Origin of the sequence: Streptococcus oralis SK304, assembly GCF_000287715.1 — a bacterium.
Taxonomy (GTDB): domain Bacteria; phylum Bacillota; class Bacilli; order Lactobacillales; family Streptococcaceae; genus Streptococcus; species Streptococcus oralis_Y.
In genome coordinates this window covers 1-42,887 of the sequence record NZ_ALJN01000008.1, presented here as the reverse complement: position 1 = coordinate 42,887, position 42,887 = coordinate 1, and the positions used below count along the sequence as shown (strand labels likewise).

30 protein-coding genes, 1 tRNA gene, 1 rRNA gene, 2 pseudogenes and 1 CRISPR repeat array are annotated in these 42,887 nt (G+C 41.3%); of the genes and pseudogenes, 20 read left to right on the top strand and 14 right to left on the bottom strand.

Annotated features, from left to right (window positions below; genetic code table 11):
- From HMPREF1125_RS05340 to HMPREF1125_RS05315, 6 genes and pseudogenes are all read right to left on the bottom strand, one after another.
- A pseudogene (locus HMPREF1125_RS05340) lies at positions 1 to 427 on the bottom strand (IS3 family transposase); the annotation flags it as partial.
- A 70-nt stretch (positions 428 to 497) separates the two neighbouring features.
- On the bottom strand, positions 498 to 1,484 hold the full coding sequence (locus tag HMPREF1125_RS05335; RefSeq protein WP_001145417.1) for a LacI family DNA-binding transcriptional regulator: 987 nt from the start codon (positions 1,482 to 1,484) through the stop codon (positions 498 to 500).
- Between the two features lie 9 nt (positions 1,485 to 1,493).
- On the bottom strand, positions 1,494 to 2,294 hold the full coding sequence (locus tag HMPREF1125_RS05330) for a DUF1189 domain-containing protein (protein WP_000938244.1): 801 nt from the start codon (positions 2,292 to 2,294) through the stop codon (positions 1,494 to 1,496).
- 259 nt (positions 2,295 to 2,553) lie between these two features.
- Entirely contained in the window at positions 2,554 to 3,396 is an 843-nt protein-coding gene (locus tag HMPREF1125_RS05325; RefSeq protein ID WP_001065641.1) for a sugar ABC transporter permease, read from the bottom strand.
- A 1-nt stretch (position 3,397) separates the two neighbouring features.
- Positions 3,398 to 4,690 carry a sugar ABC transporter permease gene (locus HMPREF1125_RS05320; RefSeq protein WP_000414947.1) on the bottom strand — a complete coding sequence of 431 codons (1,293 nt, stop codon included), beginning with the start codon at positions 4,688 to 4,690 and terminating at the stop codon, positions 3,398 to 3,400.
- A gap of 124 nt (positions 4,691 to 4,814) precedes the next feature.
- Entirely contained in the window at positions 4,815 to 6,083 is a 1,269-nt protein-coding gene (locus tag HMPREF1125_RS05315; protein ID WP_000095459.1) for an extracellular solute-binding protein, read from the bottom strand.
- Between the two features lie 473 nt (positions 6,084 to 6,556).
- On the opposite strand from HMPREF1125_RS05315, the gene malQ reads away from it, so the two are divergent.
- From malQ to HMPREF1125_RS12960, 3 genes are all read left to right on the top strand, one after another.
- A complete protein-coding gene (malQ, locus tag HMPREF1125_RS05310) occupies positions 6,557 to 8,074 on the top strand; it encodes a 4-alpha-glucanotransferase (protein WP_000747320.1) in 1,518 nt (505 codons plus the stop codon).
- Positions 8,075 to 8,096: 22 nt separating this feature from the next.
- Positions 8,097 to 10,355 (top strand): glycogen/starch/alpha-glucan family phosphorylase, encoded by a 2,259-nt coding sequence (gene glgP / locus HMPREF1125_RS05305; protein WP_000937130.1) that lies wholly within the window; start codon positions 8,097 to 8,099, stop codon positions 10,353 to 10,355.
- A gap of 233 nt (positions 10,356 to 10,588) precedes the next feature.
- Positions 10,589 to 10,795, top strand: a complete 207-nt coding sequence (locus tag HMPREF1125_RS12960) for a hypothetical protein (protein WP_033587430.1) — start codon at positions 10,589 to 10,591, stop codon at positions 10,793 to 10,795.
- Positions 10,796 to 10,903: 108 nt separating this feature from the next.
- Here the strand turns inward: HMPREF1125_RS12960 and HMPREF1125_RS05295 are convergent, their stop codons facing one another.
- On the bottom strand, positions 10,904 to 11,752 hold the full coding sequence (locus HMPREF1125_RS05295) for a putative RNA methyltransferase (RefSeq protein WP_001095541.1): 849 nt from the start codon (positions 11,750 to 11,752) through the stop codon (positions 10,904 to 10,906).
- A gap of 151 nt (positions 11,753 to 11,903) precedes the next feature.
- Between HMPREF1125_RS05295 and HMPREF1125_RS05290 the strand changes: the two genes are divergently transcribed.
- The gene (locus HMPREF1125_RS05290) at positions 11,904 to 12,182 is read left to right on the top strand and encodes a DUF6110 family protein (protein ID WP_000910905.1); all 279 of its coding nucleotides are present in this window, start codon (positions 11,904 to 11,906) and stop codon (positions 12,180 to 12,182) included.
- A gap of 1 nt (position 12,183) precedes the next feature.
- Positions 12,184 to 14,244, top strand: coding sequence for a heavy metal translocating P-type ATPase (locus tag HMPREF1125_RS05285; RefSeq protein WP_000008775.1), 2,061 nt, complete (start codon positions 12,184 to 12,186; stop codon positions 14,242 to 14,244).
- 77 nt (positions 14,245 to 14,321) lie between these two features.
- Here the strand turns inward: HMPREF1125_RS05285 and tyrS are convergent, their stop codons facing one another.
- Positions 14,322 to 15,578 (bottom strand): tyrosine--tRNA ligase, encoded by a 1,257-nt coding sequence (tyrS, locus tag HMPREF1125_RS05280; protein WP_000546873.1) that lies wholly within the window; start codon positions 15,576 to 15,578, stop codon positions 14,322 to 14,324.
- Positions 15,579 to 15,718: 140 nt separating this feature from the next.
- On the opposite strand from tyrS, the gene pbp1b reads away from it, so the two are divergent.
- From pbp1b to HMPREF1125_RS05250, 6 genes are all read left to right on the top strand, one after another.
- Positions 15,719 to 18,220, top strand: a complete 2,502-nt coding sequence (pbp1b, locus tag HMPREF1125_RS05275; RefSeq protein ID WP_000664433.1) for a penicillin-binding protein PBP1B — start codon at positions 15,719 to 15,721, stop codon at positions 18,218 to 18,220.
- Between the two features lie 77 nt (positions 18,221 to 18,297).
- A complete protein-coding gene (locus tag HMPREF1125_RS05270; RefSeq protein WP_002882909.1) occupies positions 18,298 to 19,209 on the top strand; it encodes a DMT family transporter in 912 nt (303 codons plus the stop codon).
- Positions 19,210 to 19,293: 84 nt separating this feature from the next.
- Positions 19,294 to 19,992 carry a 2,3,4,5-tetrahydropyridine-2,6-dicarboxylate N-acetyltransferase gene (gene dapD / locus HMPREF1125_RS05265; protein ID WP_000219074.1) on the top strand — a complete coding sequence of 233 codons (699 nt, stop codon included), beginning with the start codon at positions 19,294 to 19,296 and terminating at the stop codon, positions 19,990 to 19,992.
- Between the two features lie 69 nt (positions 19,993 to 20,061).
- Complete coding sequence (locus tag HMPREF1125_RS05260; RefSeq protein ID WP_000885075.1) at positions 20,062 to 21,192, top strand: N-acetyldiaminopimelate deacetylase; 1,131 nt, start codon at positions 20,062 to 20,064, stop codon at positions 21,190 to 21,192.
- Positions 21,193 to 21,203: 11 nt separating this feature from the next.
- Positions 21,204 to 21,743 carry a 5-formyltetrahydrofolate cyclo-ligase gene (locus HMPREF1125_RS05255; RefSeq protein ID WP_000642763.1) on the top strand — a complete coding sequence of 180 codons (540 nt, stop codon included), beginning with the start codon at positions 21,204 to 21,206 and terminating at the stop codon, positions 21,741 to 21,743.
- Positions 21,727 to 22,407 carry a rhomboid family intramembrane serine protease gene (locus HMPREF1125_RS05250; protein ID WP_000658481.1) on the top strand — a complete coding sequence of 227 codons (681 nt, stop codon included), beginning with the start codon at positions 21,727 to 21,729 and terminating at the stop codon, positions 22,405 to 22,407. Before HMPREF1125_RS05255 ends, HMPREF1125_RS05250 begins: the two co-directional genes overlap by 17 nt.
- A gap of 45 nt (positions 22,408 to 22,452) precedes the next feature.
- Positions 22,453 to 24,534: direct repeats of the CRISPR family, unit length 36 nt; unit sequence GTTTTGGAACCATTCGAAACAACACAGCTCTAAAAC.
- A 90-nt stretch (positions 24,535 to 24,624) separates the two neighbouring features.
- On the opposite strand, the gene csn2 is transcribed toward HMPREF1125_RS05250, so the two are convergent.
- The 6 genes from csn2 to HMPREF1125_RS05220 all read right to left on the bottom strand — a co-directional run bounded on the left by csn2 (position 24,625) and on the right by HMPREF1125_RS05220 (position 33,227).
- Complete coding sequence (gene csn2 / locus HMPREF1125_RS05245; RefSeq protein ID WP_000700135.1) at positions 24,625 to 25,287, bottom strand: type II-A CRISPR-associated protein Csn2; 663 nt, start codon at positions 25,285 to 25,287, stop codon at positions 24,625 to 24,627.
- Complete coding sequence (cas2, locus tag HMPREF1125_RS05240) at positions 25,277 to 25,621, bottom strand: CRISPR-associated endonuclease Cas2 (protein ID WP_002876413.1); 345 nt, start codon at positions 25,619 to 25,621, stop codon at positions 25,277 to 25,279. Before cas2 ends, csn2 begins: the two co-directional genes overlap by 11 nt.
- Positions 25,618 to 26,484 carry a type II CRISPR-associated endonuclease Cas1 gene (gene cas1 / locus HMPREF1125_RS05235; RefSeq protein WP_000539863.1) on the bottom strand — a complete coding sequence of 289 codons (867 nt, stop codon included), beginning with the start codon at positions 26,482 to 26,484 and terminating at the stop codon, positions 25,618 to 25,620. Before cas1 ends, cas2 begins: the two co-directional genes overlap by 4 nt.
- Positions 26,484 to 30,605, bottom strand: a complete 4,122-nt coding sequence (cas9, locus tag HMPREF1125_RS05230) for a type II CRISPR RNA-guided endonuclease Cas9 (protein WP_000428612.1) — start codon at positions 30,603 to 30,605, stop codon at positions 26,484 to 26,486. The genes cas1 and cas9 overlap by 1 nt, the downstream gene beginning before the upstream one ends.
- Before the next feature lie 684 nt (positions 30,606 to 31,289).
- Complete coding sequence (gene galU, locus HMPREF1125_RS05225) at positions 31,290 to 32,189, bottom strand: UTP--glucose-1-phosphate uridylyltransferase GalU (RefSeq protein ID WP_000811030.1); 900 nt, start codon at positions 32,187 to 32,189, stop codon at positions 31,290 to 31,292.
- 21 nt (positions 32,190 to 32,210) lie between these two features.
- Positions 32,211 to 33,227, bottom strand: a complete 1,017-nt coding sequence (locus HMPREF1125_RS05220; RefSeq protein WP_000745023.1) for an NAD(P)H-dependent glycerol-3-phosphate dehydrogenase — start codon at positions 33,225 to 33,227, stop codon at positions 32,211 to 32,213.
- A 206-nt stretch (positions 33,228 to 33,433) separates the two neighbouring features.
- Here HMPREF1125_RS05220 and HMPREF1125_RS05215 point away from each other — a divergent pair, with 206 nt between their 5' ends.
- The 9 genes and pseudogenes from HMPREF1125_RS05215 to HMPREF1125_RS05170 all read left to right on the top strand — a co-directional run.
- Positions 33,434 to 35,140: an ABC transporter ATP-binding protein gene (locus HMPREF1125_RS05215; protein WP_000905734.1), complete on the top strand. Its 1,707-nt coding sequence runs from the start codon at positions 33,434 to 33,436 to the stop codon at positions 35,138 to 35,140.
- Between the two features lies 1 nt (position 35,141).
- Positions 35,142 to 36,908 carry an ABC transporter ATP-binding protein gene (locus HMPREF1125_RS05210; protein ID WP_000860003.1) on the top strand — a complete coding sequence of 589 codons (1,767 nt, stop codon included), beginning with the start codon at positions 35,142 to 35,144 and terminating at the stop codon, positions 36,906 to 36,908.
- A 138-nt stretch (positions 36,909 to 37,046) separates the two neighbouring features.
- On the top strand, positions 37,047 to 37,736 hold the full coding sequence (locus tag HMPREF1125_RS05205) for a gamma-glutamyl-gamma-aminobutyrate hydrolase family protein (RefSeq protein ID WP_000124768.1): 690 nt from the start codon (positions 37,047 to 37,049) through the stop codon (positions 37,734 to 37,736).
- Between the two features lie 168 nt (positions 37,737 to 37,904).
- The gene (locus HMPREF1125_RS05195; RefSeq protein WP_000018247.1) at positions 37,905 to 39,254 is read left to right on the top strand and encodes a glucose-6-phosphate isomerase; all 1,350 of its coding nucleotides are present in this window, start codon (positions 37,905 to 37,907) and stop codon (positions 39,252 to 39,254) included.
- A gap of 127 nt (positions 39,255 to 39,381) precedes the next feature.
- Complete coding sequence (gene gltX / locus HMPREF1125_RS05190; protein WP_000031065.1) at positions 39,382 to 40,842, top strand: glutamate--tRNA ligase; 1,461 nt, start codon at positions 39,382 to 39,384, stop codon at positions 40,840 to 40,842.
- 12 nt (positions 40,843 to 40,854) lie between these two features.
- Positions 40,855 to 41,289 carry a cytidine deaminase family protein gene (locus HMPREF1125_RS05185; RefSeq protein WP_000382002.1) on the top strand — a complete coding sequence of 145 codons (435 nt, stop codon included), beginning with the start codon at positions 40,855 to 40,857 and terminating at the stop codon, positions 41,287 to 41,289.
- 183 nt (positions 41,290 to 41,472) lie between these two features.
- A pseudogene (gene tnpA, locus HMPREF1125_RS05180) lies at positions 41,473 to 41,854 on the top strand (IS200/IS605 family transposase).
- A gap of 226 nt (positions 41,855 to 42,080) precedes the next feature.
- Positions 42,081 to 42,152 (top strand) — tRNA-Glu (locus HMPREF1125_RS05175).
- Between the two features lie 242 nt (positions 42,153 to 42,394).
- A 16S ribosomal RNA gene (locus tag HMPREF1125_RS05170) occupies positions 42,395 to 42,887 on the top strand; the annotation flags it as partial.

Sequence of the window (42,887 nt, the reverse complement as noted above, 5' to 3'; positions counted from 1 at the left end):
GTAAGCGTTCATTCTCCTCTTGGAGTCGCTCTAGTTCTGTCATTTCTTCCCAAGTTTTCTTCCGTTTACGTCCCATTTTAGGTACTCTCCCTCTTGTTTTCTCAACAATAGTATACCACCCGTTTTTCCTGTATTGCGCCAGCCAATTTGAAAGCATTCCTTGGTTTGGGAGGGTATAATCAAGACTAACACTTCTTTGCGAACGTCCTTCCAACAGAACTTTCTCAACCATTTCTTGTTTTAATTCAGGGGAATAGTAACGATTTTTTCCTTTTTTGACGAACTCTATTCCGTAACGATCAATCCATTTAATCATGTACCTAAGATTAGAATTGTTTATCCCAAATTTATTTGAAAGCTTCTCTAAGCTATATCCTTGTTTTCTAAGTTCATAGATCTGAACTTTATTTTCATAACTCAATTTCATAATAAAAACACCCCAAAAGTTAGATTTTTTCTGTCTAACTTTTGGGGTGCAGTTCACTGGAGGCTGGTCTTTATTTTTCGATAATTTTGTGTCCAATCAACTGACGGTAACAAATCTGTTTATTGTTTTTAGCATCGTTGATGATCTGGAGAATGGTTTCAAAGGAAACGCGCCCAAGTTCCAGGCTATTGATATCGACATAGGCTACAAGGTCAAGTCGAGGATTGACAGAGTCGAAGCTCAAGACAGGAACAGTTAACTGATGCTTACTGATGTAGTCACAAACTCCTTCTGCTAGCAGACTATCGGTTGTGATGATAGCATCAATCTGCGGATCGTGATTGAACAGGAGTTCACTGAACTGATAACCTTTTTCTTCTAAAAATTCGGTCGCAAAGTAGGTTAAGTTGGTATCAATCGGAAGTTGGTGTTGTTTGAGTGCAGACTCATAGCCAGTTAGACGATCTTGCGTTACGAAGAGTCGCTTTGTACCCCCGATGAAGGCAATTCGTTTGCATCCTTTTTTGATGAAATACTCTGTCGCATCAAAGCCAGCTTGTACATTATCATTATCAACAAGAGGGATAAAGGGTGAAGTAGATTTTCCGAGAATGAGGAAAGGGAACTGCTCATCGGCTACTAGCTTGACCAGAGGATCTTCTTCTTCAGCGTAGAGGAAAATCAAACCGTCAACACGCTTACCATAGACCATCTGGGAAATAGCTTTGAGCCGCTCTTTTGCATCTTTCCCCGTTGCAATTTGGATAGCATAGTGGTTCTCAGATGCCACTTGGGCGATCCCTCGTAGAACAGATGGGAAGAAAGGATTTTGGTAAAAGGCATCCGAGTCGTCAGGGAGCACCAGGCCGATAACCTGAGTATAGCTACTTACCAAGCTACGAGCATTGAGATTGGGATGGTAGTTGAGCTCCTTCATCGCCTTGCGAACTCGTTTTTTGGTTTCATCACTAATCGTTGATTTATTTTGAATGACGCGGGTAACAGTGGAAGGTGAGACACCTGCTGCTTTAGCCACATCTTTAATCGTCACGGGCATAAAAATCTCCTATTTATGATAATCTGGATCACGGAAATGTGTCTTGTAAAAAATAGTGACCAGATAAAGAACAAAAAGAATGTTTTGTACAGTGATAAGCGTTGTCATATTTTGGCCAAAAAGCCCCAAAATAAGCGTAATCAGAGTGGGTAATCCTAAACAGTTCAAGATAAAGTGGTAGCACTCTTTAAAAGTCCTAAATGAAAAGAGGCGTGATTTTTTGGTGATATAAAGGAGGAGACTAGCTCCAAGAGAGACAATAAAGAAATTCAATCCAAAGAGGAAGCTTGCACCAAGAACGAGAAAGAGACTGATATAGACCCGATTTTGTTGGTACCAATCTTTAGAAATGGCCTGGGTTAGATCTTCCTTACTCTGGAAACTCTCCGTTTGAATCGCGTGGTAGCGAATGCGAGTCAGTTCCTTACTTTCCTTACTGATGACGAGTTCTTCCGTATCAAAATGAAGTTGCAAGCCCTTTGGCAATTCTTTGTTTTGGCTCGGGCCAATCAAAAGAGAAGGCTGCTGATTCTTAGTGCCTGAGTAGTTCAGTTTTCCATCAACGATTTGTGCATTCTCTGACAAGTCCATGATGGCTTCATCTGTCAGTGGAGTGTAGACATTATCGATAAAGGTATCCAGTGGATACGTTTCCTGTGAGCTGTTTTGAATGGCAATCGGAACCATAGACAAACTGATGAGGAAAATGCTCGTAAAGAGAAGCTGAAACCAGTTGAGGCCGAAACGTTTTGATAGGGGCTTACGAAATCCCCAGATACTAGAGAAATACGAGAATGGATATGGAAGCATAGGCATCTTTCTAAAAGTGTTTTCTATATGAGTATTATTATATAGAGAAATGTGCTTTATTTCAAGTCTAGGAGATAAATTGCTTGTTGCAAGAATATTACTTACAGTAACAATTTCTAATACTCAATGAAAATCAAAGAGCAAACTAGGAAGCTAGTCGCAGGTTGCTCAAAGCACAGCTTTGAGGTTGGAGATAAAGCTGACGTGGTTTGAAGAGATTTTCGAAGAGTATAAAATGAAAAAGGGTGGCGGGGATAGATTATCCCTTGTCGCCACCACTTGTAAGTCCTGAAACAAAGTTCTTTTGTAGGAAGAAGAAGAGAATACAGATTGGAAGGGCGATGAGGATGGCACCTGCTGAGAAGTAGGCGATCTTCATGTTTTTCACATTGCTAACGAAGGTTTGGAGACCAACGGCAACAGTAAAGTATTCTTTCTCACGAAGTAAGAAACTAGAGAGGATGTAATCCCCGAAAGGTCCCATGAAGGCCCAGAGGGCTTGTACAGCTACCATTGGGCGAACGAGTGGAAGGACAATTTGCCAGAAGCGACGGAAGTGTCCTGCACCATCTAGTTTTGCAGATTCGTCAAGAGACATTGGCACGGTATCAAAGTAACCTTTCATGAGCCAAGCATTCATCGGAATACCTCCACCGACGTAGAGGAAGATGAGGAACCAGCTATGGTTAAGGGCGTTCAACATAAGTGCCATAACGAAGAAGGCAGTCAAGGCGGCCATGGTTGGTACCATTTGGATGATTAAGAAGAAGACCAAACTTTGCTTACGAGCCAAGAAGTTGTAACGGCTGTAAGCATAACCAGCAAGGACGATGATACTTGTTTGAACAACCATGGTAATCAAGGCGATGATCAAGGTATTGAGGTACCAAGTACCGTACAAGGTTTCAGTAAAGAGTCCTTTAAAGTTATCAAAATTGAAGTCGATGTTAGTATCGAGTTTAAAGGCTGCGACGTTACCTGCTTTAAAGGCTGACATGATGGTAATCAAAAGTGGATAGATAATGACAATTGATAGGCCTATCAAGTAGAGGTAAGTGAGGGTTTGAGTCAGTCTACGTTTGAGTTTGATTGAGTTATTCATCTTAGACGTCCTCCATATCAAATGCGTGTAGTTTCTTGAATGCGATCATAGAGATAGAGATGACAATGATTGAGATAATCAAGGTAACAGCTGCCGCCATAGAGTATTGAGGAGATGTACCTGTTGTCAAACGGTAAATCCATGAAATCAAGATATCAGTTGAACCGGCTCCACCTCCGACAGTACCAGGACCTCCACCATTAAAGAGATACATGATAGAGAAGTTGTTAAAGTTGAAGGTGTATTGGCTAATCAATGTTGGGGCTGCAACAGCTAAAATCATAGGGAAAGTGATGTTACGGAATTTTTGCCAAGCATTGGCACCATCGATATAAGCCGCTTCGTAGAGGTCGTTAGGAATAGACTGCAAGATACCCAAGGTCAAAACGTAGATGTATGGGAATCCTAGCCAACCTTGCATCATAATCAAGGCAATCTTAGTCCAAGTTGGATCTGTTTTCCAAGGGATAAGCGCTCCATCTAGGAAAGGAAGAACCTTAGACAAGAGAGGCAAGACTTGGGTGTTGATGGCACCAACACTATCATTAAACATATTTGAGAACGTCAAGATAGTGATGAAGGCTGGAACTGCCCAAGGAAGAAGGAAAATAACACCAAAGATACGTTTTCCTTTGATAAATGGTTGGTTGGCAATGATTGCTGTAAAGATACCAATAACAATCTGCAAAGTAGAAGCAGCTAAAGCCCAGATAATGGTCCAAGAAAGAACGGAACCAAAGGCTGAACGGAAGGTACTCAAGCTCCAGATGTTTGTGAAGTTCGTCAAACCAACCCAGTCCAACAATTTATTTGGTGGTAAATGTTGGAAGTCATAGTTGGTAAAGGCAATCATCAAGGTTACGATAACTGGAAAGATAATCGCAAATGTCATCGCTACATACGATGGGATGATCAAAAGGTATGGGAATCCATTCTCATAAATACCTTTAATCATATCCTTAAAGGTACGAGCTACAGGAATCCCGTTGTTGATACGTTTAGCAGTTGTATGTGCGTCCTTGATATTAAAGATATAAAAGAGCAAGTAAACGACAACAAAGATAGAATGGAAAGCACCACGAATCAGCATGAAAAGTGAATTGTCACGACCAGGTTTGTCACCAAGAGTGACCAAATTGCTCAATTCAGGGGTTGCAAGTGTTAGAAAATACAGAACAAATAAGACAGTAACACCAAGGAAAATAAATCCTTTCGCTTTTTGTTTGTTATAAATTTGTCCTAAACCAGGAATGATTGACAGCAAGGCTGCTTTGCGAGGCTGTTGTTTTTCCATGATTACTCCTTTCATAGGATGCGAGATAAAACTCGGATTCAATCGTAAGATACGTACGTATAATAATAGGCGTATCTATAAATTCAAAGGGGGATTTTGCTTCCACCCCCCTTGAACAAATCAATTATTCACCAAATTTTTGTTTGATTGTGTCCTTAATCAATGTTACAGCATCGTTAGCAGCTGTTTTCGCATCTTTCGTACCACTTACAGCTTCAAAGAGCATTGTTTTAGCTGGGTCCCAAACAGCTGACATTTGAGAGATGTTTGGCATTGGTTGAGCGTTCTTGAACTGTTCAATCACGGCTGTTGTCAACTCATCTTTTTTGCCTTCAGCATAAGTACGAGCTTCAGTATTAGCTGGGATTTCGTTTGTTACATCGTAGAACGCTTTTTGTTGTTCAGTTGAAACTAGGAAATCTACAAATTTTTGAGCGCCTTCAAGGTTCTTAGTGCTTGCTGGGATAACCCAAGCTTTACCACCGCCAAATGTTTCGTAGTTTTTACCGTTTGGAAGAGTTGGGATAGTCGCAACACCGTAGTTTACTTTAGCATCTTTGAATGCTTGAGCTTTCCAAGGACCATCGATGATAGCAGCTGTTTTACCTTCTTGGAATTGAGTTTGGATTAAGTTTGGAGCCCCTTCAGTATCTTGCATACCTTTAGGCCATTTTTCGTACCAAGATTTAGCATATTCGATACCTTTGATTGCCCCGTCGTTTGCAAGTCCGATATCTTTAGGATCTTTACCGTTTTGACCAAATACATAACCGCCATTACCAGCAAGAAGTCCGTATGCGTAGTAGAAGTTTGTCCAGTCAGCTAGGAAGGCAGTAGTTTTGCCATCTTCACCAGCGAAAGCGTATTTGCTGTCTTTAGCAAGGTTTTCCAAATCAGCAAATGTTTTAGGAGCTTCCTTAAGCAAATCTTTGTTATAGTACAAAACGAGTGATTCGATGACAGCTGGAGCACCATAGACTTTACCACCAACAGTTACAAGTGATTTTGTTTTATCGTCTGTCTTCGCACCATCACTAAGAGTTACTTCTGAAAGTTGTCCGTCAGTACCAAGGCTACCTACACGGTCGTATGGAGCCATCATAACATCAGGAGCTTTACCAGATTGGTTGTCTAGAGAAAGGTTATCAAGACCACCCATTTGATCTCCTGTTTTGATAGTAACTTTTACGCCAGATTCTTTTTCATAAGCTTTTGCAGCTGATTCAGCAAAGGCTTTATATTGGTCTTCAACGTAGAAAGTGATTTCTTTCGCTTCTGAAGAGCTAGTATCAGCTGCTTTGTCAGCAGTTTTGCTTCCGCAAGCCACCAAGAGCAAGCTAGCGAGAGTAGCAGTTCCGAGCACAGCAGCGCTCTTCATGAATTTAGATGACATAGTGTATTCCTCCTAAAGAATAACAGTATAATTTATTTAGAAAACGCAAACGTTTTCTTTTATGAGCTTAGTATAGCACAAATAGAAAACGGTTGCAAGCGTTTTTAAAAAGTTTTTTAAAAAAATTTTAAGGTTTCAAACATTTGTCAATGCCTTTATATAGGAAAAAACATTAAATCTTTGTTTCTCTTGAATTGAAAATGTATTAGGAAAACGATTGCGTAAATTCGGCTCAGTTTTTCAGAAAATAGAGCAGATATTGGGAATGAATTATCTTAAATCAGAAAATCTTTAAAATTTTTTCGCTTATTTCATAAAATATCAGTGGGAATAAGTTTTAGTTAGATAAAAATAATTCAAAAAAATTTTTAAAAACGCTTGCATTTGTTTTTGAAATGCGTTATACTTAAATTAACGCAAACGTTTGCGCCTTAATTGCGCAACGTTTTATAACAAACACATGAGGTGCTATTATGAAAAAACGTCAAAGTGGTGTGTTGATGCACATCTCTTCTCTGCCAGGAGCATACGGGATTGGATCATTTGGGCAGACTGCCTATGATTTCGTCGATTTCTTGGTTCGTACGAAGCAACGTTACTGGCAAATCCTCCCTCTTGGGACAACAAGCTATGGAGATTCTCCATACCAATCATTCTCAGCCTTTGCTGGGAATACGCATTTTATCGACCTTGATATCTTGGTAGAGCAGGGCTTGCTCGAAGCCAGTGACCTTAAAGGTGTTGACTTTGGTAGCGATGCATCTGAAGTTGACTATGCGAAAATTTATTACGCACGTCGTCCACTTTTAGAAAAAGCAGTGAAACGCTTCTTGGAAGTGGGTGATGTCAAAGATTTTGAGAAGTTTGCTCAAGACAACCAATCATGGCTCGAACTCTTCGCAGAATATATGGCTATCAAAGAGCATTTTGACAATCTTGCTTGGACAGAATGGCCAGATGCAGATGCTCGTGCTCGTAAAGCTTCAGCACTTGAAAGCTACCGTGAGAAATTGGCAGACAAGTTGGTTTACCACCGTGTGACTCAATACTTCTTCTTCCAACAATGGTTGAAATTGAAAGCCTACGCTAACGACAACCACATCGAAATCGTTGGAGACATGCCAATCTATGTTGCGGAAGATTCAAGCGACATGTGGGCAAATCCACATCTCTTCAAGACAGATGCCACTGGTAAAGCAACCTGCATCGCAGGATGTCCACCAGATGAGTTTTCTGCCACTGGTCAGCTTTGGGGGAACCCAATCTATGACTGGGAAGCAATGGACAAAGACGGTTACAAATGGTGGATTGAACGCTTGCGCGAAAGCTTCAAAATCTACGATATCGTTCGTATCGACCACTTCCGCGGTTTCGAATCTTACTGGGAGATTCCTGCTGGTTTCGATACAGCAGCACCTGGTAAATGGGTGAAAGGTCCAGGCTACAAACTCTTCGCAGCCGTTAAGGAAGAGCTTGGTGAGCTAAACATCATCGCAGAAGACCTTGGTTTCATGACAGATGAAGTCATCGAGTTGCGTGAACGCACTGGATTCCCAGGAATGAAGATTCTTCAATTTGCCTTCAATCCAGAAGACGAAAGTATCGATAGCCCACACTTGGCACCAGCTAACTCAGTTATGTACACAGGAACACATGATAACAATACGGTCCTTGGTTGGTACCGTAATGAGATCGACGATCCAACTCGCGAGTACATGGCGCGCTACACGAACCGTAAAGAGTACGAAACAGTGCCACACGCAATGCTTCGCACAGTATTTTCATCTGTTAGCTTCATGGCAATTGCAACTATGCAAGATTTGCTAGAACTAGATGAGGCGGCTCGCATGAACTTCCCATCTACTCTTGGCGGAAATTGGTCATGGCGTATGACAGCAGACCAACTCACACCAGCTGTTGAAGAAACTTTGCTTGACTTGACTACAATTTATCGCCGAATTAATGAAAATTTGGTAGAATTAAAGAAATAAGACAATATCAGGAGACACAAAAATGTTACCATTAAAAGAATTTGTACAAAAACGTTGCAATAAAACCATTGCAGAATGTAGCAATGAAGAGCTTTACCTTGCTCTTCTCAACTACAGCAAGCTTGCTAGCAGTCAAAAACCAGTCAACACTGGTAAGAAAAAAGTTTACTACATCTCAGCTGAGTTCTTGATCGGTAAACTCTTGTCAAACAACTTGATTAACCTTGGTCTTTATGACGATGTGAAGAAAGAACTTGCTGCTGCAGGTAAAGAGTTGATCGAAATTGAAGAAGTAGAATTGGAACCATCACTTGGTAACGGTGGTTTGGGACGTTTGGCAGCCTGCTTTATCGACTCAATCGCTACACTTGGTTTGAATGGTGACGGTGTTGGATTGAACTATCACTTTGGTCTTTTCCAACAAGTTCTTAAAAACAACCAACAAGAAACGATTCCTAATGCTTGGTTGACAGAGCAAAACTGGTTGGTACGCTCAAGCCGTAGTTACCAAGTGCCATTTGCACACTTCACATTGACATCTACCCTTTACGATATCGATGTACCTGGTTACAAGACAGCTACTAAAAACCGCTTGCGTTTGTTTGACTTGGATTCAGTTGATTCTTCTATCATCGAAGATGGCATCAACTTTGACAAGACAGATATCGCTCGCAACTTGACTCTCTTCCTTTACCCAGACGATAGCGACAAGAAAGGTGAATTGCTCCGTATCTTCCAACAATACTTCATGGTTTCAAACGGTGCGCAATTGATCATTGACGAAGCGATCGAAAAAGGAAGCAACTTGCATGACCTTGCGGACTACGCAGTTGTACAAATCAACGATACTCACCCATCAATGGTGATCCCTGAATTGATTCGTCTTTTGACTGCACGTGGTATCGAACTTGACGAAGCAATCTCTATCGTTCGTAGCATGACTGCCTACACGAACCACACAATCCTTGCTGAAGCCCTTGAAAAATGGCCTCTTGAATTCTTGCAAGAAGTGGTTCCTCACTTGGTACCAATCATCAAAGAATTGGACCGTCGTGTGAAAGCAGAATACAAAGACCCAGCTGTTCAAATCATTGATGAAAACGACCGTGTACACATGGCTCACATGGATATTCACTACGGATACAGTGTTAACGGGGTAGCAGCACTCCACACTGAGATCTTGAAGAACTCAGAGTTGAAAGCTTTCTACGACATCTACCCAGAAAAATTCAACAACAAAACAAACGGTATCACATTCCGTCGTTGGCTCATGCATGCCAACCCAAGACTATCTCACTACTTGGATGAGATTATTGGAGAGGGATGGCACCATGAAGCAGATGAGCTTGAAAAACTCTTGTCTTACGAAGACAAAGCAGCTGTCAAAGAAAAATTGGAAAGTATCAAGGCTCACAACAAACGTAAATTGGCTCGTCACTTGAAAGATCACCAAGGTGTGGAAATCAATACAAACTCTATCTTTGATATCCAAATCAAACGTCTTCACGAGTACAAACGCCAACAAATGAACGCTTTGTATGTCATCCACAAATACCTTGATATCAAGGCTGGTAACATCCCTGCTCGTCCAATCACAGTCTTCTTTGGTGGTAAAGCAGCTCCTGCCTACACAATCGCCCAAGACATCATTCACTTGATCCTTTGCTTGTCAGAAGTGATTGCAAATGATCCAGAAGTAGCTCCACACTTGCAAGTGGTTATGGTTGAAAACTACAACGTTACTGCAGCAAGCTTCCTTATCCCAGCATGTGATATCTCAGAACAAATCTCACTTGCTTCTAAAGAAGCTTCAGGTACTGGTAACATGAAATTCATGTTGAACGGTGCTTTGACTCTTGGTACTATGGACGGTGCTAACGTGGAAATCGCTGAGTTGGTTGGTGACGAAAACATCTATATCTTTGGTGAAGATTCAGAAACTGTTATCGACCTTTACGCAAAAGCAGCTTACAAATCAAGCGAATTCTATGCTCGTGAAGCTATCAAACCTTTGGTTGACTTCATCGTGAGTGACGCTGTTCTTGCAGTAGGCAAGAAAGAACGCTTGGAACGTCTTTACAACGAATTGATTAACAAAGACTGGTTCATGACTCTCCTTGACTTGGAAGACTACATCAAAGTCAAAGAGCAAATGCTTGCTGACTACGAAGATCGTGACGCATGGTTGGATAAAGTCATCGTTAACATTTCTAAAGCAGGATTCTTCTCATCTGACCGTACAATCGCTCAGTACAACGAAGATATCTGGCACTTGAACTAAGATACAAATTTATACTAATACATTTTGTAAAAAAGCGAGTTTCGATTGAAATTCGCTTTTTTTGAATAATGTTGATTTGAATCAATCTGGTCTAAAAAGAGAGAAATCATAGACGTATTGAAGGTTTAACACTCTCTTTCAACCTCATGCTTCTTCTTAGTTGATTACCTCACATTTCTTGTATCCGCTTACACGAAGTGTTATAATATGATTGCAGGAAAGAAGGTGTTCTTATGTGGAAAAAATATTTTTCAAAATATAAATGGACTGATTTATTTTGGATACTATTTGTGATTTGGTCATGCCTTTATATGGGTAATAGTAGTTCCTTTCCACTGACTCATCAAGAAATCTCTTTTCATGGATGTTGTTATGGGGCATCACTTGCCTCATTTCACTTGCTATTTATTGATAAATTTGTTATTTCGAATCGAAAATAAATGGAGAGGTTAAAATTTTTTCCACTTTTCGGATAGACAGTTGAAAAATCGCGATTTATACCCACACCTCAAGAGGAGGTGTGGGTTTTGTCTTATTGAAAGATTTATTTACACTGCTTTCCCAACTAAAATCTCTGCTTCGATGGTAATCTCAGTCAACTGACTCCAGTCAATCTTGGTTTGGTCAACGTGAAAGAGGAGAGGCGTCATGGCAAGCAGGGCTTGGCGTTGCTCAGCCGAGATAGGTTTTGTTAAGGAAGCAATCTGACTAGATTGGATGCTGAAATGTTCCTGGAAATGTTCCTTGATATCTTGGTTGGAATAATCCTTCTTTGTCAGCTGGTCCTGCACCATTTGACGGATTTCCTTGAGGTGATTTTCAGTCGGGATGACCTTGATCAAAATACCATCTTTGGATAAAACGCGACGGAATTCCCCATAGTTGGCAGGCGAAAAGATATCAAGCAGGATATCTATGCTGGCGTCTTTTATAGGGAGACGAGCCAGGTCACCGACAAACCAGTTGACCGCCCAGTTGGGTTCGCTCTTGGCAGCGATTTGAACGGAATCTTTTGAAATATCAAAGGCGTAGAAGGTCTTGTCAGAGTGTGTTTGTTGGAGTTTACGAGAGTAGAATCCTTCGCCACAACCGATATCCAAGATAGTTTTGGCAGTTTCTAGGCTTGCAAGCAGGTCTGAGATGGTTTCTAAGATAGTCTGATAAAAGCCAGCTTCTAGGATTTCTTGGCGGTTTTGAAAGTTTTCCTTGTCGTAGTTGGCAGATTGCTTGATTTGAGGAGTCAGATTGACATAGCCGAATTTTGCCAAGTCAAAAGAATGGCGATTGCTACACTTGAGACTAGTTTCGACCAAGGTCAGATTTTCTTGGCAGATGGGGCAGGCAAAAGCGCTAGCAGTAGCGAAGCGCTGGAGTTTTGGTTTGAGGTTTGTATTCATAGTTTAAGTCTAGCAAAAGAGGCAAGCGAAAGCAAGTATAGGAGTATGTAGATATGAGATTCAATAGAAATAAATCCAATTCTTTAATCCATAGAATGGAATTGCTTTTATATCTAAATTGCTATATAATAATGATAAGGAGGAAACGACTATGTTAAAAGAAGTATTAACCATCGCAAAAGCTGCGAAAAAATCATCACTCTTTTTGGGTGGTGTAGCATTTGGCACTCTTGGTTTGAAAATCTTGGCAAGTAAAGAAGCTAAAAAAGGCTATTCTAAAGCTTTGGCTAAGGCTTACAAATTGAAAGACGAATTGGATGCATCTGTTTCTATTGTGAAACAACATGGAGACGATGTCTTGCAAGATGCCAAATATTTGTACGAGCAAGAGAAAAAAGAAGAGCAATTAGATAGCCTTATAGGAGAATAATATGTCTTTTAAAGTGCTACATAGAGGATACCAACATATCCGACTATCATCTTCTTTTTCACTCACCTTGGATATTCAAGACTATCTTCGTTCCTTGGCGAGAGATGAAAAGGGGATTGAGTCTATCCAGTTTTACATGGATCAACAGCACTTTACTCTACGCATAAAAGAAGGCTTTTCTGTATTAGATAATGCAGAAGCCTTTTTAAAAAGAATTGATAAAGGGAAAGTTTCTGAGTTGATGACTCTTCCCATTCGTAGAGAAGAGAGTGCTTATTCTATTGTTTCAGGTGCAGCGATTAAGCGTGTACTTTTTCGTAGTTTTGTGCCGTATCCTATTCGCTATATATGGACTTGTTATCAGGCTTTGGGTTATATTAGAGAAGCCTATCAAACACTAGCGCGTAAGGAACTAACGATGGAAGTCTTGGACTGTTCGGCGATTTTATTGTCCTTGTTTATGAACCAATCCAAGACAGCTAGCAATATCATGTTTATGCTTGATTTGGGGAATCATTTAGATCAGTGGTCTTTGAAAAAAACTGCAACAGATTTAGAACAAAGCCTTCTTGCAAAAGAGAGCGACGTATTCTTAGTACAGGGCGATACGGTTGTTAGTATCAAGAGTTCCGATGTTCAAATAGGAGATGTCTTGGTCCTATCTCAAGGAAATGAAATTCTGTTTGATGGACAAGTAGTTTCAGGTTTAGGTATGGTCAACGAAAGTTCCTTGACGGGAGAGAGTTTTCCAGTTGAAAAAAGAGAGTCTGATTTGGTTTGTGCAAATACAGTATTAGAAACTGGAGAGTTACGCATTCGTGTAACCGATAATCAGATGAACAGCCGGATTTTACAACTGATTGAGTTAATGAAGAAATCTGAAGAAAACAAGAAAACGAAACAACGCTATTTCATCAAGATGGCGGATAAGGTCGTCAAATATAATTTCTTGGGGGCTGGGCTAACTTACCTATTAACAGGTTCTTTTTCTAAGGCTATTTCTTTCCTATTAGTCGATTTCTCCTGCGCTTTGAAAATCTCTACTCCTGTAGCTTATTTGACAGCTATCAAGGAGGGGTTGAACCGTGAAATGGTGATTAAGGATGGGGATGTTCTGGAGAAATATCTGGAAGTTGATACTTTCTTGTTTGATAAGACGGGAACAATCACAACTAGTTATCCTATAGTTGAAAAGGTGTTACCTTTTGGGGACTATAGTGAGGAAGATATTCTCAGAATCAGTGCCTGTCTTGAGGAACACATTTATCATCCTATTGCTAATGCCATCGTCAAGCAAGCTGAGATAGAGGGAATTGAACATGAGGAAATGCATGGGAAACTCCAATATATTGCAAGCAAGGGGATCAAATCTCATATAGATGGCCAACCAGTTCTTATTGGGAATTATGTCTTGATGCAGGATGAGCAGATTCATATCAGTTCAGAACAAAATGCTTTAATTGAAGAGTACAAGAGTCACTACAATCTCTTATTCTTGGCTTATCAGAATGAATTGATTGGAATGTTCTGCATTCATACTCCTTTGAGAAAAGAAGCAAAAGCAGCCTTGGAGAAACTTAAGGCACAAGGGAAAAAATTGATTCTGGCAACAGGGGACACCTTGGTTAGGACAGAGGAATTAGTCAAAGATTTGCCCTTTGATCAGGTCTATACAGACTTGAAACCTGATGGGAAATTTGAGTTAGTAGAGGAACTGCAGAAAGCAGGTCACACGATTTTGATGGTTGGAGATGGATTGAATGACTCAGCGGCTCTAACCCTATCAGATATCGGTGTGGTGATGAATGAGAGTGCAGATATTTCTAAGCAGATGAGCGATATCTTATTGTTAGATAATCGTTTGGATTTCTTCCAAGAGTTGGATTGGCTATCATCATCTTTGCAAACACTCATCAAGAAGAATATTCAAGATACCGTTGTCGTAAATAGTAGTTTGATTGGCTTTGGCTTGTTTAATTGGCTCAGTCCTTCAAACCTCTCTATCCTACATAATCTAACAACCTTACGCATAGTCCTGCGTAGCCTGTCTATTAAGGGATAGATGGGGACTATTCACAGCAAAAAGGAGTTACCTTTCTCGAGGGTAACTCCTTTGTTTATAGGTAAATGTTTAACAATTTAGTAAGTCAACACAAAGTATTTCTTCTTCCCGCGGCGGATAACAGTGAGTTCGTTTTCTAACTTATCTGCGTCGCTCAAGACATAGTCAAGGTCTTGGATACGGTCGCCGTTGACGTAGATAGCTCCGTTTTGAACGTCTTCACGGGCTTGGCGTTTTGAATTGACCACACCAGATGAGACGAGAAGTTCCACGATATTGTGGTTTTCGTCTGCCTGTACTTGGTAGTTTGGCACTCCACGAAGTCCTTGTTTGAGTTCTTTGACAGAAAGGTTTTTGATGTTTCCAGCAAAGAGTTGCTCAGTTATGTTAAGAGCTTCTTTGTAAGCTTCTTCTCCGTGAACAAGAGTCACGACTTCACGAGCCAGGACTTTTTGAGCCAAGCGTTCGTGTGGAGCAGCTTCAAATTGTTTGCGGATGTCTTCAATCTCATCAAGTGATAAGAAGGTAAAGATTTTCAAGAAGCGAACAGCGTCAGCATCCATCACGTTCATCCAGAATTGGTACATTTCGTATGGAGAAGTCTTTTCAGGGTTGAGCCAGACTGCGTTTCCTTCTGATTTACCAAATTTCTTACCAGTTGCGTCTGTGATGAGTGGAACAGTGATAACGTGACCAGTCTTGTCAGCCTTACGACGAAGCAATTCGGTACCAGCTGTCATATTGCCCCACTGGTCAGAACCACCGATTTGTAGCGTTACGTTGTGCTCTTGGTTAAGGACGTAGAAGTCATACCCTTGCATGATTTGGTAGGCAAACTCAGTGTAAGAAATCCCTGTTTCAATCCGTTTCTTCACAGACTCCTTGCTCATCATGTAGTTGACAGTGAAGTATTTTCCGACATCACGGAGGAAGTCAATGAAGCTGATGCTGCCAAACCAGTCGTAGTTGTTGACCATGACAGCTTTATTTTCCCCATTTTCAAAGTCAAGAAAACGAGAAAGTTGTCCTTGGATAGACTTGACCCAGCCCTCTACTGTGTCTTTTGTTTGGAGACTACGCTCAGCATCTTTGAAGGACGGATCTCCGATGAGACCTGTTGCACCGCCAACGAGCGCATAAGGTTTGTGACCTGCTAGTTGCAAACGACGACTTGTCAAGATTGCGACAAGGTGGCCTAGGTGAAGGCTGTCAGCAGTTGGATCGTAGCCACTATAATAAGAAACTTGACCTTCTTCTAGGGCTTTGCGCAAAGCTTCTTCATCAGTCGTTTGAAAAATCAAACCACGCTCTTTTAGCTCATCAAAAATGTGCATGTGTCTTTTCTCCTTTATAAAATATTGTTTCTACCTATTGTATCACAAACTTGATTAATAGCCTAGTAGAATAGGGAAGAAAGTGGCTATTTTATTGAAAGTTTTCCTTTTATGGTATAATAGAGAAAGCGAGGACATTCATGAAAGAAAGAATTAATGAATTAAAAACAAAAATGCTGCATTTTTTCCAGCAGCTAATGCAACGAATTGCAAAATGGAAGAAAAGACTAGCAGAAAAACTGGCTAATAAGAAAACCGGTAAAAAGGGGACCTCTTCTGATAAAGTTGGAAGGGCAGGATCTAATTTTGCTAAGGTTTTGAGTGGGTTTAAAATAGTTTTTAATACTCTCTTTATCCTAGGTTTTATCGGTGGACTGTTTGGTGCTGGGGTGGCTATGGGTTATGGAGTCGCTCTATTTGACAAGGCCCAGGTACCTCAAGCAGAAGAGTTGGTCAAGCAAGTGAAGGATATTGCCTCTATCTCAGAAATCACTTATTCTGACGGCAGTACCATTGCCTCGATCGAGGGCGATTTGTTGCGCACTTCAGTCGCTTCAGATGCTATCTCAGACAATCTTAAGAAGGCTATCATTGCGACAGAGGACGAGAATTTCAACGAGCACAAGGGAGTCGTGCCTAAGGCCGTTATTCGTGCGACCCTGGGAACTTTTGTCGGTCTGGGGTCATCCAGTGGTGGTTCGACCTTGACTCAGCAGGTTATCAAGCAGCAAGTGGTGGGGGATGCTCCCACTCTAGCTCGTAAGGCCAAAGAAATCATTGATGCTCTAGCTTTAGAGCGGGCTATGGGTAAGGATGAGATTTTAACAACCTACCTTAATATTGCTCCTTTTGGTCGCAATCATAAAGGCCAAAATATTGCAGGTGCCCAACAGGCTGCAGAAGGAATCTTTGGGGTTAAAGCTTCGGATTTAACGGTCCCTCAAGCAGCCTTTATTGCAGGATTGCCACAGAGCCCAATCAGTTACTCCCCTTATGAATCTGACGGTAGTATGAAGAGTGAGGAGGATTTGGCTCTGGGGATCAAACGGGCTAGAGATGTTCTCTATAATATGTACCGGACAGGGGCTCTAAGTCAGGAAGATTACGACAAGTACAAGGATTATGATTTTAAGAAAGACTTCTTACCATCTGGTAGTGTCAGTGGTACTTCGCGTGACTATCTCTACTTCGCAACCTTGGCAGAAGCTACTGATCGGATGTATGACTATCTGATTCAGAGAGATAATGTTTCTGTACAAGAGCAAAAGAATGAATCCATCCAGAAAGCTTATCGTGATTTAGCGACTAAGGAAATTGAAAATGGTGGATATAAGATTACGACGACTATTAATAAAAATGTTCATGCTGCGATGCAAAATGCGGTGGCAACCTACGGCTATCTGCTAGATGATTCGACAGGCCAGCCTGAGGTGGGGAATGTCCTCATGGACAACCAAACGGGAGCTATTCTTGGGTTTGTCGGTGGTCGCAATTATCAAAAAAATCAGAATAACCACGCTATCGACACAAAACGTTCTCCTGCTTCGACTACTAAGCCGATATTGGCTTACAGTATTGCCATTGACCAAGGTCTGATGGGAAGTGCAAGTATCTTATCAAACTATCCAACCAACTTTTCAAACGGCAATCCTATCATGTATGTCAATAGTCCTGGTACGGGCATGATGACGTTAGGGGAGGCCCTTAACTACTCATGGAATATCCCAGCCTACTGGACTTATCGTACACTTCGAGAGAAGGGTGTTGATGTTAAAGGCTATATGGAAAAAATGGGTTACGAAATCCCAGAATATGGTATTGAGAGTTTACCGATGGGCGGAGGAATTGACGTTACAGTTGCTCAGCATACTAACGGATATCAGACTTTGGCCAACAACGGAGTTTACCATAAGAAACATATGATTGCGAAGATCGAGTCAACAGATGGTCGAGTGGTTTATGAACATAAAGATAAACCTGTCCAAGTTTACTCAAAAGCGACAGCGACCATCATGCAAAATTTGCTTCGCGATGTTATTTCATCTCGGATTACCTCAAGTTTCCAGACAGACTTGGCTACCATCAATCCAAGCCTCGCTAGCGCCGACTGGATTGGAAAAACTGGTACAACCAATGAAGATGAAAACATGTGGCTTATGCTTTCTACGCCTCGCTTGACCTTGGGTGGCTGGCTAGGTCACGATGACAACCGCCCACTAGCTAAAGGAGCAGGCCACTACCGCAATGCCAACTATATGGCTCACTTGGTTAATGCCATTCAACAAGCAAAACCTGGCATTTGGGGGAATGAGCGCTTTAATCTCGACTCAAGTGTGACCAAGTCACAAGTTCTCAAGTCGACAGGGGAGAAACCGGGCAAGGTTTCAATTAATGGCAAAGAAGTTAACGTTTCCGGTTCTACCGTAACAAGTTACTGGGCTACTAAAGAAGGTGCCCCAGTGACCACCTATCGCTTTGCTATTGGAGGAAGCGATGCAGATTATCTGAACGCATGGAAGAATATTCTAGGAAGCATTCCTGCAGTAACTCCTCCAAGCTCAAGTAGCAGTTCGGGAACAACAAGTTCGAGTGGAAATACTCAGAGTGGCTCTTCAGGACGTTCACGTCTGTTTAATCGCTAAGATAGAGTAGCAGCAAGGTTAGTAATTTCCCCTTGTTGCTACTTTTTTCTTTGTTAGTTTCGTGTTACAATAGGATTATGAATCATTATCAGAAAAAGATTGTTAAGGGAACAGTATACTCGCTACTCTCAGGCTTAATCTGGGGGATCTGTGGGATTTTAGGAGAGTATTTTTTCACTCATTATCCAGTGTCTTCTGGATGGATTACTTCTATGCGTTTACTAGTGGCGGGGAGTTTGGTTTTAGGCTTATCAGCCTTTCAGTTGCGTAGCCGCTTGTTGGATATCTGGCGTGATAAGAAAAATTATCTACCTTTTTTAGCATATGCTATTCTAGGTATTTTTTCTGTGCAGTTTTTCTTTTATCTCTGCGTTGAGTATTCCAATGCGACGACGGCGACCATTTTGCAATTTATCAGCCCTATTTTTATCCTGTTTTACAATCGAATCATTTACCAGAAGAAGGCTTCGATTACAGCTGTTTTCTATGTTTTGATTGCCATGCTAGGTGTTTTTTTGATGGCTACAAAAGGGGATTTGTCCCAGTTGTCCATGACACCTTTGGCTCTAGTAACAGGTTTGCTCAGTGCAGTAGGGGTCATGTTTAATGTTATCCTGCCTCAGCGTTTTGCACGGCGTTACGGATTTGTTCCGACTGTTGGTTGGGGGATGATCCTGGCAGGACTCTTTAGTAATTTCCTTTACCCCATTTATCGGATAAGTTTTCAAGTGGATCTAGTAAGTGTGCTGATTTGTCTGATGATTGCCGTGTTTGGCACCGCTTTTGCCTTCTTCCTATCTATGAAGGCTGTGTCACTCGTTTCCCCGCTGGTTGTATCGGTGGTAAGTGCTAGCGAACCGCTTTCTTCAGCAATATTAAGTGTTCTTTTTCTAGGATTGGTCATGGATGGTTTTTTGGCCTTAGCTATGGTGTTGATTATCGTTCCGATGATTTTCTTATCTGTGGAAGAAGCAAAACAAGCCAAGTAAAGATGTTTATTTGATAGTTGAGGCTTCAAATTTGAAGCCTTTTTTGGTAGAATAGGTATCATTATAACGAACCAGGAGGCGCCTATGACTGTTACAAAAATGAACGCTCAAGAAATTATCCAATTTATCGCCAATGCTGAAAAGAAAACCAGTGTCAAAGTAACCTTTGAGGGAGAACTCGCAACTGCTGTACCAAGCTCTGTTGTCAAACTAGGGAATGTCCTATTCGGGGACTGGAAGGACGTCGCTCCGCTTCTCGAAGGTTTGGTAGAGAATCAAGATTATGTTGTTGAGCAAGATGCTCGTAATTCAGCAGTTCCTTTGCTAGATAAACGTGCTATCAACGCTCGTATCGAGCCAGGTGCGATTATCCGTGACCAAGTTGAAATTGGTGACAATGCTGTTATCATGATGGGAGCAGTTATCAATATCGGTGCTGAAATCGGTGCTGGAACCATGATTGACATGGGTGCCATCCTTGGAGGCCGTGCTATCGTTGGAAAAAATAGCCACGTTGGTGCAGGGGCAGTTTTGGCGGGTGTGATTGAGCCAGCTAGTGCTGAACCAGTCCGTGTCGGAGACAATGTTCTTATCGGTGCCAATGCAGTGGTTATTGAAGGAGTCCAAATCGGCAGTGGTTCAGTTGTTGCAGCAGGAGCTATTGTTACCCAAGATGTTCCAGAAAACGTTGTAGTAGCAGGTGTTCCAGCTCGTATCATCAAAGAGATTGATGCCCAAACCCAACAAAAAACAGCGCTAGAGGATGCGCTTCGTACCTTGTAATTGCAAAAGTAAAAAAGAGGCGGAACCCTTTTTCCAGCCTCTTTCTTCTATCAAAAGGAGGATCGATAGATGTTAGATTTAATTCAGACTAGACGAGATTTACACCAGATTCCAGAGATTGGCTTGGAGGAGTTCGAGACTCAGGCTTATTTGCTGGATGTGATTGAGAAATTGATTGAGGGCAAGGACTTTGTTCAAGTTCGTACTTGGCGAACAGGAATTTTGGTATATTTGCAGGGAAGTCAGCCGGAGCGGACCATTGGTTGGCGGACAGATATTGATGGCCTGCCTATCGTCGAACAAACAGGCCTGCCTTTTGCTTCTCAACACCAAGGTCGCATGCATGCTTGTGGCCATGATTTTCATATGACCATTGCCTTGGGCTGTCTTGAGCGCTCCCTTGAGGAGCAACCCAAGAATAATCTGCTCTTCCTATTTCAGCCTGCTGAGGAGAATGAAGCCGGTGGTATGCTCATGTATGAGGATGGTGCTTTTGGGGACTGGCTACCAGACCAGTTCTATGGCCTTCATGTTCGTCCAGATTTGAAGGTCGGACAGATCGCGACCAATACTCATACACTCTTTGCAGGGACTTGTGAGGTGAAGATTCGTTTCAAAGGAAAAGGAGGACACGCAGCTTTTCCGCATGAGGCCAATGACGCCTTGGTGGCTGCTAGTTACTTTGTAACCCAGGTGCAGTCAGTTGTCAGTCGCAATGTCAATCCAATTGAGGGAGCGGTGGTGACCTTTGGCCTTTTCCAAGCTGGAACAACCAACAATGTCATTACAGACACAGCCTTTTTACACGGAACCATTCGCGCCTTGACTCAGGACATGAGTCTTTTGGTACAAAAAAGAGTTAAGACAGTCGCAGAAGGAGTTGCAGCAGCCTTTGATATGGAAGTCGAAGTGGAACTCAAGCAAGGAGGCTACCTACCTGTTGAGAACAATCCAGCCTTGGCGCGTGAACTGATGGACTTTTTTGAAGAGAAAGACGGAATCGAGTTGATTGATATCGAGCCTGCTATGACGGGTGAGGACTTTGGTTATCTCCTTTCGAAGGTAGATGGCGTTATGTTCTGGCTAGGTATCGATAGTCCCTACGCCCTTCATCACCCTCAGATGAGCCCTAAGGAAGAAGCCTTAGCCATTGGGGTAGATGCGGTCTCTAGTTTCCTGAAGAAGAAGGCAGCAGAGTAGAGGAATTGTCTATGAAAGCAGAACTACGCAAGAAAATTTTGCAAGAAATGAAGACTCTATCTCAGGAGCAAAAACAGGCTATGGATCGAGTTTTAACTGAGCGTTTCTTACAACACCCTTTTTACCAAGAAGCCAAGACCATCGCAACCTATCTCTCCTTCCCTCATGAATTTCAAACGCAAGAATTGATCGATCAGGCGCTGAAGGACGGCAAAAAAGTTCTGATACCCAAAACCTATCCCAAGGGGCGCATGGAGTTTGTGGTCTACGATCCGCAGCAGTTGCTAAAAACTTCCTTTGGTTTACTGGAACCGCAAGGAGACTTGGAAGTGGTGGATCCGTCTCAAATTGATTTAATTCATGTTCCGGGCTTGGCTTTTACAAAAGAGGGCTATCGGATTGGATATGGTGGAGGCTACTACGACCGCTATCTGGAACATTTTGCTGGGCAGAGCCTGAGTACAATCTATCCTTGTCAAATTCAGGAGTTTAACTTGGAAGACCATGATATTCCCGTCAAGGAGGTGCTAACCTATGAAGGAAATCTTTGATAAACGCTACCCTGTGACTAGTTTTTTTCTCCTAGTGACTGGCTTTGTATTTCTACTGATGCTGATTACTACGGGTATCAACTTTGATCAAGCCAAAACTCTGTTTCAGTTTGGAGCTATGTATGGACCGATCATTCGCCTGTTCCCAGAGCAGATTTGGCGCCTATTTTCGGCTATATTTGTGCATATTGGATGGGAGCATTTCATTGTCAATATGATTTCACTCTACTTTCTTGGACAACAGGTGGAGGAGATTTTCGGCTCTAAGCAATTTTTCCTTCTTTATCTCTTATCAGGAATGATGGGCAATCTCTTTGTTTTTGCTTTCACACCGAAAGTTGTAGCAGCAGGGGCCTCCACTTCTCTCTATGGATTATTTGCTGCGATTATCGTTTTGCGCTATGCGATTCGCAGCCCCTATATCCAGCAGTTGGGGCAATCCTATCTGACACTTTTCGTGATAAACATCATTGGAAGTGTTCTGATTCCAGGAATCAGTCTAGCTGGCCATATCGGTGGTGCAGTAGGAGGTGCCTTTCTAGCAGTCATCTTTCCAGTCAAATGGGAAAAAAGAATGTATAGCACTAGCCAGCGAATCGGAGCAACTGTACTTTTTATCGCACTAGCCGTTTTCCTATGCTATAAGGGAATGAGCCATATGTAGGGGGATAGTTAAAAAGCTACTCAAAGAATGAGTAGCTTTTTGTGTAGATTGGAACCATTCGAAACAACACAGCTCTAAAACGGATAAATTTGAGTTATGAAGAGACGATGAGTTTTGGAACCATTCGAAACAACACAGCTCTAAAACAGTATTGCAGAAATATCCTCAGTTCGGTCGGTTTTGGAACCATTCGAAACAACACAGCTCTAAAACCTGCGCCTTGTGAGTTTCCGTATCTGGTTGGTTTTGGAACCATTCGAAACAACACAGCTCTAAAACATTGCTTCGTTGATAGTTTTCTTTGTAAGAGTTTTGGAACCATTCGAAACAACACAGCTCTAAAACGCCAATCCTCAAGCAACCGTTGATAATATTGTTTTGGAACCATTCGAAACAACACAGCTCTAAAACTAACGGATCCGGCATGCGAATACCTAATTGGTTTTGGAACCATTCGAAACAACACAGCTCTAAAACTAAATAGTACACAGCTTGCTAATCCTTTGAGTTTTGGAACCATTCGAAACAACACAGCTCTAAAACAACTTGAAGCGTTTAAGTCGCAGGCTACGAGTTTTGGAACCATTCGAAACAACACAGCTCTAAAACATCAGCATCTTTTTTAGACTCGAAATTTAAGTTTTGGAACCATTCGAAACAACACAGCTCTAAAACTACTTTAAATGTGAAAGTTAATGATATTACGTTTTGGAACCATTCGAAACAACACAGCTCTAAAACCGTAGAAAAGAAGCTGTCAAGAATGAAATTGTTTTGGAACCATTCGAAACAACACAGCTCTAAAACAAGAAAATGTGTGCAATTATTGAGAACCCTGTTTTGGAACCATTCGAAACAACACAGCTCTAAAACTAAATAATTATTATGAATGGCTTGACTAAAGTTTTGGAACCATTCGAAACAACACAGCTCTAAAACAGTGGACTCGATGTTATATGACTTTTAAATGTTTTGGAACCATTCGAAACAACACAGCTCTAAAACCTACTCTTCATAGCCCTATTATATCGCTTTGTTTTGGAACCATTCGAAACAACACAGCTCTAAAACTCTTTATGCTCGCGTACACGAAATCCGAGAGTTTTGGAACCATTCGAAACAACACAGCTCTAAAACCCAATCGTTTTGATCCTTGTATTCTTTATAGTTTTGGAACCATTCGAAACAACACAGCTCTAAAACCATGATTTTGGGGAGGTACTGGAGGATAAAGTTTTGGAACCATTCGAAACAACACAGCTCTAAAACTGGTTATGAACAAGATAGCCACGTTGGTAAGTTTTGGAACCATTCGAAACAACACAGCTCTAAAACTGTTGTAATCATAGGTATACTGAGCTTCACGTTTTGGAACCATTCGAAACAACACAGCTCTAAAACAAGTTCGTAACTGGCAGGCATTACAAGATAGTTTTGGAACCATTCGAAACAACACAGCTCTAAAACACTTCCTTGTCGATGTATGTAAGTACGCCCGTTTTGGAACCATTCGAAACAACACAGCTCTAAAACACGACTTTTTCTTTCTCTTTTGGAATAGCAGTTTTGGAACCATTCGAAACAACACAGCTCTAAAACACCCGTTATAGAAAAACTCGGTCAAGGCTTGTTTTGGAACCATTCGAAACAACACAGCTCTAAAACGATATGTGCAGGAATTGTGATTCCTGTCGGGTTTTGGAACCATTCGAAACAACACAGCTCTAAAACGGTGAAAGCTTTACTAGGGCTATTATTCATGTTTTGGAACCATTCGAAACAACACAGCTCTAAAACGTGGCATTGACTAGCACTAAGGAAACTATGGTTTTGGAACCATTCGAAACAACACAGCTCTAAAACATGACCATCAGTGTGTTTCAACCAGCGTTCGTTTTGGAACCATTCGAAACAACACAGCTCTAAAACAGTCCAATCAAATATTCTTTAGCATTTACTGTTTTGGAACCATTCGAAACAACACAGCTCTAAAACAGGACTAACATGGTACGAAAGTAAAGGTTTGTTTTGGAACCATTCGAAACAACACAGCTCTAAAACCTAGACTTGCTTCATCTATCTTCACTCCCAGTTTTGGAACCATTCGAAACAACACAGCTCTAAAACCTCGTAGAAAAATTTTTCTCACGAAATTTCGTAATCGCGCCATTCGTCCCAGCCAGACTTCAGCTCGTTAGGTTCCAATTGTTACTCTTATTATACCATATTTTCAGGGTTCAAGAAATAGTCTTGATCCATCACATACTGCGGAAAATCATAGACTTTTCGAGGTTCGACAAATAAAACCCTTAGTTGATTGAGTTGGATATACTCTATCAGATTTACCAACTCATCCTTTGATAGATAGGCGGATGCATTGATGAAAACAAGGAGTTTCTTTTTGGAAAGATATTTAAAAACTTGGACAATTTCTAGCATCTTTTCAAAAGGTGTATCACTCAGAGTTTCAACTTTGACCCCTAGCGCATCGATTAACTCCAGAATGGTGATTTCGTCGTATTCTAGGTCCAATTCGTTTTCTAAACACTCAAATGCCAGCAATTCTGTTATCGTAGCTACCAGCTTTTCAATCATGGATTTTACTTCTGGTTTGTCATTGAGTTGATTTTCAAGATCAGCATGTATCAGCTTGAGCATGGCAGGTGAGTTGAGATTATATCCTAAGACATCCGTTATCAGTAGCAACTCTGATTCTTTCAGAGCTTTCAAACGTGTGTCAAATAACTTCAACTCCCCTTCATCAGTGTACTGGTAGAATTGCTTGACGATAGTTGAAAAGGTAAACTGGTCTTCCAACACTAAAAAGGTTGCATTTTCAATAGCTAATGGTTCGTCTAATAGCGGGAAATTAATCTTCATCTCTAGGCTCCTCTCCTAGAAAAACTAAACGGGCATCGGAGTTTGCTACGCTGGTATTTCGCTCGCCATTTAAGTAAATCATGCGAGAAAACTGCTTTTCTGTAACGGTTAAGAGGGTAATATTGCCTTTTTTAGGATTATGAGTTTTAAGGCGTTCAATCATGGCGTTATTAGCAGAGTTGTTGAGCAAGAGCTTGCTATAGATGGAGAATTGGTGCATGATAAATCCCTCGTCTATGAGGAACTTCCGAAATTTTCGATAGGCCTTACGTTCCTCTACGGTATCAACTGGCATATCAAACATTAAAATCATACGCATATATCGATAACTCATATCCTAAACTCAGGAACTCCTTTCTCGGGTTGATTGAGAGCTTGGATGACTTTCTTAGTATAGTCGCTGACGATATTGGACAGGTACATATCTTTACCATTGTAGTGGAAGGTATCTGAGAAAATAGTAAAAAGCTCTCGTTTGATTTTGATAAAAGAACTGTTTCGATTTTCATAGACAATTCTATCAATAATCGGACGGAAAGGCTCCATAATATCGCTAGCGAGGTTGAATTGATTAAACTGATTAGCATGTTTCAATCCAAACTGAGTCATACAGCCAGACAACACAATCTCACGCGCAAACATACTCAAAATCAAGGTGTAGCCGTAGTCCAAGGCAGCATTGATATCACTATCTTGCTCACGGCTGAAATCATTTCCAAACAAGGTGTTGAAATAAATACGAGCTGCGTGTCCCTCACGGTTGCTAGGATCAAACAAATCCAACCCATGATAGAGATCAATGACGGACTGAGATTTTTCTAGAAAACCACAACTCCCCAGATAAAAAGCTTGATTGAGAATTTTTTGTGCAATAATGGTGGTCCAAACTTGTGCTTTAGCTTCCTCGCTCCAAGTAATTTGGCGAGAGAGTTGTAAACTGGAATCGTGCCGACCGTAGTAAGGCATTAAATATGCTGTCGGCAAGCGTTTATCATCACAAAAGATGACCAAAATATTTTCATCCACCAAGCGTTTAATCAACATAGTAGAGAGAACAATATCTGTCGTCTCCAAAAGTAGGATGTCCACCTCGGACAGGTGAATCAACTCTGTCCGAGAGGCATCTTTAAAAATCAAGTGGTTGTTCTTGTAAGAGAGCTTAGAGTGTGTATTGACAACAACGGTTCTCCATCCCATTAGTCTTCTCCTAGTTTGCTCAAGTCAATCCGAGTCTCGTAGAGACCAGTGATGGATTGGTGGATGAGGGTGGCGTTGAGGATTTCGGATACAGTTGTGTATCGTTTTCGATCAACATCTTTGCCAAAAAATTTAAAGGCAGCAGGAGCACCCAAAGCAGTAAAGGTCAACAAATTGATAAACGAATTTGCTAGGATTTCTATATCTGCCTGCTCATTGTCTGCATATAAGTTCTTGATTTTCTCTAGATTTGCATCTGCGAGGACATATTTTTGGGAGAACTCAGATACAAGATTTAATAAACCCTTAAATTCATTTCGGTGTTTCTGAATATATTCCAAATGTTCTGGCTCGTCTAGTCTATGAATGTTTTTAGCATGGTAGAGCAAGGTTGTTAAATGTACTGGAAGCACGATTTCATTGCCTTTTTGAAGTTCTTTCGCACTTGCTAACATCCGTCTGCGACCATTTTTCAGTTCAAATAAACTATACTTAGGTAGGCAGAGGATATTTTCTTTACGGACATTATGATAGCCTTTATTTTCAAGGAAAGCTATAGGACTCTTCTCAAAAGTGGCTTTTTCCATAATCGTGATACCAACTAGAGTTTTGACAGTCTTCAGTCTTTTTGCTTTTCCTTTTTCGATATCGGCAATGAGCAAGATTGAGTAGGCGATAACCGGACTATCAAATCCCCCATATTTAGTAGTGTCCCAAAGAATATCCTTTGTTTTTCGAGGGATTAGCTTATCAGAATTTCCCTTAGGAAGAATGGACTCTTTAGAGAAGCCACCTGTTTGCACCTCTCGCTTCTTCACAATATTCACCTGCGGAAGTGAAAGAACTTTTTTGATTGTAGCGAAATCTTTTTCCTTATTCCAAGCGATTTCTCCGGTATCTTTGGAGTATTCGATATTCTCTCTTTTTACGATAGTTCCGTCTGCGTAATGCACCTCTTCTTTAAAGAAGTTCAACAAGTTTGAGTAGAAGAAATACTTTTCAGTTGCTTTTTCGATTTCTTTAGGGTCTTTGGATCTTGAGATGTATCTCTTAAGATCGTACTTTTGATAGTCACCATAGACGAATTCAGGCTCTAGCTTAGGATATTTCTTAAGGATAGCCTTAGCAACCACTGCATTTAAATAGGCATCATGTGCATGGTGGTAGTCGTTGATTTCCCGTATCTTGTATAACCTAAATTCTTTACGGAAGTTGGAAACCAGGTTGGATTTCAAAGTGATGATTTTGACGGTACGGTTCTTCTTATCCTTCTCATTCACTTCTGTATTATAGCGAGCATCTAAGATCTGAGCAACGTGTTTTGTGATTTGACGTGTTTCAACTAGTTGGCGTTTAATAAAACCAACTTTATCTCGCTCATCTAGTCCGCCGCGTTCAGCTTTGGTTAAATTATTAAATTTACGGTAAGAAATCAATTTGGAATCCAACAATTGTTGCCAAAAAGTTTTCATCTTTTCAACTACTTCAAGACTTGGGACATTATCAGATTTGCCACGATTATCCTTTAAACTCGTCAAGACACGGTTATCAAGAGAATCATCCTTGATAAAGGCTTGTGGGACGATGTGGTCAATGTCATAGCTGCTCAGTTGGTTGATGTCAAGAGGTTTCCCAGTATACATATCCCTCCCATTTTGGAGATAGTAGAGGAAGAGACGATCATTTTGAAGTTGAATATTATCTGTTGGATGTTCTTTTAGAATTTTGGCGTTAAGACCAGATGCTAAGATTTTCAACGAATCTTCAATTCGCTTATATCTTTGTTGGGAATTCTTTTTCCCTCTGGCAGTTGTCTGATTTTCTCGTGCCATCTCAATCACAATGGACTCAGGTTCGTGTCCCATAACCTTGACAAGTTCATCAACAAGCTTGATACTTTGTAAAATTCCCTTTTTAATGGCAGGGCTTCCTGGAAGTTCTTGAACAACTTGTTTCACATCATCTGTCTTACCAACCACTTGTGCTTTTTTGATAATTTCTTTGAAAGAAAGCTCGTCATCATTGATTAACTGCATAAAGTTACGATTGTTGTAGCCATCATCCATTAGATAATCAAGAATCGTTTTGCCAGTTTGTTTATCGCGGATACCGTTAATTAGCTTAGAAGAGAGTTTTCCCCAACCAGTATAATGTCGACGAGTTAGTGCTTTAATAACTTTCTCATCAAAGAGAGAGTCATATTGAGCAAGGCGTTGCTTAATCATCTCACGATCTTCAAAGATAGTTAGCGTATGGACGATATTTTCAAGAATCTCTTCATTATTAGGGTCATCCATAAACTCTTTATCCTTGATAATCTTGAGTAAATCATGATAAGTAGAAAGACTAGCGTTAAATTGTTTTTCAATTCCTTTTAGTTCGATTCCATCGTAGCCATCAACAGTATGTAGATACTGGATGATGTCTTTTTCGGTTACTTTTCTTTTATCCTCGGCCTTAAAAAGAGTATAAAAAATATCTTTCTTTTGCCTGCTATCAAGGAATTGATAGTCTCTCAATCCTTCTGCAATAAATTTTACTTTTGTTAATTCATTGTAGACAGCAAATGTTTCATACAACAGACTATGCTTAGGCAAAACTTTTTCCTCTGGGAGATACAAGTCATAGTTAGTCATTTTATTGATGAAGGATTCCGCAGAGCTTGCTTTATCAACAATTTCTTCGAAATTCCAAGGTCGGATTGCTTGGTCAGAATTTCGAGTCAGCCAAGCAAAATCACGATTGCCACGAGCTAATGGGCCGACGTAGTAAGGGATACGGAAGGTTAAGATTTTTTCAATCTTTTCTTTGTTTTCCTTCAGGAATGGATAATGTTCTCCTTGCCGACGGAGAATGGCATTCATTTCTTGAAGATGAATTTGATGAGGAATAGAACCATTATCAAAGGTACGTTGTTTTCTCAAAAAATCTTCACGTTCAATTTTCTCAAGGAAATAATCTGCTCCTTCGAATTTAGAGAGAAGATTTTTGATATATTTGTAAAAGGATTCTTGTGTGGTCTTGCCATCGATATATCCAGCATACCCATCTTTAGATTGGTCAGAAAAGACTTCATCATATTTTTCTGGAAGATTGGTTTTGATGAATTGTTTTAAAGTGGCTAAGTCTTTTTGGTGATTTTCATAGCGCTCAATCATAGATGCTGACAGTGGAGCCTTGGTTGAAGGATCTGTGACAGTCAAAATGCCTGATAGAAGAATCGCATCATAGAGTTTTTTAGCGGCCACGAAAAGGTCTGCAAAGTCATCTCCAATTTGTCCGAGTAAGTTTTCCAAATCCTCATCATAGGTATCTCTAGAGAATTGTAGTGGAGCTTTTTCTTCTAAGTCAAAATGTTTTTTAAAATCAGCCTGATTTCCTACAATTAACTTGAGAAATTCTGAAAAGAGACCAGTGGATTTTTCATCAGGAAAGAGTTTTAGAACGCGTTCTCTCTTTGCAGATTTGCTAATTTTATCAGTAAAAATTGCTTCTACTTGTACGTTTTGTCCACTAAGCGAATTTCCTTCAAAGGTGTTGTTGTAAATGCTTATAAATTCATTAAAGATTTTTTGGATATCATTGTTTTTAATATCAAATGTATCTTCGTATAAAAAATGCCCGCGATATTTAATCATATGAGCTAATGCTAGATAAATCAATCGCAAGTCAGTTTTTTCTTTTGAATCTGCTAATTGCTTTCTCAAATGATAAATAGTTGGGAATTGCTTATGATATTCTTTTTCTTCTATCAAGGTAGCAAAAATAGGGTATTTACTCCCTTTTTTATCCTCAGGAATTAAAAAGGAGTCATCCAATCGATGAAAGAAACTACTATCTACCTTGCTCATTTCCTCAGCAAAGATTTCTTGAAGATAGCGAAGACGATTTTTCCGGCGGGTATAGCGACGACGTGCAGTTCGTTTAAGGCGTCTAGCCTCAGCAGTAGTTCCCTCATCAAACAATAGAGCCCCGATGAGATTTTTCTTGATAAATCGTTTATCGGTATTACCCAGAACTTTCATCTTTTTCGATGGAACTTTATAATCGTCAGTAATGACGGCCCATCCGACGCTGTTAGTTCCGATATCGAGTCCGATAGAGTAATTTTTGTTTTCCATGTATAAAAACCTCCGTTGTATTTGTATTAAGATATAATTTTAAAATTAAGAAATGAGAGCTTTGATTAAGTCAATGCATCCATTTATAAACTTTACTAACTCAGTTAGAATAGCTAAATTATCTTTAGTGAATTTGAACTTTTTCAAAACAATCCCCTTAAAATATAACTTTATTTAATTATATCATTCTAACTAAAGAGTTCAATAGAATAATGATGAAATATCGGTAAAAATGTGCTAAAATTGATTATAAGTTATATTTTAGTTTTAGAACTGTATTGTTTCAAATGAGGATAAACAAGCTTTTTGTCGTATCTGTAAAATGATTTACATTTCACTTGATAATCTTTGACAAGTATAGTACAATGAAGTTGTTGGAACTATTCGAAACAACACAGCAAGTTAAAATAAGGCTTTGTCCGTACACAACTTGAAAAAGTGCGCACCGATTCGGTGCTTTTTATTTTATTATACTAACTCATTGTACTCCTATTTTTATAAAAAAACAAATAATATCGTAGCGCTTTCATAAAATTCGAGTTCAATTCGGTGGAGCTTTTAAGTGGATTAACTGAGAAATACGATTTCCTTTTGTTGGTTTATATGTTTGAGATGATAGAAATATAAAATAAAAAGAACTGGGATAATTAACTATCCGAGTTCTTTTTTATATGAACTGTTCTTCTATTCTCCCTTAGCTAACTCTTTTCCGAGTTGGATGAGGTAGTCTTTCAAATCGTCTTTGACTTGTGGGTGTTTGAGAGCGTAGTCGATGGAGGTTTTCATAAAGCCAAACTTGTCTCCGACATCGTAACGAGCCCCCTTGAACTCACGAGCAAACACACGTTGTGTTTTATTGAGGGTATCGATTGCATCTGTCAGCTGAATTTCGTTTCCTGCGCCTGGAGCTTGGTTTTCGAGGATTTGGAAAATTTCAGGCGTGAGGAGGTAGCGTCCGATAATAGCAAGGTCGCTAGGAGCATCCTCTGGCGCTGGTTTTTCAACGAAGGTTTCAACGCTGTAAAGGCCGTCTTTTCCTTCGCCTTGCGGAGCAATAACTCCATAGGCAGATACTTCGTCATGAGGGACTGGCATAACCGCGATAGTAGACGCGTGAGTACGCTCGTAGTCATCCATAAGTTGTTTGGTAAGTGGAACAGCCTTTTCGTTGGTGATATCCATCAAGTCATCACCAAGCATAACGACAAAAGGTTCATTTCCAACGAAAGCCTTGGCTTGCAAAACAGCATCGCCGAGACCACGTGGATGCGTTTGGCGGATAAAATGCAGGCGCATGCCAGTTGTTTCATCAACTAGCTTCAAAAGATCTGTTTTCCCTTTTTCTTTGAGGTTGTATTCCAATTCAAAGTTTGAGTCGAAGTGGTCCTCGATAGAACGTTTTGACTTACCCGTAACAACCAAGATATCTTCGATTCCAGACTTGAGAGCTTCTTCAACGATAAACTGGATAGTTGGCTTGTCTACGATTGGCAACATTTCCTTGGCCAAGGCCTTAGTTGCTGGGAGGAAGCGAGTTCCCAATCCAGCGGCTGGGATGACTGCTTTTCTGACTTTTTGTTTCATGATGTTCCTTTCTATAAGGGTCTACGACCATTCGTTTTCTGCTTTAAATTCATTGCTCATGATGTCAGTGATTGCTTCTTTGATATTGACACCTTCGTAGATAACTCGGTAAATAGCCTGTGTGATTGGCATGTAGACACCCAATTCCTGAGCCAGTTCGTAAGCTGCTCGAGTTGTTGAAATGCCTTCAATGACCATACCCATATTAGCCTCAATGTCTGCGAGGGATTCTCCACGACCTAGAGCATCACCAGCCCTCCAGTTACGAGAGTGGACAGATGTCCCAGTTACGATCAAATCTCCAACTCCAGAAAGACCGCTATAAGTCAGAGGGTTAGCTCCAAGAGCGACCCCTAGACGGGTGATTTCAGCTAAGCCACGGGCAATGATAGCTGCCTTGGCATTGTCGCCAAACCCTAGTCCATGTAATGCACCTGCACCAACTGCAATGATGTTTTTAAGAGCACCAGCGGTTTCAACCCCGATAACATCCGTATTAGTATAGAGACGGAAGTAGTGATTGCTAAAGAGATTTTGGACGTACTGAGCAGTTTCGAGGTCTTTAGAGGCTGCTGTAATCAAGGTAATATCCCGTACAATAGTTTCCTCAGCGTGGCTAGGTCCTGAAACAACAACGACTTCACTACGAAGGTCAGCTGGAATTTCATCTTCAAGAATGGTTGAGAGGCGTTTGTGGCTATCTGGTTCCAAGCCTTTGGAGGCATGCATGATGACAACCTTGTGATCAAGCACCTTTGCTACTTGTTGGGCAACCAGTCTCGTTACTTTTGTTGGGACCACAAATAAAACAGCATCCACATCCTTTAGTGTTTCTTCCAAGTCATGATAGGCTTTGATCTTTTCGTCGAGTAGGATATCTTTGAAGTAGCGTTTGTTTGTATGTTGGTTATTGATTTCATCAATTTGGTCAGAAATATTTCCCCAAATTCGGACCTCGTGTCCATTGTCGTTTAGGACCTGCGAAAGGGCAGTTCCCCAAGAACCAGGACCCAAGACAGCGATGGTTTGTTTCTTCATCTTTTCCTCCTTGTAAGAGTTCTTCCTTTCATTTTACCATAAAAAGCCTTTTCATGCATCACCTGTATATGAAAGCGCACTAATTTATAATAAGGAGACTTCTTTGACAAGATTCCTCTTTTTTGCTAGAATAGCATCAATATGAACGAATGAGAAGGAGCTGACGCAAGATGTCGCTCCCTTTATCTATTTTATTAGGAGGAAATATGCTCATTAAAAAAATAAAAACCTATAAATGGCAAGCCTTGGCATCCTTAATGATGACAGGCTTGATGGTTGCGAGTTCGCTCTTGCAACCGCGCTATTTGCAAGAGGTGTTAGAGGCTTTGTTGGCCGGTCAAAATGAGGCTATTTATAGTATTGGCGCTTGGCTGATAGGAGTAGCCCTAGTCGGTCTGGTTGCAGGTGGGGTCAATGTGACACTTGCAGCCTACATTGCTCAAGGCGTATCTTCGGACCTTCGGGAAGATGCTTTTCGCAAGATTCAGACCTTTTCTTATGCCAATATTGAGCAGTTTAATGCGGGTAATCTTGTCGTCCGAATGACCAATGATATCAACCAAATTCAGAACGTGGTGATGATGGCTTTTCAAATCCTCTTCCGTCTCCCTCTTCTTTTTATTGGTTCCTTTATTTTGGCGGTTCACACTCTTCCATCACTTTGGTGGGTGATTGTCCTCATGGTGCTCCTAATCTTTGCACTAACTGCTATTATGATGGGGATGATGGGGCCACGATTTGCTAAGTTTCAAACCCTTCTTGAACGGATCAATGCTATCGCCAAGGAAAATCTACGTGGTGTGCGCGTGGTCAAATCCTTTGTACAAGAAAAAGCACAGTTTACCAAATTTACCGAGGTTTCAGATGAACTTCTCGGTCAAAATCTTTATATCGGCTATGCCTTCTCAGTTATAGAACCCGTTATGATGCTAGTGGGCTATGGTGCGGTCTTTCTCTCTATCTGGTTGGTGGCTGGAATGGCTCAGTCAGATCCATCTGTTGTGGGCTCTATTGCTTCCTTTATCAACTATCTCAGCCAGATTATCTTTACTATTATCATGGTTGGTTTTTTAGGAAATTCTGTCAGCCGTGCCATGATTTCCTTGCGTCGTATCCGAGAGATTCTAGATACTGAGCCAGCGATGACCTTTAAAGATCTCCCAGATGAGGAGTTAGAAGGAAGTCTCTCTTTTGAAAATGTGACCTTTACCTATCCCAATGATGATGAACCTATGCTGAAGAATGTAACCTTTGATATTGCGCCTGGTCAGATGGTCGGTGTGGTTGGGGCTACTGGAGCAGGGAAGTCCACTCTAGCTCAGTTAATTCCACGACTGTTTGATCCACAGGAGGGATCTATCAAGATTGGTGGCAAGGATATTCGAGACGTCAGCGAGGGAACCTTACGTAAAACAGTTTCCATCGTCTTGCAACGTGCTATTCTCTTTAGTGGAACCATTGCAGATAATCTTCGCCAAGGAAAAGGCAATGCTAGCGTGTCCGAATTGGAACGTGCAGCACGAATCGCCCAAGCCAGCGAATTTATCGGACGCATGGAAAACAAATTTGAGAGTCCGGTTGAAGAACGAGGCACCAACTTTTCTGGTGGACAAAAACAACGGATGTCGATTGCCCGTGGGATTGTCAGCAATCCCCGTATCCTGATTTTTGACGATTCGACTTCAGCATTGGATGCCAAGTCAGAGAGACTGGTGCAGGAAGCTTTGAACAAAGACCTGAAAGGGACGACAACCATTATCATCGCTCAAAAGATTAGTTCAGTCGTCCATGCAGACAAGATTTTGGTCTTGGACCAAGGGCGCTTGATTGGAGAAGGACGGCATGCAGACTTGGTAGCTAACAATGCCGTTTACCGCGAAATCTACGAAACACAAAAGGGAAAGGAGGAATAAAATGAAAACCGTTCGATTTTTCTGGAATTATTTTAAAGTCTACAAGCTCTCCTTTGTCATTGTGATTCTGATGGTTGCAGTTGCGACGATTGCCCAAGCCCTCTTTCCAGTTTTTTCAGGTCAAGCAGTAACAGAGCTCGCTAACCTAGTTCTGGCTTATCAAAATGGAACTTCCGAACTAGCCTGGCAGAGTTTATCAGCTCTGATGCTGAATCTAGCCCTGGTTGTCCTTGTCTTGGTGGTGTCTAGCTTGATTTACATGACCTTGATGACCCGTGTGATTGCCGAGTCGACAAATGAGATGCGTAAGGGCCTTTTTGGTAAACTTTCCCGTTTGACGGTTTCTTTCTTTGACCACCATCAGGATGGGGATATCCTTTCTCGCTTCACTAGTGACTTGGATAACATTCTTCAAGCCTTCAATGAAAGCCTAGTTCAGGTCATGAGCAATATTGCTCTTTACATCGGTTTGATTTTTGTCATGTTTTCAAAAAATGTGACGCTAGCCCTGATAACAGTAGCTAGCACCCCAGTGGCCTTTCTCATGTTGGTTTTCATCGTGAAGATGGCCCGCAAGTACACTAATCTCCAGCAAAAAGAGGTTGGGAAACTCAACGCCTACATGGATGAGAGTATTTCTGGACAGAAAGCTGTTATCGTACAAGGAATTCAAGACGACATCGTAGCAGGATTTGTGGAGCAAAATGAGCGCGTGCGTAAGGCAACCTTTAAAGGGAGAATGTTCTCAGGAATCCTCTTTCCAGTTATGAATGGGATGAGCTTGGTTAACACAGCTATCGTTATTTTTGCAGGTTCGGCTGTCTTGCTGAACGATCCAAGCATCGAAACAACGACAGCCCTAGGCTTGATTGTCATGTTTACCCAATTTTCTCAGCAGTACTACCAGCCGATTATCCAGGTAGCTGCGAGTTGGGGTAGCCTCCAGTTGGCCTTTACTGGGGCGGATCGTATCCAAGAAATGTTTGATGCAGAAGAAGAAATCCGTCCGCAAAATGCACCAGCCTTTACGGAATTACGAGAAGGTGTTGAAATCAGTCATATTGATTTCTCTTATGTGCCAGACAAGCCGATTTTAAAAGATGTCAGCATTTCAGCTCCTAAGGGGCAGATGATAGCTGTTGTCGGTCCGACTGGTTCAGGGAAAACGACCATCATGAACCTCATCAATCGTTTCTACGATGTGGATGCAGGTAGCATTTCCTTTGATGGGAAAGACATTCGTGACTATGACTTGGATAGCCTGCGGAGCAAGGTCGGGATTGTCCTGCAGGATTCGGTCTTGTTTAGTGGGACAATCCGAGACAATATCCGCTTCGGTGTACCAGATGCCAGTCAGGAAATGGTCGAAGCAGCTGCCAAGGCAACTCATATTCATGACTATATCGAAAGCTTACCTGACAAGTATGATACTCTTATTGATGATGAGCAAAATATCTTCTCAACTGGTCAGAAACAATTGATTTCCATCGCTCGGACCTTGATGACAGATCCCCAAGTTTTAATCTTAGATGAAGCAACTTCAAATGTGGATACCGTAACAGAAAGCAAGATTCAACATGCCATGGAGGCAGTAGTAGCAGGTCGAACCAGTTTTGTGATTGCCCATCGTCTCAAGACCATCCTCAATGCCGATCAGATTATTGTCCTCAAAGATGGAGAAGTCATTGAACGTGGGAATCATCAGGAACTCTTGAAACTCGGCGGTTTCTACTCAGAACTCTATCACAATCAATTTGTATTTGAATAAGAAAAAAGTTGTCCTCTTGGGCAACTTTTTCTTGCCCATAAAAAATACTTATCACGGTCTTTTAAAAAACATATTAGACAGCAGAGAGCTTGAATGATAAGATAGGACTATCGTTAGAAAATCGAAAGGAGCCCCATCATGGCTAGAACGGTTGTAGGAGTTGCTGCAAATCTATGTCCTGTAGATGCAGAAGGGAAAAACATTCATTCATCTGTATCTTGTAAATTTGCAGAGAGCATTCGTCAGGTCGGCGGTCTCCCCTTGGTTATTCCTGTTGGTGATGAGTCCGTTGTTCGCGATTATGTGGAAATGATCGACAAACTGATCTTGACAGGTGGGCAAAATGTCCATCCTCAGTTTTATGGAGAGAAAAAAACTATCGAGAGCGATGATTACAACCTTGCTCGTGATGAATTTGAATTGGCACTCTTGAGAGAAGCACTCCATCAGAATAAGCCAATTATGGCAATCTGTCGTGGGGTTCAGCTGGTCAATGTTGCTTTTGGCGGCACCCTCCACCAAGAAATTGAGGGTCACTGGCAAGGCTTGCCTTTTGGAACATCTCATTCTATTGAGACAGTGGAAGGAAGCGTGGTGGCTAAGTTGTTTGGCAAAGAAAGTCAGGTCAACTCAGTCCATCGTCAAAGTATTAAAGATCTGGCGCCTAATTTCCGTGTGACAGCGGTGGATCCTCGAGACCAGACCATCGAAGCGATTGAGTCTATCGACGAGCATCGTATCATTGGTTTGCAGTGGCATCCAGAGTTTCTGGTCAATGAAGAAGACGGCAATTTAGAACTATTTGAGTATTTATTAAATGAACTGTAACGGTTAGAGTCTCTAGCCGTTTTTATTCGTCCTTTCAGATTTTTTATATTTTAGCATTTTTACGCAAACGTTTGAATTCTGATAAAAATTGGGCAAATTCAATAAAAAAGCTTGAAAAAATCGAAGGTAAGCGTTATGATAGAAAAGAAGAAATATTGGAGGATTATCATGTCACATATTAAATTTGATTATTCAAAAGTTTTAGACAAATTTGTTGCCCCACATGAAGTGGAATACATGCAAGCACAAGTAACAGCTGCAGACGAATTGATTCGTAAAGGAACTGGTGCTGGTAGCGACTTTTTGGGTTGGTTGGACCTTCCTGAAAACTACGACCGCGAAGAATTCGACCGCATCTTGAAAGCTGCTGAGCAAATCAAGTCAGATAGCGATGTTTTGGTGGTGATCGGTATCGGTGGATCATACCTTGGTGCCAAAGCAGCTATTGACTTCTTGAACCACCACTTTGCTAACTTACAAACAAAAGAAGAGCGTAAAGCGCCACAAATCCTTTACGCTGGAAACTCAATTTCATCTACTTACCTTGCTGACTTGGTAGAGTACGTAGCTGACAAAGACTTCTCAGTAAACGTGATTTCTAAATCAGGTACAACAACAGAACCAGCCATCGCTTTCCGTGTCTTTAAAGAACTCTTGGTTAAGAAATACGGTCAAGAAGAAGCTAACAAACGTATCTACGCTACAACTGACCGCCAAAAAGGTGCTGTTAAGGTTGAAGCAGATGCCAACGGTTGGGAAACATTTGTTGTTCCAGATGACATCGGTGGACGCTTCTCAGTCTTGACAGCAGTTGGTTTGCTTCCAATCGCAGCATCAGGAGCTGACATCAAGGCCCTTATGGAAGGTGCGAATGCAGCTCGTAAAGACTACACTTCAGACAAGATTACTGAAAATGAAGCTTACCAATACGCAGCAGTTCGTAACATCCTTTACCGTAAAGGCTACGCTACTGAAATCTTGGTAAACTACGAGCCATCACTTCAATACTTCTCAGAATGGTGGAAACAATTGGCTGGTGAGTCAGAAGGGAAAGACCAAAAAGGGATTTACCCAACTTCAGCAAACTTCTCAACTGACTTGCACTCATTGGGTCAATTTATCCAAGAAGGAACTCGTATCATGTTTGAAACAGTTGTTCGTGTTGACAAACCACGTAAGAACGTGATCATTCCTACTTTGGAAGAAGACCTTGACGGACTTGGTTACCTTCAAGGAAAAGACGTTGACTTTGTAAACAAAAAAGCAACTGACGGTGTTCTTCTTGCCCACACAGACGGTGATGTACCAAACATGTACGTAACCCTTCCAGAGCAAGATGCCTTCACTCTTGGCTACACGATCTACTTCTTCGAATTGGCTATCGCCCTTTCAGGTTACTTGAATGCCATCAACCCATTTGACCAACCAGGTGTTGAAGCATACAAACGCAACATGTTTGCCCTTCTTGGAAAACCAGGATTTGAAGAATTGAGCAAAGAGCTTAACGCACGTCTATAATAAAAGAAAAGAGTGGCCTGACCACTCTTTTTACTCTCTTTATCCGTAGAAATTGGACTCAGGCGAGACTTGTGATATAATATAGAAAGCAAAAAGGCAGACGCCTAGAGACTTTATAGGAGAAACTATGTCAAAAGATATCCGCGTACGCTACGCACCAAGTCCAACAGGACTACTACACATCGGAAATGCCCGTACAGCATTATTCAACTACCTTTACGCACGCCATCATGGTGGAACTTTTATTATTCGTATCGAAGATACCGACCGTAAACGCCATGTTGAGGATGGTGAACGTTCACAGCTTGAAAATCTTCGTTGGTTAGGAATGGATTGGGATGAAAGTCCAGAAACTCATGAAAACTATCGCCAATCAGAGCGTTTGGAACTCTATCAAAAATACATCGACCAATTGCTAGCTGAAGGAAAAGCCTACAAATCTTACGTTACAGAAGAAGAGTTGGCAGCTGAGCGCGAACGCCAAGAAGCAGCTGGTGAAACACCACGCTACATCAATGAATATCTTGGCATGAGCGAAGAAGAAAAGGCGGATTACATTGCAGAACGTGAAGCAGCTGGTATCATCCCAACTGTCCGTTTGGCTGTCAATGAGTCTGGTATCTACAAATGGCACGATATGGTCAAAGGTGATATCGAGTTTGAAGGTGGCAATATCGGTGGTGACTGGGTTATTCAAAAGAAAGACGGTTACCCAACTTACAATTTTGCTGTTGTGATTGATGATCACGATATGCAAATTTCTCATGTTATCCGTGGAGATGACCACATTGCCAACACACCCAAACAGCTTATGGTTTATGAGGCTCTTGGTTGGGAAGCTCCAGAGTTCGGTCACATGACTTTGATCATCAACTCTGAAACGGGTAAAAAATTGTCTAAACGCGACACCAACACCCTTCAGTTTATCGAAGACTACCGTAAAAAAGGCTATTTGCCAGAAGCAGTCTTTAACTTTATTGCTCTTCTTGGTTGGAACCCAGGTGGCGAAGATGAAATTTTCTCACGTGAGGAATTGATTAAACTCTTTGATGAAAATCGTCTCAGCAAGTCACCAGCAGCCTTCGATCAGAAGAAACTAGACTGGATGAGCAACGACTACATCAAGAGAGCTGACTTAGCAACTATCTTTGAGATGGCAAAACCATTCCTAGAAGAAGCAGGGCGTTTGACTGACAAGTCTGAAAAAATGGTGGAACTCTACAAACCACAAATGAAGTCAGTGGATGAAATTGTTCCATTGACAGATCTTTTCTTTGCAGATTTCCCAGAGTTGACAGACGCTGAGCGCGAGGTCATGGCAGGAGAAACCGTTCCGGTTGTTCTAGAAGCCTTCAAAGCGAAACTAGAAGCAATGACAGATGAGGAATTTGTGACAGAAAACATCTTCCCGCAAATCAAAGCAGTCCAAAAAGAAACAGGCATTAAAGGAAAAAACCTCTTCATGCCGATTCGTATTGCTGTATCAGGTGAAATGCATGGACCAGAACTTCCAGATACGATTTACCTATTAGGTCGTGAAAAATCTATCCAGCATATCGATAACATGCTCAAAGAGATTTCTAAGTAAAAAGGACTTCCAATGGATACTTGGGAAAAGATGTATGAAGAAGCACGAACCTTATTCAATCCCCATGAAGTTTCTGACTTTGTTTATGCTAACCATGTTGTTGCTGCGATAGAAGCAGAAGATGGTCAAATCTTCACAGGATTCTGTATGGAGGGCACTTGTGGCGTTTTTCATCTCTGTGCAGAACGAGCGGCTCTCTTCAATATGTATCAATTTTCAGGACAAACTAAAGTTAAGAAAATCCTCACCTTTCGAGATAAACCTCCCTACGGCGAAGGATCAGGTATGCCCTGTGGCGCATGCAGAGAATTTCTCTTAGAATTGAATGCTGAAAATAAAGAAGCAGAGTTCATGATGGACTACAAAACAAGAAAAACAATCAAAGTTGCCGAGTTAATCCCATACTGGTGGGGAGAGGAACGTGCGACTAATTGGCAAGATAAATAGAAGGAGTCAGTTTTACTGGCTCTTTTCCCTTATTATGTGACTATTAGTCCGTCTCGCTCCGTAAGGTGCTAGACCAATAAACCACCCGCTATGCGGGTGCGCGTCGAAGGTTATACCAAAAAAACTCCAAACGCGATAACAATAAAGGTGTTCAAGCCAATTGTAAAGCGAAAGGAGAAAAATATGGCACAAAAGGCACATAGTTTATCACACACAAAGTGGATGTGTAAATATCACATTGTGTTCGCCCCTAAGTATAGACGAAAAATCATTTATAATCAATATCGAAGTAGTTTGGGAGAAATATTCCACCAAGGATAAGTGTTTCAAGTTTCATGGGTTATTTAAAAGGCAAAAGTGCACTCATGATGTTTGACAAACACGCCAACCTCAAGTACAAGTTTGGTAACCGACATTTTGGGGCAGAAGGTTACTACGTGAGTACAGTAGGACTTAATAAAGCCGCAATTAGGAAATATATCCAAGAACAGGAAAATATGATATAGCACTAGATAAATTAAGTGTAAAAGAATATGAGGATCCCTTTAGGGATAGTGGTAAGTAGTATCAAGGTCTCTTTAAGAGGCAAGTGACGAGTCAAGAGCAATAAGGCTTGAACAACGTGAAAGCCAGCGTCTTTAGGCGCTGGCTGGTGATTTGGGCTTATAGCCCTGGTGCAAACCACCCGTTAGACGGGTGGTTATGATTTTTTCAGAATTTCGGTAAAGAGGTAAAAAAGTTCTTGACAAAGGAGGAAAAGTAGGTATAATAGAAAGAGTTGAAAAGCTCAAGGTCCGTTGGTCAAGGGGTTAAGACACCGCCTTTTCACGGCGGTAACACGGGTTCGAATCCCGTACGGACTATGGTATGTTGCGGATGGAACACTTGATGAAAAAAGTTCAAAAAAGTTTCAAAAAAGTGTTGACAGAGAGAGTTAGCTGTGATATACTAATATAGTTGTCGCTTGAGAGAGATTGAGTGACAAAGACCTTTGAAAACTGAACAAGACGAACCAATGTGCAGGGCACTATAACTAAGGTTATAGTACTGAACAATGAAAAAACAATAAATCTGTCAGTGACAGAAATGAGTGAGAACTCAAACTTTTAATGAGAGTTTGATCCTGGCTCAGGACGAACGCTGGCGGCGTGCCTAATACATGCAAGTAGAACGCTGAAGGAAGGAGCTTGCTCTTTCTGGATGAGTTGCGAACGGGTGAGTAACGCGTAGGTAACCTGCCTGGTAGCGGGGGATAACTATTGGAAACGATAGCTAATACCGCATAAAATGGATTATCGCATGATAATTCATTGAAAGGTGCAAATGCATCACTACCAGATGGACCTGCGTTGTATTAGCTAGTTGGTGGGGTAACGGCTCACCAAGGCGACGATACATAGCCGACCTGAGAGGGTGATCGGCCACACTGGGACTGAGACACGGCCCAGACTCCTACGGGAGGCAGCAGTAGGGAATCTTCGGCAATGGACGGAAGTCTGACCGAGCAACGCCGCGTGAGTGAAGAAGGTTTTCGGATCGTAAAGCTCTGTTGTAAGAGAAGAACGAGTGTGAGAGTGGAAAGTTCACACTGTGACGGT

Excerpts from the sequence above, each read along its gene's own strand:
- HMPREF1125_RS05335 (WP_001145417.1), bottom strand. The coding sequence starts at position 1,484 with ATGCCCGTGACGATTAAAGATGTGGCTAAAGCAGCAGGTGTCTCACCT.
- HMPREF1125_RS05330 (WP_000938244.1), bottom strand. The coding sequence starts at position 2,294 with ATGCTTCCATATCCATTCTCGTATTTCTCTAGTATCTGGGGATTTCGT.
- HMPREF1125_RS05325 (WP_001065641.1), bottom strand. The coding sequence starts at position 3,396 with ATGAATAACTCAATCAAACTCAAACGTAGACTGACTCAAACCCTCACT.
- HMPREF1125_RS05320 (WP_000414947.1), bottom strand. The coding sequence starts at position 4,690 with ATGGAAAAACAACAGCCTCGCAAAGCAGCCTTGCTGTCAATCATTCCT.
- HMPREF1125_RS05315 (WP_000095459.1), bottom strand. The coding sequence starts at position 6,083 with ATGTCATCTAAATTCATGAAGAGCGCTGCTGTGCTCGGAACTGCTACT.
- malQ (WP_000747320.1), top strand. The coding sequence starts at position 6,557 with ATGAAAAAACGTCAAAGTGGTGTGTTGATGCACATCTCTTCTCTGCCA.
- glgP (WP_000937130.1), top strand. The coding sequence starts at position 8,097 with ATGTTACCATTAAAAGAATTTGTACAAAAACGTTGCAATAAAACCATT.
- HMPREF1125_RS12960 (WP_033587430.1), top strand. The coding sequence starts at position 10,589 with ATGTGGAAAAAATATTTTTCAAAATATAAATGGACTGATTTATTTTGG.
- HMPREF1125_RS05295 (WP_001095541.1), bottom strand. The coding sequence starts at position 11,752 with ATGAATACAAACCTCAAACCAAAACTCCAGCGCTTCGCTACTGCTAGC.
- HMPREF1125_RS05290 (WP_000910905.1), top strand. The coding sequence starts at position 11,904 with ATGTTAAAAGAAGTATTAACCATCGCAAAAGCTGCGAAAAAATCATCA.
- HMPREF1125_RS05285 (WP_000008775.1), top strand. The coding sequence starts at position 12,184 with ATGTCTTTTAAAGTGCTACATAGAGGATACCAACATATCCGACTATCA.
- tyrS (WP_000546873.1), bottom strand. The coding sequence starts at position 15,578 with ATGCACATTTTTGATGAGCTAAAAGAGCGTGGTTTGATTTTTCAAACG.
- pbp1b (WP_000664433.1), top strand. The coding sequence starts at position 15,719 with ATGAAAGAAAGAATTAATGAATTAAAAACAAAAATGCTGCATTTTTTC.
- HMPREF1125_RS05270 (WP_002882909.1), top strand. The coding sequence starts at position 18,298 with ATGAATCATTATCAGAAAAAGATTGTTAAGGGAACAGTATACTCGCTA.
- dapD (WP_000219074.1), top strand. The coding sequence starts at position 19,294 with ATGACTGTTACAAAAATGAACGCTCAAGAAATTATCCAATTTATCGCC.
- HMPREF1125_RS05260 (WP_000885075.1), top strand. The coding sequence starts at position 20,062 with ATGTTAGATTTAATTCAGACTAGACGAGATTTACACCAGATTCCAGAG.
- HMPREF1125_RS05255 (WP_000642763.1), top strand. The coding sequence starts at position 21,204 with ATGAAAGCAGAACTACGCAAGAAAATTTTGCAAGAAATGAAGACTCTA.
- HMPREF1125_RS05250 (WP_000658481.1), top strand. The coding sequence starts at position 21,727 with ATGAAGGAAATCTTTGATAAACGCTACCCTGTGACTAGTTTTTTTCTC.
- csn2 (WP_000700135.1), bottom strand. The coding sequence starts at position 25,287 with ATGAAGATTAATTTCCCGCTATTAGACGAACCATTAGCTATTGAAAAT.
- cas2 (WP_002876413.1), bottom strand. The coding sequence starts at position 25,621 with ATGAGTTATCGATATATGCGTATGATTTTAATGTTTGATATGCCAGTT.
- cas1 (WP_000539863.1), bottom strand. The coding sequence starts at position 26,484 with ATGGGATGGAGAACCGTTGTTGTCAATACACACTCTAAGCTCTCTTAC.
- cas9 (WP_000428612.1), bottom strand. The coding sequence starts at position 30,605 with ATGGAAAACAAAAATTACTCTATCGGACTCGATATCGGAACTAACAGC.
- galU (WP_000811030.1), bottom strand. The coding sequence starts at position 32,189 with ATGAAACAAAAAGTCAGAAAAGCAGTCATCCCAGCCGCTGGATTGGGA.
- HMPREF1125_RS05220 (WP_000745023.1), bottom strand. The coding sequence starts at position 33,227 with ATGAAGAAACAAACCATCGCTGTCTTGGGTCCTGGTTCTTGGGGAACT.
- HMPREF1125_RS05215 (WP_000905734.1), top strand. The coding sequence starts at position 33,434 with ATGCTCATTAAAAAAATAAAAACCTATAAATGGCAAGCCTTGGCATCC.
- HMPREF1125_RS05210 (WP_000860003.1), top strand. The coding sequence starts at position 35,142 with ATGAAAACCGTTCGATTTTTCTGGAATTATTTTAAAGTCTACAAGCTC.
- HMPREF1125_RS05205 (WP_000124768.1), top strand. The coding sequence starts at position 37,047 with ATGGCTAGAACGGTTGTAGGAGTTGCTGCAAATCTATGTCCTGTAGAT.
- HMPREF1125_RS05195 (WP_000018247.1), top strand. The coding sequence starts at position 37,905 with ATGTCACATATTAAATTTGATTATTCAAAAGTTTTAGACAAATTTGTT.
- gltX (WP_000031065.1), top strand. The coding sequence starts at position 39,382 with ATGTCAAAAGATATCCGCGTACGCTACGCACCAAGTCCAACAGGACTA.
- HMPREF1125_RS05185 (WP_000382002.1), top strand. The coding sequence starts at position 40,855 with ATGGATACTTGGGAAAAGATGTATGAAGAAGCACGAACCTTATTCAAT.